The sequence below is a fragment of the Streptomyces solicavernae genome, assembly GCF_029968095.1.
Classification (GTDB): Bacteria; Actinomycetota; Actinomycetes; order Streptomycetales; family Streptomycetaceae; genus Streptomyces; species Streptomyces solicavernae.
The window spans coordinates 55,805-112,362 of record NZ_JASCIR010000008.1; the positions used below are offsets into that span (position 1 = coordinate 55,805).

Annotated in this window: 50 protein-coding genes, 3 tRNA genes and 1 pseudogene (2 of these 54 running past the window's edge); 15 read left to right on the forward strand and 39 right to left on the reverse strand. The window is 72.3% G+C overall.

Translation table 11 applies throughout. From position 1 onward, the window contains the following. A protein-coding gene (locus QIS99_RS12180; RefSeq protein WP_282513380.1) for an AMP-binding protein crosses the window boundary here: on the forward strand, positions 1-192 show its 3' portion. The gene continues 1,473 nt to the left of window position 1, outside the view; 192 of the gene's 1,665 nt are visible here — the last part of the coding sequence; the start codon falls outside the window, past its left edge; its stop codon occupies positions 190-192. A 70-nt stretch (positions 193-262) separates the two neighbouring features. Here the strand turns inward: QIS99_RS12180 and QIS99_RS12185 are convergent. The 6 genes from QIS99_RS12185 to ehuB form a co-directional block, all read right to left on the reverse strand. Then, positions 263-336 (reverse strand) — tRNA-Lys (locus QIS99_RS12185). A gap of 63 nt (positions 337-399) precedes the next feature. Beyond that, positions 400-1,158, reverse strand: coding sequence for an IclR family transcriptional regulator (locus tag QIS99_RS12190; RefSeq protein WP_282513239.1), 759 nt, complete (start codon positions 1,156-1,158; stop codon positions 400-402). A 273-nt stretch (positions 1,159-1,431) separates the two neighbouring features. Further along, the gene (ehuA, locus tag QIS99_RS12195; protein ID WP_282513240.1) at positions 1,432-2,268 is read right to left on the reverse strand and encodes an ectoine/hydroxyectoine ABC transporter ATP-binding protein EhuA; all 837 of its coding nucleotides are present in this window, start codon (positions 2,266-2,268) and stop codon (positions 1,432-1,434) included. Further along, the gene (gene ehuD, locus QIS99_RS12200; protein WP_282513241.1) at positions 2,258-2,908 is read right to left on the reverse strand and encodes an ectoine/hydroxyectoine ABC transporter permease subunit EhuD; all 651 of its coding nucleotides are present in this window, start codon (positions 2,906-2,908) and stop codon (positions 2,258-2,260) included. Before ehuD ends, ehuA begins: the two co-directional genes overlap by 11 nt. Then, a complete protein-coding gene (ehuC, locus tag QIS99_RS12205) occupies positions 2,905-3,639 on the reverse strand; it encodes an ectoine/hydroxyectoine ABC transporter permease subunit EhuC (protein ID WP_282513242.1) in 735 nt (244 codons plus the stop codon). Before ehuC ends, ehuD begins: the two co-directional genes overlap by 4 nt. After that, positions 3,636-4,565, reverse strand: coding sequence for an ectoine/hydroxyectoine ABC transporter substrate-binding protein EhuB (ehuB, locus tag QIS99_RS12210; protein WP_282513243.1), 930 nt, complete (start codon positions 4,563-4,565; stop codon positions 3,636-3,638). Before ehuB ends, ehuC begins: the two co-directional genes overlap by 4 nt. A gap of 602 nt (positions 4,566-5,167) precedes the next feature. Between ehuB and QIS99_RS12215 the strand changes: the two genes are divergently transcribed. From QIS99_RS12215 to QIS99_RS12225, 3 genes are all read left to right on the forward strand, one after another. Continuing rightward, positions 5,168-6,058: a maleate cis-trans isomerase family protein gene (locus QIS99_RS12215; RefSeq protein WP_282513244.1), complete on the forward strand. Its 891-nt coding sequence runs from the start codon at positions 5,168-5,170 to the stop codon at positions 6,056-6,058. Between the two features lie 74 nt (positions 6,059-6,132). Beyond that, positions 6,133-6,867 (forward strand): maleate cis-trans isomerase family protein, encoded by a 735-nt coding sequence (locus QIS99_RS12220; protein ID WP_282513245.1) that lies wholly within the window; start codon positions 6,133-6,135, stop codon positions 6,865-6,867. Positions 6,868-6,992: 125 nt separating this feature from the next. After that, positions 6,993-8,078: an LLM class flavin-dependent oxidoreductase gene (locus tag QIS99_RS12225; protein ID WP_282513246.1), complete on the forward strand. Its 1,086-nt coding sequence runs from the start codon at positions 6,993-6,995 to the stop codon at positions 8,076-8,078. On the opposite strand, the gene QIS99_RS12230 is transcribed toward QIS99_RS12225, so the two are convergent. Further along, on the reverse strand, positions 8,057-10,039 hold the full coding sequence (locus QIS99_RS12230; protein WP_282513247.1) for a putative bifunctional diguanylate cyclase/phosphodiesterase: 1,983 nt from the start codon (positions 10,037-10,039) through the stop codon (positions 8,057-8,059). The genes QIS99_RS12225 and QIS99_RS12230 overlap by 22 nt on opposite strands. Positions 10,040-10,341: 302 nt before the next feature. Between QIS99_RS12230 and QIS99_RS12235 the strand changes: the two genes are divergently transcribed. Further along, entirely contained in the window at positions 10,342-11,625 is a 1,284-nt protein-coding gene (locus QIS99_RS12235) for a M6 family metalloprotease domain-containing protein (protein ID WP_282513248.1), read from the forward strand. A 75-nt stretch (positions 11,626-11,700) separates the two neighbouring features. On the opposite strand, the gene QIS99_RS12240 is transcribed toward QIS99_RS12235, so the two are convergent. From QIS99_RS12240 to QIS99_RS12265, 6 genes are all read right to left on the reverse strand, one after another. Continuing rightward, positions 11,701-11,774: transfer RNA gene (locus tag QIS99_RS12240), tRNA-Lys, on the reverse strand. After that, entirely contained in the window at positions 11,765-12,424 is a 660-nt protein-coding gene (locus QIS99_RS12245) for a bifunctional DNA primase/polymerase (RefSeq protein ID WP_282513249.1), read from the reverse strand. The genes QIS99_RS12240 and QIS99_RS12245 overlap by 10 nt, the downstream gene beginning before the upstream one ends. Before the next feature lie 203 nt (positions 12,425-12,627). Then, a complete protein-coding gene (locus QIS99_RS12250; protein WP_282513250.1) occupies positions 12,628-12,969 on the reverse strand; it encodes a hypothetical protein in 342 nt (113 codons plus the stop codon). Positions 12,970-13,174: 205 nt separating this feature from the next. Beyond that, positions 13,175-14,458, reverse strand: coding sequence for an AAA domain-containing protein (locus QIS99_RS12255; RefSeq protein WP_282513381.1), 1,284 nt, complete (start codon positions 14,456-14,458; stop codon positions 13,175-13,177). Between the two features lie 152 nt (positions 14,459-14,610). After that, entirely contained in the window at positions 14,611-16,293 is a 1,683-nt protein-coding gene (locus tag QIS99_RS12260) for a hypothetical protein (protein ID WP_282513251.1), read from the reverse strand. A gap of 217 nt (positions 16,294-16,510) precedes the next feature. Continuing rightward, positions 16,511-17,596: a hypothetical protein gene (locus QIS99_RS12265; protein WP_282513382.1), complete on the reverse strand. Its 1,086-nt coding sequence runs from the start codon at positions 17,594-17,596 to the stop codon at positions 16,511-16,513. A 387-nt stretch (positions 17,597-17,983) separates the two neighbouring features. Between QIS99_RS12265 and QIS99_RS12270 the strand changes: the two genes are divergently transcribed. Beyond that, positions 17,984-18,580 carry a histidine phosphatase family protein gene (locus QIS99_RS12270; protein WP_282513252.1) on the forward strand — a complete coding sequence of 199 codons (597 nt, stop codon included), beginning with the start codon at positions 17,984-17,986 and terminating at the stop codon, positions 18,578-18,580. A 43-nt stretch (positions 18,581-18,623) separates the two neighbouring features. On the opposite strand, the gene QIS99_RS12275 is transcribed toward QIS99_RS12270, so the two are convergent. Next, on the reverse strand, positions 18,624-20,111 hold the full coding sequence (locus QIS99_RS12275) for a hypothetical protein (protein WP_282513253.1): 1,488 nt from the start codon (positions 20,109-20,111) through the stop codon (positions 18,624-18,626). A 222-nt stretch (positions 20,112-20,333) separates the two neighbouring features. Between QIS99_RS12275 and QIS99_RS12280 the strand changes: the two genes are divergently transcribed. Both QIS99_RS12280 and QIS99_RS12285 read left to right on the forward strand, forming a co-directional pair. Continuing rightward, positions 20,334-20,765: a hypothetical protein gene (locus QIS99_RS12280; RefSeq protein ID WP_282513254.1), complete on the forward strand. Its 432-nt coding sequence runs from the start codon at positions 20,334-20,336 to the stop codon at positions 20,763-20,765. A 212-nt stretch (positions 20,766-20,977) separates the two neighbouring features. Next, entirely contained in the window at positions 20,978-21,829 is an 852-nt protein-coding gene (locus QIS99_RS12285; protein ID WP_282513255.1) for a spermidine synthase, read from the forward strand. 22 nt (positions 21,830-21,851) lie between these two features. Here the strand turns inward: QIS99_RS12285 and QIS99_RS12290 are convergent, their stop codons facing one another. Then, the gene (locus QIS99_RS12290; protein WP_282513256.1) at positions 21,852-22,430 is read right to left on the reverse strand and encodes a hypothetical protein; all 579 of its coding nucleotides are present in this window, start codon (positions 22,428-22,430) and stop codon (positions 21,852-21,854) included. An 89-nt stretch (positions 22,431-22,519) separates the two neighbouring features. On the opposite strand from QIS99_RS12290, the gene QIS99_RS12295 reads away from it, so the two are divergent. Both QIS99_RS12295 and QIS99_RS12300 read left to right on the forward strand, forming a co-directional pair. Then, on the forward strand, positions 22,520-23,236 hold the full coding sequence (locus tag QIS99_RS12295; RefSeq protein ID WP_282513257.1) for a response regulator transcription factor: 717 nt from the start codon (positions 22,520-22,522) through the stop codon (positions 23,234-23,236). Next, positions 23,233-24,627, forward strand: coding sequence for a HAMP domain-containing sensor histidine kinase (locus tag QIS99_RS12300; protein ID WP_282513258.1), 1,395 nt, complete (start codon positions 23,233-23,235; stop codon positions 24,625-24,627). Before QIS99_RS12295 ends, QIS99_RS12300 begins: the two co-directional genes overlap by 4 nt. 91 nt (positions 24,628-24,718) lie before the next feature. On the opposite strand, the gene QIS99_RS12305 is transcribed toward QIS99_RS12300, so the two are convergent. The 4 genes from QIS99_RS12305 to QIS99_RS12320 form a co-directional block, all read right to left on the reverse strand. After that, positions 24,719-24,791, reverse strand: a tRNA-His gene (locus QIS99_RS12305). 95 nt (positions 24,792-24,886) lie between these two features. Further along, the gene (gene orn / locus QIS99_RS12310; protein WP_282513259.1) at positions 24,887-25,489 is read right to left on the reverse strand and encodes an oligoribonuclease; all 603 of its coding nucleotides are present in this window, start codon (positions 25,487-25,489) and stop codon (positions 24,887-24,889) included. Positions 25,490-25,494: 5 nt separating this feature from the next. Further along, positions 25,495-26,715 (reverse strand): helix-turn-helix domain-containing protein, encoded by a 1,221-nt coding sequence (locus tag QIS99_RS12315; RefSeq protein ID WP_282513260.1) that lies wholly within the window; start codon positions 26,713-26,715, stop codon positions 25,495-25,497. A gap of 393 nt (positions 26,716-27,108) precedes the next feature. Beyond that, the gene (locus tag QIS99_RS12320) at positions 27,109-27,441 is read right to left on the reverse strand and encodes a hypothetical protein (RefSeq protein ID WP_282513261.1); all 333 of its coding nucleotides are present in this window, start codon (positions 27,439-27,441) and stop codon (positions 27,109-27,111) included. Positions 27,442-27,818: 377 nt separating this feature from the next. On the opposite strand from QIS99_RS12320, the gene QIS99_RS12325 reads away from it, so the two are divergent. Then, positions 27,819-28,340, forward strand: a complete 522-nt coding sequence (locus QIS99_RS12325) for a universal stress protein (RefSeq protein WP_282513262.1) — start codon at positions 27,819-27,821, stop codon at positions 28,338-28,340. A gap of 282 nt (positions 28,341-28,622) precedes the next feature. Here the strand turns inward: QIS99_RS12325 and glmS are convergent, their stop codons facing one another. Both glmS and QIS99_RS12335 read right to left on the reverse strand, forming a co-directional pair. Beyond that, complete coding sequence (glmS, locus tag QIS99_RS12330; protein ID WP_282513263.1) at positions 28,623-30,440, reverse strand: glutamine--fructose-6-phosphate transaminase (isomerizing); 1,818 nt, start codon at positions 30,438-30,440, stop codon at positions 28,623-28,625. Between the two features lie 54 nt (positions 30,441-30,494). Next, on the reverse strand, positions 30,495-30,752 hold the full coding sequence (locus QIS99_RS12335) for a hypothetical protein (RefSeq protein ID WP_282513264.1): 258 nt from the start codon (positions 30,750-30,752) through the stop codon (positions 30,495-30,497). 141 nt (positions 30,753-30,893) lie between these two features. Between QIS99_RS12335 and QIS99_RS12340 the strand changes: the two genes are divergently transcribed. Next, on the forward strand, positions 30,894-31,148 hold the full coding sequence (locus QIS99_RS12340; protein ID WP_282513265.1) for a ribbon-helix-helix domain-containing protein: 255 nt from the start codon (positions 30,894-30,896) through the stop codon (positions 31,146-31,148). Next, positions 31,145-31,588 (forward strand): PIN domain-containing protein, encoded by a 444-nt coding sequence (locus QIS99_RS12345; protein ID WP_282513266.1) that lies wholly within the window; start codon positions 31,145-31,147, stop codon positions 31,586-31,588. Before QIS99_RS12340 ends, QIS99_RS12345 begins: the two co-directional genes overlap by 4 nt. A 73-nt stretch (positions 31,589-31,661) precedes the next feature. Here QIS99_RS12345 and QIS99_RS12350 read toward each other — a convergent pair whose 3' ends face one another. The 18 genes and pseudogenes from QIS99_RS12350 to QIS99_RS12435 form a co-directional block, all read right to left on the reverse strand. Then, positions 31,662-33,737, reverse strand: coding sequence for an iron ABC transporter permease (locus tag QIS99_RS12350; RefSeq protein WP_282513267.1), 2,076 nt, complete (start codon positions 33,735-33,737; stop codon positions 31,662-31,664). An 89-nt stretch (positions 33,738-33,826) separates the two neighbouring features. Further along, a complete protein-coding gene (locus QIS99_RS12355; RefSeq protein WP_282513268.1) occupies positions 33,827-34,816 on the reverse strand; it encodes an ABC transporter substrate-binding protein in 990 nt (329 codons plus the stop codon). A 34-nt stretch (positions 34,817-34,850) separates the two neighbouring features. Further along, positions 34,851-35,660, reverse strand: a complete 810-nt coding sequence (locus QIS99_RS12360; protein ID WP_282513269.1) for an ABC transporter ATP-binding protein — start codon at positions 35,658-35,660, stop codon at positions 34,851-34,853. Next, entirely contained in the window at positions 35,660-37,432 is a 1,773-nt protein-coding gene (locus tag QIS99_RS12365; protein WP_282513383.1) for an IucA/IucC family protein, read from the reverse strand. Before QIS99_RS12365 ends, QIS99_RS12360 begins: the two co-directional genes overlap by 1 nt. After that, positions 37,335-38,582, reverse strand: coding sequence for an MFS transporter (locus QIS99_RS12370; protein ID WP_282513270.1), 1,248 nt, complete (start codon positions 38,580-38,582; stop codon positions 37,335-37,337). Before QIS99_RS12370 ends, QIS99_RS12365 begins: the two co-directional genes overlap by 98 nt. Further along, positions 38,579-39,133 carry a GNAT family N-acetyltransferase gene (locus QIS99_RS12375; RefSeq protein ID WP_282513271.1) on the reverse strand — a complete coding sequence of 185 codons (555 nt, stop codon included), beginning with the start codon at positions 39,131-39,133 and terminating at the stop codon, positions 38,579-38,581. The genes QIS99_RS12370 and QIS99_RS12375 overlap by 4 nt, the downstream gene beginning before the upstream one ends. Continuing rightward, on the reverse strand, positions 39,130-40,926 hold the full coding sequence (locus QIS99_RS12380; RefSeq protein ID WP_282513272.1) for an IucA/IucC family protein: 1,797 nt from the start codon (positions 40,924-40,926) through the stop codon (positions 39,130-39,132). The genes QIS99_RS12375 and QIS99_RS12380 overlap by 4 nt, the downstream gene beginning before the upstream one ends. 85 nt (positions 40,927-41,011) lie before the next feature. Beyond that, complete coding sequence (locus QIS99_RS12385) at positions 41,012-42,370, reverse strand: lysine N(6)-hydroxylase/L-ornithine N(5)-oxygenase family protein (protein WP_408909545.1); 1,359 nt, start codon at positions 42,368-42,370, stop codon at positions 41,012-41,014. Between the two features lie 110 nt (positions 42,371-42,480). Then, positions 42,481-44,052 carry a pyridoxal phosphate-dependent decarboxylase family protein gene (locus QIS99_RS12390; protein WP_408909539.1) on the reverse strand — a complete coding sequence of 524 codons (1,572 nt, stop codon included), beginning with the start codon at positions 44,050-44,052 and terminating at the stop codon, positions 42,481-42,483. Then, the gene (locus QIS99_RS12395; protein ID WP_282513273.1) at positions 44,049-44,249 is read right to left on the reverse strand and encodes a hypothetical protein; all 201 of its coding nucleotides are present in this window, start codon (positions 44,247-44,249) and stop codon (positions 44,049-44,051) included. Before QIS99_RS12395 ends, QIS99_RS12390 begins: the two co-directional genes overlap by 4 nt. Beyond that, positions 44,246-45,544: a lysine N(6)-hydroxylase/L-ornithine N(5)-oxygenase family protein gene (locus QIS99_RS12400; protein WP_282513274.1), complete on the reverse strand. Its 1,299-nt coding sequence runs from the start codon at positions 45,542-45,544 to the stop codon at positions 44,246-44,248. Before QIS99_RS12400 ends, QIS99_RS12395 begins: the two co-directional genes overlap by 4 nt. Next, positions 45,528-46,985 (reverse strand): pyridoxal phosphate-dependent decarboxylase family protein, encoded by a 1,458-nt coding sequence (locus QIS99_RS12405; RefSeq protein ID WP_282513275.1) that lies wholly within the window; start codon positions 46,983-46,985, stop codon positions 45,528-45,530. Before QIS99_RS12405 ends, QIS99_RS12400 begins: the two co-directional genes overlap by 17 nt. 268 nt (positions 46,986-47,253) lie before the next feature. Continuing rightward, positions 47,254-48,120, reverse strand: a complete 867-nt coding sequence (locus QIS99_RS12410; protein WP_282513276.1) for a siderophore-interacting protein — start codon at positions 48,118-48,120, stop codon at positions 47,254-47,256. Then, entirely contained in the window at positions 48,117-49,148 is a 1,032-nt protein-coding gene (locus tag QIS99_RS12415; protein WP_282513277.1) for an ABC transporter substrate-binding protein, read from the reverse strand. Before QIS99_RS12415 ends, QIS99_RS12410 begins: the two co-directional genes overlap by 4 nt. 300 nt (positions 49,149-49,448) lie before the next feature. Continuing rightward, positions 49,449-50,609: an acyl-CoA dehydrogenase family protein gene (locus tag QIS99_RS12420; protein ID WP_282513278.1), complete on the reverse strand. Its 1,161-nt coding sequence runs from the start codon at positions 50,607-50,609 to the stop codon at positions 49,449-49,451. Between the two features lie 170 nt (positions 50,610-50,779). Then, positions 50,780-51,694, reverse strand: a pseudogene (locus tag QIS99_RS12425) (hydroxymethylglutaryl-CoA lyase); the annotation flags it as partial. 191 nt (positions 51,695-51,885) lie between these two features. Continuing rightward, the gene (locus QIS99_RS12430; RefSeq protein WP_282513386.1) at positions 51,886-53,874 is read right to left on the reverse strand and encodes an acetyl-CoA carboxylase biotin carboxylase subunit; all 1,989 of its coding nucleotides are present in this window, start codon (positions 53,872-53,874) and stop codon (positions 51,886-51,888) included. A 74-nt stretch (positions 53,875-53,948) separates the two neighbouring features. Then, positions 53,949-55,580 (reverse strand): carboxyl transferase domain-containing protein, encoded by a 1,632-nt coding sequence (locus QIS99_RS12435; protein ID WP_282513279.1) that lies wholly within the window; start codon positions 55,578-55,580, stop codon positions 53,949-53,951. Positions 55,581-55,707: 127 nt separating this feature from the next. Here QIS99_RS12435 and QIS99_RS12440 point away from each other — a divergent pair, with 127 nt between their 5' ends. After that, positions 55,708-56,319 carry an SACE_7040 family transcriptional regulator gene (locus QIS99_RS12440; protein ID WP_282513280.1) on the forward strand — a complete coding sequence of 204 codons (612 nt, stop codon included), beginning with the start codon at positions 55,708-55,710 and terminating at the stop codon, positions 56,317-56,319. 193 nt (positions 56,320-56,512) lie between these two features. Continuing rightward, positions 56,513-56,558: the 5' portion of an acyl-CoA dehydrogenase family protein gene (locus QIS99_RS12445; protein WP_282513281.1), read on the forward strand. 1,112 nt of this gene lie beyond the right edge of the window; the window shows 46 of its 1,158 coding nt (coding positions 1-46); the start codon lies at positions 56,513-56,515; its stop codon lies off the right edge, out of view.

The window sequence follows — 56,558 nt, forward strand, 5'->3', positions numbered from 1 at the left end:
CGGCGGATGCCGGTGACGGCGACGAACAAGGTGCACCGGGTCGCCCTGCGTCGCGCGGGCTTCCGCTGCCCGGACCCGGTGTGGTGGCGCCCGGACGCGGAGCTGTCGTACGAGCCGCTGACTCCGGCGGCGGAGGCGGCGCTGGTCGACCGCTACCGGGAGCAGGGGCGGGAGGGCCTGCTTGAGCACTGACCGGTGCTGGGTGCTGGGTGCTGGGAACGACTTGAGGCCCCCGCTTTCGCGAGGGCCTCAAGGCTGTCGGTGCGCCGCCAGGGACTCGAACCCCGGACCCGCTGATTAAGAGTCAGCTGCTCTAACCAACTGAGCTAGCGGCGCCTGCTGACTCGTAAATAATACCCGGCGGTGAGGAGTGCTTCTGACCGCCTGATCGGCGTGGGGTCAGATGGCCAGCGAGAGCAGGACCGGTGCCGCCCCGCGGTTCAGGGTGTGGGCCGCGGCGCGCAGGCGGTGGGCGCTCTCGATCGGCATCGACAGGGCCAGGCAGCCGACGGCGGCGCCCGCGGTGATCGGAACGGCCGCGCAGACCGTGCCCACCGCGTACTCCTGCAGGTCGAGGATCGGGACCGTGGGCGGCTGGGAGTCGAGTCTGCTGAAGAGCAGCCGCTCGTTGGTGATCGTCTTCGAGGTGAGGCGGGCCGGCTTGTGGCGGGAGAGGTGGTCCCGGCGGCCGTTGAGGTCCAGCTGGGTGAGCAGGCTCTTGCCGACGGCGCTGGCGTGCGCCGCGGAGCGGAAGTCCACCCACTCGTTGACCGCGGGGGCGTCGGGCCCCGCGGCGTACTGGGTGATCTTCACCTCGCCGTCGATGTACCGGCTGATGTAGACGGCCGCGCCGACCGTGTCGCGCAGCCGGTCCAGGGTGGCCTGGAGCTGGCTCCTGATCGCGTCGTCGTGTGCGACCGTGGAGCCGAGCTTCGCGAACGCGTCGCCCGTGGTGTACGAGTCGTCGGTGGTCTGGCGGACGTAACCCTCGCGGCGGAGCATCAGGAGCAGCGAGGAGAGTGCCCTCGGTGGCAGTCCCGTCAGCCGTGCGATCTCCATGTCCGTGACGCCGGCGGGGTGCCGGTACACGGTTTCGAGTACACGCAGGGCGTGCTGCACCGAGTGGTACGGCGCGGTCGACTCTGGCTTCAGCGCCACGGTTTCCCCCTGCATGGACCGGTTCCGGACAGCTGGGCTCCGTACCACGATAGCCGCCAAGCGGCGTCTGCGGAGGGGCTGTTGGCAAGTTTCAGGGCGTGATCCCGCCCTCGTACGGCGTCACAAGCAGGAACGCACCACAATGGCATATGCCAAGGTCAATGCCATGATCCACGTGCGGGCGCGGGGGCCCGCCGGGCCGGCCCGCGCACGCCGAAGGGCCCGGCCGTACGCGAGGTCGGCGGGGCCCTTCGGCGGGTGGGTCCGGGCGGCTCAGAGGACCGCGCTGAGGAATTCCCGGGTGCGCTCGTGGTCCGGGTCGCCGAACATCTTCTCCGGGGAGCCGGACTCGATGATGCGGCCCGAGTCGAACATCAGGACCTGGTCCGAGATGTCCCGGGCGAAGTTCATCTCGTGGGTGACGCAGAGCATGGTGATGTCCGTGGAGTGCGCGAGGTCCCGCAGCACGTCCAGGACGCCCGCGACCAGCTCCGGGTCGAGCGCCGATGTGACCTCGTCGAGGAGGAGCACCTGCGGGCGCATGGCGAGGGCGCGGGCGATCGCGACGCGCTGCTGCTGACCGCCGGAGAGCTGCGTCGGGTAGGCGTCGCCGCGGTCGCCGAGGCCCACCAGGTCGAGGAGTTCGCGGGCCCGCTCCTCCGCCTCGTCCTTGGACAGGCCGAGGACGTGCACCGGCGCCTCGGTGATGTTCCGCAGCACCTTCATGTTCGGGAACAGGTTGAACTGCTGGAACACCATGCCGATGTTCTTGCGGACCTCGCGGATGTGCTTGTCGCCGGCCGGGACGAGCTTGCCGCCGCGGTCCTCGTGCGTGAGGTACGCGTCGCCGACCTTGATGGTGCCCTCGTCGGGCTTCATCAGGGTCATCAGGAGCCGCAGAATCGTCGTCTTGCCGGAGCCGGACGGGCCGATCAGGGTGACGTGCTTGCCGGAGTCGACCTTGAAGTCCAGCTCGTCCAGGACGGTGTTGCTGCCGAAGCGCTTGGTGACCTTGTCGAAGCGGATCAGCTCGCTGCCGTCGACCGCCGGGTTGGCGGTCTCCTTGGACGTGCTCGCGTTCGGGTTGGTGGGGGTGCTGTCAGCGGACAAGGCGACGCTCCAGGGCTCGGAGAAGAAGAGAGGCCGGGTAGGCGATGACGATGAAGGCGATACCGACGACGACCAGCGGCTCGACCATCTGGAACGTGATGGAGCCGAACTGCCGCGCCTCGCCGAGCATTTCGAGCACGCCGATCGTGGCGATCAGCGGCGAGTCCTTGAGCATCGCGACGACGTAGTTGCCGAGTGCCGGGACCACGCGGCGGATGGCCTGCGGCAGGATCACCGCGAGCCAGGTGCGCGAGCGCGGCAGGTTGAGCGCGGTGGCCGCCTCCCACTGGCCCACCGGAACACCGTCTATGCCGGCGCGGTAGACCTCGGCGGTGTACGTCGAGTAGTGCAGGCCGAGGCCGATGACGCCGGTGGTCAGCGCCGAGAAGGTGATGTTCCACTCGGGGAGCACGTAGTACAGGAAGAACAGCTGCACGAGCAGCGGGGTGTTGCGGACGAACTCGGTGATCGCGGTCACCGGCCAGCGCACCACCTTGAGCGGCGAGCGCTGCGCCATCGCCCAGACGAGACCCAGGGCGAACGCGACGATCACGCTGAGCGCCAGGGCCTGGAGCGTGACGAGCACGCCGTCCCAGAAGCGCGGCATGAAGTCACTCACTGCGGACCAGTCCCACTTCATGCTGCACCACCCGTTCCACCGCTGGTCGCCAGGTCCTTCGTCTGCCGGAGCGAGAGCTTCCGGCGCTTCGGCGGGGCCTGCCCGATCCCGGCCTTCGCCTGCCGCTCCAGGACGCGCATGCCGCGGGTCAGGACGAAGGCGAGCACGAAGTACATGACCAGGATGACCGTGTACACGGGCGCGCTCTGGCCGGTGGCGTTACGCACCAGCTGGGCGCCGAAGCTGATGTCGCCGACGCCCAGGACCGACACCAGGGCGGTCCCCTTGAGCAGCTCGATCAGGAGGTTGTTCAGCGGCGGGATCATCTCCGGCCAGGCCTGCGGCAGGACGACCTTCCGCATCGACTGCGCGGGCGTGAAGCTCAGGGCGATCCCCGCCTCGCGCTGCGCCGGCGCCACCGCGGCCACGGCGCCGCGCACGATCTCGGAGCCGTACGCCCCGTAGGTGAGGCCCATCGCGAGGACGGCGGCCCACATGGGGACGAGCTGCCAGCCGAAGGCGATCGGCAGCGCGAAGAACACCAGGAACATGAAGACCAGCGCGGACGTGCCGCGGAAGATCTCGAAGTAGGTGCCGGACAGGAAGCGCACGATCCACAGTCGGTGGGTGCGGGCCAGACCGATGACGAGGGCCACGGCGGCGCCGAGCGCCGCGCTGTAGACCGTCAGCTGGAACGTGACCCACAGTCCCTTGAGGAGGAGCTCCCAGAGCCCAGGAGTGATGTCGCTCATGGCTTGCACTTCTCCTCGGCACGGATGGTGGTCATCTGGTCCTTGGTGAAGCCGAACGGCCGCATGATCTCCAGGAGTTCACCGCTGCGCTTCAACTTGTGCAGCTCCCGGTTGAACGCGTCCCGCAGGGTGGTCTCCGGGCTGCGGAAGGCGAAGCCGCCGACGTCGGTGACGGGCTTCCCGTCCACGTACGGCTGCACCTCCTTGGTCGCCTCGACGCCCGAGCCCGGACCGGCCTGCTCGACGACGTTGAACACGGTCACCGCGGTGCCGACGAACACGTCGATACGGCCCTGCTTCACGGCGAGCAGACCGGCGAGCTGGTCGGGGTAGGTGCCGACCTCCTTGACGCCGGCCTCCTTCGCGTACTTGATCTCCGCGTACCCGACGCCGGTCGCCATCTTGGCGCCCGTCTCCGCGATGTCCTTGTACGAGTGCAGGTTCTTCGGGTTGCCCTCGCGCACGATGAACGCGTCGATCATCTGGTACTCGGGATCGGCGAAGATCACCTGCTGGCAGCGCTCCGGGTTGATGTACATCCCGGCCGCGACCACGTCGAACTGCAGCGAGTTGAGCCCCGTGATCAGCGATCCGAACTCGATGGGGAATGGCTCGACCTTGTCGACGCCGAGCTCCTTGAAGATGCGCTTCGCGATGGAGGGCGAGGAGCCGGTCATCTCGCCGTCCTTGCCGATGTAGCTGTACGGCTGCTCGCCCGCGAGCCCGAGACGCACGGACCCCTTCGCTCGCAACTGCTCCAGTAGGTGCCCTCCGTCACCGGTGTCTGCGGTGGCCACACGGCTGCATCCGGTGGTCGCGCCGATGGCGCCCACCGCACCCAACGCCGCCGCCCCTGAGAGCAGTGAGCGACGGCGCAGTCCGCTTTTTCTTGTGCTTCCTGAGTTGTTCCCCTGTGGTGGAGCCATGGGCGCGCGGCTACCCGACTGGAGGGAAGATATGCCGATCGTTTTCAGTCCTTGACCCGGACGGACTGCTTCCGTTGCGCCGCCCGGCCGCACCGCGCTGCTCCGTCCGGGGATGCCCCGAGTCCGGCTGTTCTCGGGCCAGTTGGGGGCCCTTGGGGCGGTACGTCGGAACCTGGTTCGGCCGCCCGGGGAGGCCGTCCGAAGGGGTGTCGGGGGGGGCGTCGAAGGGGCGTCGACTGGTCGCCGAGCGGTCGGCGAGCGGTCGGCGAAAGCGTCGGTGCGGGGGTCGTGGAGGGGGTGTCAGGCGGTCCGTCGGGGAGGCTGTCGAGGGGGTCTGCCGACACGAGGGCGATGCGTCGCGGATGTGCGGATTGACCACGCTGGCACGGGAACCTACCTTCGTCAACAAGGGCACTTTCATCCGTCTTCGGATGCCCTTCGTGACCCTCAGAGGTCTGCTCGTCATCTGTCCCGACGTCCCGGCGAGCGCCGGATCTCCCAGCTCCACTTCCCGGCTCCGGCCGGCCCTCCGTCACATCTGCCGTATTGGCATTTCTCGGCATTTCTTGGCATTTCGGAACCTTCGCAGAACAGGGCCTGTCATGGACGTCTCCTTCCTGGGTGGACCCCACCCGCAGCGCGGCATCGGCATCGTCGCCCCTTTTGACTTCGCCCTCGACCGGGAGCTCTGGCGCTGGGTCCCCGACGAGGTCTCCCTGCACCTGACCCGGACGCCGTACGTGCCGGTGGAGGTCAGCCTCGACCTCGCGCGTCTGGTCAGTGAGCATCAGACGCTCCGCGCGGCGGTGCACGCGCTGAGCGCCGCCGAGCCCGAGGTGCTCGCGTACGCCTGCACATCCGGCAGCTTCGTCGACGGCATGGCCGGCGAACGCACCATGAGCGCGGCGATGGAGGCGGCGGGCGAGGTCCCGGCGCTCACCACCTCCGGCGCCCTCCTCGAAGCGCTCGCCGAGCTCCGCGCGCAGCGCATCGCCCTGGTCACCCCGTACACGGCCTCGGTGACCGAAGCCCTGGAGGACTATCTCGCCGAGGCCGGCATCACCGTGGTCAGCCAGACCGGCCTCGGCCTGACCCGGCACATCTGGAAGGTGGCCTACCGCGAGGTCGTCGAGATGGCCCGGCACGCGGTCCCCCGCGACGTCGACGCGCTCATCATCAGCTGCACCAACCTCCCCACGTACGACGTGATCCCGCAGCTGGAGGCCGAGCTGCGGATGCCCGTCGTCTCGGCCAACCAGGTCACGATGTGGGCCGCGCTGCGCCGCATCGGGGCCGGTGCGGTGGGGCCGTACCAGACACTGATCGACGAGTCGGCGCGGCGCATGCTGCGGGCGGACGCGCCACTCGCGGACGCGCCGAGGGCGGACGCCCCGGCGACCGCCGGTGCGGCCCCCGAGGAACCGACGGGCTTCGCCGAGCCCCCGGCGTTCCCGGAGCCGCCGGTGTTCCCCGACTTCCCGGGCGCCGAGTGAGCCCCGGGCGCCGGACCGGCAAGGCCCGGCGCCCGCCCCACTCGTACGACCGAGCAGCACGGAGGACGCAAGCGATGACCGCACTCGGATTCCTGTACCCGGGACACTCCGCCGAGGACGACTACCCGCGGATGGAGCAGCTGCTCGGCAGCGACATCCGCCTCGCCGTGATCCACACCGACATCGGCGAGGACGCCCACCGGGTCGACGCGCTGCTCCGCATGGGCGCGGCCGACCGGCTCGCGGCGGGCGTCGAGGAGTTGCGGCTCTCCGGCGCGGAGGCGGTGGTGTGGGCGTGCACGTCCGGCAGCTTCGTCTTCGGCTGGGAGGGCGCGCACGACCAGGTCAGGGACCTGGCCAGGACGGCCGGCCTGCCCGCGTCCAGCACGTCCTTCGCCTTCGCGCACGCGGCCCGGGAGGTCGGCGCGGAGCGCGTCGCGGTCGCGGCGACGTACCCCGAGGACGTGGCCGGGCACTTCGTCACCTTCCTGCGGGCGGCCGGCATCGACGTCGCCGCGATGCGCGGCAGCGGCATCATCACCGCGGCGGAGGTGGGCACTTGGGGGTACGAGGAGGTCCTTGCCCTGGCCCGCGCGGGCGACCACCCCGACGCGGCGGCGGTCCTGCTGCCGGACACGGCCCTGCACACGGCGGCGTACGTCCGCGACCTGGAGCGCGAGCTGGCCAAGCCGGTCCTGACCGCCAACCAGGTCACGGTCTGGGAGGGGCTGCGCCTCGCGGGACGAAGGGTGAACGCGCCGGCGCTTGGGGTGCTGTTCACGCGGGAGCCGATCGTGCAGGTGAGCTAGGGCCTAGCTAGGCCCTGTCCGGCTGGAGTACTGGGTTTCCCACCGCTGCGGGGAATAACCGGAGACGGCCTCCTGTTGGCGCCGGGTGCACACCCACGTACGTACGCAACGCAGGAGGCACCCCGGTGAGCACGGGAATTCACGGCACCCCGCAGGGCGAGGCACCGGTGCCTCTGTCGGTCCTCGACCTGGCCACGGTGGGCGCGGGCCACACGGCGACCGAGGCCCTCCGCACCGGAGTGGAGATCGCCCGGCTCGCCGAGAGCCGCGGGTTCCACCGCTACTGGGTCGCCGAGCACCACTCCATGCCCGGCGTGGCCTCCAGCAGTCCGGCCGTGATCCTCGCCCACCTCGCCGCCCACACCGCCCGCATCCGCCTCGGCTCGGGCGGTGTGATGCTGCCCAACCACGCGCCGCTGGTGATCGCCGAACAGTTCGGCACCCTGGAGGCCTTCGCCCCGGGCCGCGTCGACCTCGGCCTCGGCCGCGCCCCCGGCACCGACGGCGCCACCGCGGCCGCCCTGCGCCGCACGGAACGGCTGAACGAGGGCGCCGACGACTTCCCCGAGCAGCTCGCCGAGTTGACCCGCTTCCTGGACGACGACTTTCCGGACGGGCACCCGTACGCCCGTATCCACGCCGTCCCCGGTCCGGTGCAGGCGACCTCGCCCGGCGGAGTGCAGTCCGCGGACCGCCCCTCCGTCTGGCTGCTCGGCTCCTCCGGGTTCAGCGCCCGGCTCGCCGGCATGCTCGGCCTGCCGTTCGCCTTCGCGCACCACTTCTCCGCGCAGAACACGGTGCCCGCGCTCGACCTGTACCGCGAGTCCTTCCGGCCCTCGGCCGTCCTCTCCGCCCCGTACGCCCTGATCGGTGTCGCGGCGCTCGCCGCGGACGAGGAGCGGGAGGCCCGCCGGCAGGTACTCACCGGCGCCCTGTCGATGCTCCGCCTCCGCACCGGCCGGCCCGGTCTCGTGCCGACGCCCGAGGAGGCTCAGGCGTACGACTACAGCCCGATGGAGCGGGAGTTCGTCGACGGCTGGCTGAAGAACGTCGTGCACGGAACGCCGGACGAGGTCCGCACCGGCCTCGACGACCTGCAGAAGCGCACCGGCGCCGACGAGCTGATGCTCACCGCCAACGCCCACGGCGGCGAGGCCCGCGTCCGCTCCTACGGACTCATCGCGGACGCCTATCGGTTGCCGAGGCTCTGAGGCCGTGTCCGGAGTGCCGCGATCCGTTCCGGCGGGACCGCGCGGGAGTAGAGCCAGCCCTGTCCGGTGTCGCAGCCGATCCGCCTGAGGCGTGCCGCCTGCCCGGCGGTCTCCACGCACTCCGCGGTGACCGTGAGCCCCAGCTTGTGGGCGAGCTGCACCAGCGCCTCGACGATGGTCTCGTCGGCCGGATTGGCGTGCCCGCGCCCGTCGCCCGTCTCGTACTGGAAACCGCGGACGAACGAACCGTCCAGCTTCAGTACGGAGACGGGGAGCCGGCTCAGATAGGCGAGGTTGGAGTAGCCGGTGCCGAAGTCGTCGATGGCGATGTGCACGCCCATGTCGCTGAGCTCCTGCAGGGCCTGCAGCGGGCGCCCGGCCGAGCCCATCACCGCGGACTCGGTGAGCTCCAACTGCAGGAGTTCCGGCGCGAGTCCGGTCTCGGCAAGGATCTCGGCGACATCGGTGACCAGGTCGGAGTCCCAGACCTGGCGCACCGCGACGTTCACGCTGACGAAGACCGGCGGCAGGTCGGGCCGCTCCAGCTGCCAGCGCCTGGCCTGCCGGCAGGCGGTGCGCAGGACCCAGCGCCCGAGCTGCACGATCGAGCCGTCCTCCTCGGCAAGGGCGATGAACCGGTGCGGCGACAGCGTGCCGAACCGCGGGTGATGCCAGCGCACCAGCGCCTCCACCCCGCGTAGCGCCTCGTCCGCGAGCCCCACCAGCGGCTGGTACTCCAGGGCGAACTCGCCCCGCTCGACGGCCGGCCGCAGCGTGGACGACAGCGCCTGGCGGGTCATCCGGTGGGCGTTGCGCTCCGGGTCGAAGAGCGTCCAGCGGGCCTTGCCGTCCTCCTTCGCCCAGTACAGCGTCGTGTCCGCGGCCTGCATCAGGGCCGTCGTCCCCGTGCCCGCCGCGCGCCGCTCGACCACCCCGATCGACGCGGAGAGCGAGAGCCGCTGGCCGGACAGGTCGAAGGGGTCCTGCAGCGCGTACAGGACCTGCTCGGCGAGGTCGGCGACCTGGTCCGTCCCCGTCGAGTCCTCCACGAGCAGTGCGAACTCGTCCCCGCCGAGCCGCGCCACCAGCGGCGCCCCGCCCCGGCCGTACGCGGCCCGGTCCGCGCAGCGCGTCAGTCGCTCGGCCACGGCCGCGAGCAGCCGGTCGCCGGTGCGGTGCCCGAGGGTGTCGTTGACCGCCTTGAACCCGTCGAGGTCCAGATAGCAGAGCCCGATCCGCCCGGTCCCGCCCTCCTCGTACGCGGCCGACTCCAGGGCCGCCGCCAGCCGCTCGAAGAACAGGGTGCGGTTGGGCAGCCGGGTCACCGGGTCGTGCATCGTCACGTGCCGCAGCCGCGCCTGGAGCTCGCGGCGCGCGCTGACGTCCGCCACGGCGAGCAGCACCCCGCCGCTGTCCGGCATCGGCTCCACGGTCACCTGCGCCCACAGCGAGTGCCCCTCGGGGTGCTTGAGCCGTCGGGTGCAGCGCAGCCGGGCCTGCCGCCCGCGCAGCACTTCGCGGTACGTGTGCCACGTACGGGTGTCCGAGCCGAGGCCGACCAGGTCGGCGGCGGCCTGCCCGGTGAGCTCGGGGGCCGGGGTGCCGAGGAGGGCGCCGAGTGCGTCGTTGGCCCGGCTGACCCGGCCCTCGCGGTCGACGACGGCCAGGGCGAGGTGGGCGGCGTGGAAGGCGGCGCGGTAGTCGCGCAGCTCGGGGTCGGCGGGGCGCCGGTCGGCCGGGGGTGCCGGGGGTGCCGGGGGTGCCGGGGGTGCCGGGTGGCTGCCGGCCCCCGGATGGTGACGTTCCGTGACGTTCTGGGGTGTTGTGCCGGTCGGCTGTGCGGCGTGTGTGGTGGCCGTCGCCGTGGTTGCCGGCCCTTCGGACGTTCCGCTCACCGCTCGCTCCCGTAGGGCAGTTGGTTCTCGTACAGGTCTGGGTCGGCCGGAAAGTGTGCCGATCATAGAGGCTGGTCGGAGCGCCGATCCAGCTCCGCCACGGTATCGAGTGCCCCTCGGGGGGATGTTCCGGATTCCCTTGCGGGGTAGGCCCGTTGACGTCTGACCGCTTCTGTCCGGACCGGTCCCTGCCCTGACAACCACTGATGCGACCCGACCGCTTCTCGGCCAAGCCGCTCACGCGCGGTGACGGTACGTGAACGCCTTCCGGAGGGCCCGCTCACTCGACCGGGGCACCTGAACAGGGCGAAGCAGGGCAAAACGTCGCACGCTGGGTGGGGTGTTCCGCTGTCCCACCGGAGGTCGACGTGCCGCGTCAGCACCCCCTCGGGGGTCACCCTCGTGCAGGGCACCCCCTCGGGGGCCACCCTCGTGCAGGGGGGCCCTCGCCCCGCGCGCGCAGCGTCGCGGCCGTCCTCACCTCGCTCGCGGCCCTCGCCGCGACGTCCCTGGTGGCGGGCCCCGCGAGCGCCGAACCGTCCGCGGCCCCCTGCGCCCTGGAGCGCACCCCGGCACACCACTCGGAGGGCCTGGACACCTGGAACTCGGCCTACCCCAAGCCGGAGCGCCGCCTCGACGCGGTCATGGTCTTCCTGTCCTTCCCGGACTCAAGGCCCACGCTCACCCCCGCGGAGCTGGCCGCCGACCACTTTCCGGCCACCAGCCGCTTCTTCGAGCGCGCCTCGTACGGCCGGTTCACGCTGCGCGCGCACCCGCAGCCGGAGTGGACGACGATGCCGCGCAGCTCCGGCGCGTACGCCATAGCGCGCGACTGGGACCCGGCCCACCGTCGCGCCTACCTCCAGGACGCGCTCGCCGCCGCCGATCCGAAGGTGGACTTCGGCGAGTACGACGTCGTCTACTTCGTCGCCGACCCACAGGCGCCCGGCGTCGACTCGGACGCCACGAAGGTCGTCAACTTCGACCGGCCGCTGCGCGCCGACGGCACGGACATCCGCCGGGTCGTCACCGTCTTCGAGCGGCACCCGCCGGACCGGCTCGTCCTGGCCCACGAGACCGGCCACGTCTTCGACCTGCCGGACCTCTATCACCGGCCCGCGGACGGCAAGGGCGACTGGGACACGTACGTCGGCGACTGGGACGTGATGGGAAGCCAGTTCGGGCTTGCGCCGGACCTTTTCGGCTGGCACAAGTGGAAGCTCGGCTGGCTCGACCCGGAGCAGGTGCGCTGTGTCCAGGGCGACGACGACGGTCTGGTCACCCTGGAGCCGGTCGCGGCTCCCGTCCCCGAGGGCCGCACCGGCGGCACGCGCCTCGCGGTCGTCCGTACGGGCCGTGACTCGGCGATCGCCGTCGAGGCCCGCAGCTCCGTGGGCAATGACCGGACGACGTGCACCGAGGGTGTCCTGCTCTACCGGGTCCGCAACGAACCGGCCTCCGGCGCGGGCCCGGTCGAGGTGATCGACGCCCATCCGGAGTCCGAGGCCTGCTGGGACGAGTCGGTCTACCCGCCGCTCGCGGACGCCCCGGTGAAGCTGGGGGAGCGCTTCACGGTGCCGGGGGAGTCGCTGGCGGTGGAGGTCGTGAAACGGTCCCGGTCGGGGGCTTGGACGGTGAAGATCACGACGTGAGAGGTGTGGTGGTTGCTCGCCGTGTCCGGGCAGCACGAAGGCCCCCCGCTCACGCGAGGGGCCTTCGACTGTCGGTGCGCCGCCAGGGACTCGAACCCCGGACCCGCTGATTAAGAGTCAGCTGCTCTAACCAACTGAGCTAGCGGCGCCTGCTGACGTCGTAGACCCTAGCATCCTGGTCGGCGGGAGGAAAAATCGATATGCGGACCGCCCCACCGGCCAACGCGCGGGCCACGCGGACGCTCGCCCAGAGCAGCGCCTCGGGCCCCGGGAGCCACGGATGGCGAGTGTCGGGCGCGACCAGCCAGCGGGAGCCGAGACGTTCCGTGGGGGCGGTTTCGTCGGGCGGGGTGAGCGGCGGGACGGTCACCGCGTCGCCGGTGCCGTGGCAGAGCGGGGCCGGTACGGCGGGGCTCCACTCCTCCCAGGCGAGCAGGGACGGCAGGCGCTGCGCGGTGCCGGGGGCGGCGAAGACCAGCATCCGGCCGCGGTGCGCGGCGACCGGGCCGGAGCCGGGGCCCTCGTCCCACAGCCGGTCGAGCATGCGCCGGCCGAAGACGGCGGGCACGCTCACCACGTCGAACGCGGAGCCGCAGGGCAGTACGACCGGGGCGTGCGGGCGGGACTCCCAGAGCGCGAGCGTGCTGCGCGGGTGCGTGGACGCGGAGGCTAGCCAGCTCGCGCCGTCGGCGGTGACCACGGTGGCGCGGTCGAGGACGGCCGTCGCCGCCGCGGTGGTGGTGGTGGCGGGTGCGGGTGTGGGTGCGGGTTCGCTGAGGTGGCTCCGGCGTGCGCTCATGTCCGACAGGTTTACCGGGAGCGACCGCTCCGTTCCTGTGGGTTGCCGGAAACGGGGACAGGTCGGGGCGGTATGGAGTATCTTGCCCGTCGGCATATGCCAGTTGAGCGTGTACGGGACTGCTTGATCGTGTACGGGACTGCGCCGGTTGAGCGTGTACGGGACTGCGCCGGCCCTGCGCCCCGGCTGCCGGGCTCAGAGGCTCACTGGTGGCCTCCGGAACGCAGCAGCTCCCGGCCGAACTCGACCATCTTCTTCGCGTAGTCCTCGGTCCAGTCCGCGCGCTCCGCGATCGCCGCCGTCGTCAGCCGGTCGAAGCGGCCGGGGTCGGCGAGCTGGGCCGCCGCGATCGCCTGGAACTCCATCGAGCGGTCGGTGGCCGTGCGGAACGCGAGCGTCAGCTCCGTCGCCCGCGCGAGCAGTTCGCGGGGGTCCTCCATCGACTCCAGGTCGAAGAAGTGCTCCGGGTCGGCGGTGGCCTCCATCGGCTCGAACAGCAGCGGTGCGGGTCGCAGCCGCGCCTGTGCCCGCTCGGGCTCCGCCATGCCTGCCTCCTGTGCGTACGTGCTTGTGCTTCGGTGCTTGTGCTTCGGTGCGTTTGCTTCGTGCCTGTGCGTCGGTGCGTGTGTGTCGGTGCGCTGTGCCTGTGCGTCGGTGCGCTCGCCCCGGCGCGTGTGGTTCGGTCCTGGCGCTTTCACCGGGCCGTCTTCCATTGTCCAGCCGCCCGCAAGACCGCCTCACCGGGCGGGCCTACGGCCGGTACGGCACCCGGTGCTCCGCCAGGTGGGAGAGGACCGCGTGGTTCGCCTCCCAGCCGTCCGGGAACTTCACGGTGACGCCCAGCTGCACCGGCTCCGTCGACGGGTGCTCGTCAAGCAGCTCGGCTACGCCCGCGCGGCACACCACGATGCAGGCCTGCCGGTGCCGGGACGCGAGCACGCACAGGCGGCCCGTCTCCAGGTGGAACGCCGTGGCGTCGGGGCGGCCGGAGAGCGGGTGCAGGACGACCGTCACGTCGTACTCCCGGCCCTGGAGGCGGTTGGCGGTGTCCACCGTGACGCCCGTGACCGCCGGCTCGGCGAGGGCCGCGCGGACCGCCGCCGCCTGGTCGCGGTGCGCGGTGCCGACGGCGATGCGGTCGGCGGTGAGCGGCGCCGGGTCGGGGGAGCGCTCGCTGACCGTGGCGCCGCCCCGGTCCAGGAGGCGGCGGACGACCTCGGCGACCGCACGTACCGCCTCCGGGTCCGTACGCGGAGTGTGCCGCGCGGGCAGTTCGAGCAGGCCCCAGCCGGAGGCCGCCGCCTCGTCGAGGACGCGGTCGGGACCGCTGCCGTCCGACGGGACCCCGAACGACAGGCTCCGGTCCCCGTGGTCCGTGCCCGAGCGGAACCGGGTGTACGGATAGAACGCGTCGCTGACCAGCGGCGCGGCCGAGGCGGGCAGCCGCCAGGACACCGGCAGGCGGTGCTGCGGCAGGCTCGGGTTGTGCGCGAGCAGCGTGGACACGGCGCTCGCCGACGGGTCGTACGAAAGCCCCGCCCACTGCTCGCTGCCGACGATCGCGAACGGGTCGAGCTGGCCCGGGTCACCCACGAACAGCGCCCGCTCGAAGAGCCCGGCCACGGCGAGCAGCGCGTCCGACCGCATCTGGTACGCCTCGTCCACGATGGCGTGCCGCCACGGCTCGACGTTCTTGACGTGCGCCCACTTCGCGGCCGTGGAGATCACCACGTCAAGGCCTGCCAGGTCGGCCGCCTTGGCCGACTTGCGTACGTGCTCCAACTCGTCGAGCGCCTTGTCGTACGGGTCGGCGTCGCTGCTGTGCAGGCGGCCGACCGGGAGGTCCGGCTGCTTCTCGGCGAGCCGCAGGACCAGGTCGTCCACCTGGGCGTTGGTCTGCGCGACCACCATCAACGGGCGGCCCGCGGCGGCCAGTTCGAGCGCGGCGTTCACCACCAGCGTCGACTTGCCCGCGCCCGGGGGCGAGTCCACGACGACGCCGCGGGCCCCGCCGTGCAGCGTGTCGTGGAGGATCGCCGCGGTGGCGCGGGCGGCCTCGGCGGACGGGTCGAAGGCGGATCGGTCGAAGGGGGATCGGTCGAAGGTGGATCGGTCGAAGGTGGATGGGCCGAAGACGGATGGGTCGAAGGAGGCGTCCGCCCGGTGCGTACGCGTGGGGTCGGGGATCACAGCACGTCCTCCGGGGTCACCGGATCGGGGGCCTCCGCGCCCTCGCCCGGCGGGCCGCCATGGGTCCAGGGGGTGTCGTCGGGTTCGGGGAGCGAGGGGCCGCCGCGCGGTGCGTGCTCGAAGAGCGTCCAGACGATCCGGTCGCCCTTCACCGGCACGGAACCCTCCTCGGGCTCCTTGCCGCGGCCCATCTTGTCCAGGATCCGCAGGACCACACCGCCCTCCTCGTCGTACCCCACGAACTGGGCGCTCTGCGGTTTGCCCGCGAGGGAGCGGTGGACCTTCGCGCGCTCGGCGAGGTGCGGGGCGTCGTCCGTGCGCAGCGTGACCAGAGGGCGGGGGCTCGGGCGCGCGCTGTCGGTGTACGCCATCACGATCTCGGTGACCTCGCCGCCGAAGGCCTCGCCGGACAGCCGCCGCCCGGCCATCACCAGCGGGTCGTCGAGCGCCTCCTGGGCTTCGAGGCGGGCCTGGGCGGTCTCGCGCGTGGCCAGCTTGTTGGCCGCCGTGACCGCGTCGTCCACGCGGGGCTGCGGCGGCTCCCCGGCGAGGACGCGGTCGCGGTGGCCGGTGTACGACCAGCGGTCCCTGGTCCAGCGCTCGGCGGCGCGCTCGCCCTCGGGCAGGGCGGCGAGCAGGTCGAGGCCGCGCCACACGGCGTCCCAGGTGGGGCGCGTACGGCTCTCCACCAGGGCGGCGATCTCCCGCTCGGCGGCGGCGAGTTCGGCCAGGTGGCGGTCGGCGGCGGGGCCGTCCTCGGCGGCCGCGACGGCCGTACGCGCCCGGTCGTACCGCTCCATGGCCGGGGCGAGCAGCTTGTTGTCGAACGCCGGGTCGGTGGCCGGGCCCGCGGGCGGGCAGAGCAGCTGGCCGGCGGCGTCCCGCGCGGTCTCGGCGCGCAGCGCGGCCGCCGCGCCCAAGCCTTCGGCTTTGCTTTCGCCTTCGCTTTCGCCTTCGCCTTCGCTTTCGCCTTCGCCGGAACCGTCGCCCGAGACCGTGCCCGAACCGTCGCCCGAGCCTTCGCCGGGCGGGTCGATCCAGGCGAGCAGCGCGCCGAGGTGCTGGTCCTCCAGGCTCGACTGGCCCGTCGCCCAGTGCCGGGAGAGCAGCTCCGTCATCGCGGCGACCAGCGCCGAGCCCGGCACCCGGGCCCGCTCCGCGAAGTGCGTCAGCCAGCGGCCGAGCAGCGGCACGCGCGGGGGCGCCGGATACGGGGCGTCCGGGTCCTGCTCGGCCGTGCGCCGGAACCTCATGGAGCGCCCGAGGAGCCGTACGAACTCGATGCCCGCGCGGCTCGGCACGATCAACTGCGGGGCGTCCGCGCACAGTTCGGTCTCGACCTTGACCCGCTTGCCGGTCTCCGGGTCCGTCTCGGTGCGCTCGGCGGGCTCGGTGTCGTCCGCGAACGAGTCGACGTACGGCAGGAGTTCCTCGGCGAGGTCGGCCAGGAACGCGAAGCGCAGGTCGCGGTCGCGGGGCTGCGGCACGACGAGCAGCCGGGGCCGGTCCCGGTCCGCGCCGACCAGGGCGCCGAGGGGCGCGCCCGCCTCGCCCGCGGTGGTGAGCGGCACGAACACCAGGGGGCGGGCGGCCAGATGGCGGTGCCGGACGGTGGCGAGCGGCTGCGCCCGGCCAGACTCGACGGCCTCCATCCGCGCCAGGGTGTGGATCAGCGACATGCGGCTCGCCCTTCCGTACGTGCGTGGGCGCGGGGCGTGCGTGCGTGGGTGCGGGTCGTGCGTGCGTGGGCGGGGGGCGCGGTCGGTTCCGTACGTGCGCGGGGCGCGGTCGGTTCCGTACGTGCGCGGGGCGCGGTCGGTTCCGTACGTGCGCGGGGCGCGGTCGGTTCCGTACGTGCGCGGGGCGCGGTCGGCTCCGTACGTGCGCGGGGTGTGGTCAGCACGTGACTCCCTTCAGTGCCTGGCTGCGCAGCGCCGCCGCCCTGCGGAGGGCCGCGACCGCCGGGTCGTCCGCGTCTCCCGCCTCGCCGCGCGCGGCCGCGAGGACCTGCCCGACCGTGGTGAGCGCGCCGAGCTCGCCGCGCACCGAACGGCCGAGCGTGGTCACCTCGCCCTCGCCGCGGGAGCGGTCCCGGCAGTGGAAGGCCAGCTCGCAGGCGGCCAGGCACTCCGGCGCGTACGCCGCGGGCACCGACTCGACCGCGCGGCCGAGCTCGTCCGGGGGGCGTTCCACGTCGAACGTCGTGCCCTCGGGCAGGGCCGCCGCGATGTCCTCGATCCGGGTCAGGCGGCCCAACTGGCGGCGGGTCACGGAGAGTTGCTTGCGGACGTCCACGGCGGCGGCGGTCGGCTGGTTGGAGAAGTCCTTCGGGCAGACGAGCAGGACCTGGTGGCCGACCCGGGGAGCCGGGTCGAGGCGGGCGGCGACCTGCTCAAGCGCCAGCGCGTACACCGCGGCCTGGCGGGCGGCGGAGCCTGCCTTTCCGGGGTCCGTCGAACCGTCGATCATCGGGAAGGACTTGATCTCCACGACCGTCCAGCGGCCGTCGGGATGCACCACCACCGCGTCCGGCTCCAGGAACGCGGGCGAGCCGGCGACGTCAAGCGCCAGCATGGGGTGGTCGAGCAGCGTCCACGCGCGCGTGGCGGACGCCTCGCGCAGGGCGAGGGCCGTGCGGGCGGAACGGCCCGCGGGCCCGGCCGCGGTGAGGTCCGGGGTGTGCGCCTCGGCCGCCTCATCGCCGCCGCCCAGGTGGGCCCGGACCAGGCGGAGCAGCTCCGCGCCGCCGTCGGCCTTCACCTTCGCCTCGAAGGCGTTGCCCCGCACGAGCGCGAACTGGGACTGGCCGAAGCCGGAGGGCGAGCCGAGCGCCTGGGCGAGCGCCGCCTTGTCCACCCCCGCGCCGTCGAGCAGGGCGCGGCGGCGGCAGCCGGGGTTGGCGGCGAGGGCGGCCAGGGCGCGCGCGTCCAGGGCCTTGGCGGGGACCGCCGGGCCGCGCAGCTCGGCGAGCCGCTGCCGCAGCGCAGGCCGGGCCGTCCGGGCCTCCTGCGCCGCCTTGTCCGTCGGCGGTACCGCTGCCTCCGGTACCGCGCTGTTGGGGAATTCGCTCACCTGCCGAAGTCTCGCACCCGGGACTGACAACGGGGGGCCGTATGCGGGACGGAGGCCGTACGGGGGCCGGGCGAAGGCCGTACGGGGGCCGTACGGAGGCCGGGAGGATGCGCTGGGCGGAGGCGGGGCTGCCGGGGCTTGCGGACGGTCGCGGGCCTGTTCACGGGCCTGTTCGCGGGCCTGTTCGCGGGTCCGTTCGAGGTGGGCGGCGCAGGTGCGCGATGATGGACGGGGCCGGGCGACCTGTCAGGAAACGTCCCCGCCCGTGTCCGTACGCCGAACCTTGGAGAACCCCTCATGGCCCCGCGCATCCTGCTGGCCCGCCACGGGCAGACCGAGTGGTCGCTGACCGGGAAGCACACCGGCAGGACGGACATCCCGTTGCTCGACGAGGGCAGGCGCGGCGCCAAGCTGCTCGGCGAGCGGCTGCACCGCGCGCCCTGGAACGGCCTGCCCGACGTCGAGGTGCGCACGAGCCCGCTCGTCCGCGCGCGCGAGACCTGCGACATCGCGGGCTTCGGCGACCGCGCGCGGGAGTGGGACACGCTCATGGAGTTCGACTACGGCGCGTACGAGGGCATGACCCCCGCCGAGATCCACGCGGTCCGGCCCGGCTGGCTGCTCTGGCGCGACGGCGTCCCGGTGGGGGAGAGCCTCGCCGAGGTGTCGGCGCGCGCCGACGAGGTCGTGGACTGGGCCCGGTCCGCCGACCGCGACGTGCTCGTCTTCGCGCACGGTCACATCCTGCGCACCATCGGCGCCCGCTGGCTGGGCCTCCCCATCGGCTTCGGCGCCCGTATCCGCCTCAACCCGACGTCCCTGTCGGTTCTGGGGTGGGCGTACGGGGAGCCGGCGATCGAGGCGTGGAACGAGACGGGGCACCTGGAGGGCTAGCTCGCATATTCGGGAAGATTCGGGAAGATTCGGGAAGGGGCGATCACGCCTGTCGCGGCACATGCGCGTGGCGGTCCAGGAAGGTCGCGACCGTGGGATTGCGGCGGTGCGGGAGCAGCACGCGCGCGGTGGTGGCCAGTATCGACTGGATCCGGGAGGACTGGACCTCGTCCAGAAGGTCGAGCACGCGGCTGCCCGCCTCCGCCGCCTCGTCCGGTCGCCCCGCGCGCGCCAGGTCGTCCGCCGCCTCCGCCGTGTACAGCGCGATGTTGCGCGTGAAGTGCGGGGTCTGCGTCGCGGCGACGTGGGCGGCGCGCTGGGCGTGCCGGGCGGCGCGGGCCCACTGGCCGAGCGCCGACCAGCACTGCGCCTCCAGGCCCTCCAGCTCGGCCTCGTGGTAGAAGCTCATCCACTCGGGGTCGCCGTCCGGATCGCCGCGGCCGAACAGCGCCTGCGCCCGCAGCAGCGCCTGCTCGCACCCCGCGCGGTCGCCGAGCAGCGCGTACGCCCCGGCCTCGCGCAGCGCGAGCAGGGACAGCAGCCGCGTCGAACCCCGCTCACGCGCGGAGCGCTGCGCCGCCTGCGCCGCCCGCACCGCCTCGCGCGGGCGGCCCGCGTCCCGCGCGAGGAACGACATGTTGCAGAAGGCGTGCGCCTCCAGGGCCGCGTCGCCCGCCATCCGGGCCGTCGCGAGCGCTTCCGCGTAGTGCGAGCGGGCGTCGTCGAAGCGGCCCGAGTCGTGCGCCAACCAGCCCACGGAGATGGCCAGTTCACCCGCCCCCGCGTGCAGCCGCTCCGACGTGGACCGGCGTGCGGTCCCCGCGTCGAGCAGCGCGAACGCGTTGCGCAGCGGCGCCGCCGCCCGCCGGTACAGGCCGTCGGCGCCGTGCCGGTCGTCGAGCAGCCGGATGCGGCGTACGGCCTCCTCCACCGCGTCGGCCTCGGTCTGGCCGACCCGGCGGGGCGCGGCGGCGGCCTCGGACTTGAGGGGGCCCGTGAGCCCCAGGGAGGCGGCGGCCACGGTGGCCGTGCTCCCGGTCATGAATGCGCGACGCAGCACGTCGCTCTCCTCGGTGCTCGGATGCTCTGCGTTCAGCCGGTCGTGCGGGTACGGGTCCGGCGGGTACCGGTCCGCAAGGCCGTACGGGTACGGGTCCGCGGGGTCGTACGGGTACGGGCCCGCGGGGTCGTACGGGTACGGGCCCGCGGGGTGTCCGGCGCCCGTGCCGGTCCTGACGCGCGCGGACCGGCCCCGTACCGACTCGCGCGGCGCGAACCCCAGGTCGGCCAGCGTCCGGCCCGGGAACAGGTGCAGGAACACCCGCTCGTACGCGTAGTTGGGGCAGCGGATCTCGCCTGCCTCGACCCGGCCGATGTAGCGCGCGTCGCACGCGACCCGCTCACCGATCTCCAGGCCGGCCCGGCGCACCGCGGCCGCGAACTCGCCCGGCGACAGCTGCCCGCGCAGCCGCCGGAAGGCGAGATTCGGCCGGGGAGACCCCGCTGACGATGTCATCGGTGACGACGCCATTGGCCAAACCCTCTCGTGCGGTTCATGCCGGAGCGCGCGCCGATGCCGCCCCTGTGGGGGGCTCATCGGCCGACTCCGACGGGGCACGAAAGTACCGGCTGTGACAGGACCGATACGCTGTGTTTGGCTACAAACCGGAAATCTCACGCCGGATCTGCCATGAACTGCCATCCGATGAGGCGGAGTTGCGCCGTAGCCGTTGACAGCGGGCCGCGTTGAACCATGCGGAGAAGGGGCTGCATCCGCGCCTTCGCGGACGAGGAGGTTTCCCTGGTGGAGGTGTACGGGCCGTCGCAGGGGTACGGGCCGCCGCTCGGCTCGGAGTGCGACCTGGTGACCGTCCCCGCCCGGCAGGGCCTGGAGGCCGTCGACATTCTGCGGCGGGGTGCCGCGCCCGCCGTCGGCCCGGTCCTGCACGACCGCAGCTGCGACACCCTCGGCTTCCTCGTCCCGCCCGGCACCGCCGCCGCCTGGGACCTGCCGGGCAGCGCCTGTACGCAGACCTTCGGGCGGTTCGACCCCGCGCCGCCGGTCGCGGGGGCGGGCTGGCTCCTCGCGCCCGGCGACGGCGGTCCGGTCACCGACCCGACGATGCTGCGGGCCGCGCTCGGCGAGGCGGCACGGCTCATCGAGGCGGCCGACAGCTGCCGTTGAGGGGCACCCGGCCCCGCGCACCCGCCCGCGCACCCGGCCCCGCCTACCCGGCCCCGCGTACCCGCCCGCGCACCCGGCCCCGCCTACCCGGCCCCGCGTACCCGCCCGCGCACCCGGCCCCGCCTACCCGGCCCCGCGTACCCGCCCGCGCACCCGGCCCCGCGTGCAGGGGGCGGCGGGCCGGAACCCGCGCGGGCGTCGATAATGGGCTGATGGCCAGAAGGAAGCGCGACGCGGAAGCCGTCGTCGAAGAAGTGGACGGCGGACTGGCCGAGCTCATCCCGGACCCGGACCGCACGCGCGCGTGGACGCTGCTCGTCGACGGCGCCCCGCAGTCCCACGTGGACCTCGACGACCCCGCCCACCTCGACTTCGCGTACCAGCGCAGGCTCGGCCACATCGTCGACCTGAGCGCCCCCGCCGGCAGGCCCGTGCGTGCCGTGCACCTCGGCGGCGGTGCCTTCACCCTCGCCCGGTACGTCGCGGCGACCCGGCCGCGCTCCACCCAGCAGGTCGTCGAGCGGGACGCCGCCCTCGTCCAACTGGTCCGCCGCGAGCTGCCGTTGGACCCGCAGGCGCGGGTGCGGGTGCGGTCCGTGGACGCCCGCGCGGGGCTCGCGAGGATTCCCGACGGCTGGGCCGACCTGGTCGTCGCCGACGTCTTCAGCGCCGCGCGCACGCCCGCGCACCTGACGAGCGCCGAGTTCCTCACGGACGTACGCCGGGTCCTCGCGCCCGGCGGGCACTACGCCGCGAACCTGGCCGACGGGCCGCCGCTCGCGCATCTGCGCCGCCAGATCGCCACCGCGGCCGGGCTCTTCCCCGAGATGGCGCTCGCCGCCGATCCGGCTGTGCTGCGCGGGAAGCGGTTCGGGAACGCGGTGCTGCTCGCCTCGGACGGGCCGCTGCCCCTCGCCGAGCTGACCCGGAGGATCGCGGGGGATCCGCATCCGGGGCGGGTGTTGCACGGGGCGGCGCTGGTCGGCTTCACGGGTGGGGCGGCCGCGGTGACGGATGCCACGGCGTCGGCGTCCCCGGCTCCGCCGCCGGGGGTGTTCCGGTAGCGGGTCGGTGACGGGGCACGGCTCAGCGCTCGTCCACCTGCACCCGCGGCGCGTGATCGTGCCACGTGCAGAACACCGACACCTCACGCCCGCCTTGCGTGAACGTGACGCGGATCCACCGCTCCTGCTTCCACACCTGCATCTGCCAGCCCGAGTCCGGTGTCGCCGAGACCAGTTCGGCGGAGGACCGGCCCATCTCGAACACGACCCGGCCGCCCGCGACCGTATAGCTCTTCACGTCCCCCGAAGGAGCCCCCTCGCCGGGGTCCGGGCTGTTCGCAGGCGCCGACGGCCGGTCCGGGGAACTGGAGCCGCCGCCCGAGGACGAGGACCCGCTGGACCCGCCGGACTCGCCCGACCCGCCGGACCCGCTCCGCTCCGGTTCCGGTTCCGGCGTCGCACGCGGCCGGTGCGTGGACGAGGCCCGCGGACTCGCGCCCTGTGCCGGGGAGCCGTCCGAGCCGCCCGCAAGAGGCACCGCCCGCGGCCGGTCGTACGCCGTGCCCGACATCACCGTGTGCACACCCCACCAGGACAGCGTGACCGCCGCCCCAGTGGCGAGCGTCCACGCCAGGCCGTGTACGAGTCCTCGTTGCCGCATCGCGGGCCATCCTGCCCCATGCGCCGCGGCCCTGTCCCGGGCCCTTCGTCCCGTGACCGCCGTCCCCCGTATGGCGTACGGTGCCGCCCATGGCAAGTGTGCTCGTCGTCGAGGACGACCAGTTCGTGCGCTCCGCCCTCATCCGGCACCTGACCGATGCCTCCCACACCGTACGGAGCGTCGGCACGGCCCTTGAGGCGCTGCGCGAGGTCGCCCATATCCGCTTTGACGTGGTGATCCTCGACCTCGGTCTGCCCGATCTCGACGGCTCCGAGGCGCTGAAGATGCTCCGCGGCATCACCGACGTACCCGTGATCATCGCCACCGCCCGGGACGACGAGACCGAGATCGTCCGGCTCCTCAACGACGGCGCCGACGACTACCTCACCAAGCCGTTCTCCGTCGAGCACCTCTCCGCCCGGATGGCGGCCGTGCTGCGCCGCGCCGGTTCCGGGAGCGGCGGTGCCGAGGCCGCGCTCTCGCGGGTGCTCCGGGTCGGCGGGCTCGCCATCGACCCGCTGCGCCGCCAGGCCGAACTCGACGGCGCCCCGCTCGACCTCACCCGCCGCGAGTTCGACCTGCTCACCTTCCTCGCGGGCCGGCCCGGAGTCGTCGTACCCCGCAAGGAACTCCTCGCCGAGGTCTGGCAGCAGTCGTACGGGGACGACCAGACGATCGACGTCCATCTGTCGTGGCTGCGGCGGAAGTTGGGGGAGACGGCGGCGCGGCCGCGCTATCTGCACACGCTGCGCGGCGTCGGCGTCAAGCTGGAGCCCCCGCAGGCCGGGCTGGGGCCTCCGCAGTGAGATGGGCCCTGGTCAAGGTGTGTCTGGCCGTGACCACGATGGTCGTCGTCGCCTTCGCGGTGCCGCTCGGCCTGGTGATCCGGGAGATGGCCGCCGACCGGGCCTACTCCAACGCCGAACGCCAGGCCGCCGCCATCGGCCCCACCCTCTCCATCACCACCGACCGCGACCAGCTCACCCGCGCCGTCGCCTCCACCCAGGCGGGCGCCGACGGGCGGATGGCCGTGCACATTCCGGCCGTCGGCGACGATCCGGCCCTTGAAGTCGGCCGGCGCCGGGCCGCCCAGGCCGACCTGGACCGCACCCGGGAGATCGCAAGACCGTCCATCACGGCCGCCCCCGACGGCACCGCCCTGCTCCAGCCCACCGCGCTCGGCTCCGGCGATATCGCGATCGTCGAGGTCTTCGTGCCCGAGGGCGAGTTGAGCAACGGCGTCACCACGGCCTGGCTGGTGCTCGCGGGCGTCGGCATCGCGCTGATCATCGGCTCGGTGGCGGTCGCGGACCGGCTCGGCGTACGGCTCATCCAGCCCGCCGAGCGGCTCGCGGGCGCCGCGCGCGACCTCGGCGAGGGCAAGCTCACCGCGCGCGTGCCCGAGGACGGGCCGACCGAGCTGAAGCAGGCCGCGGTCGCCTTCAACTCCATGGCCGACCAGGTCGTCCAACTCCTCGCCAACGAAAGGGAGTTGGCCGCGGACCTGTCGCACCGCCTGCGCACCCCGCTGACCGTGCTCCGGCTCAACGCGGCCTCCCTCGGCGAGGGGCCGGCCGCCGACCAGACGCGGGCGGCCGTCGAGCAGCTGGAGTCCGAGGTCGACACGATCATCCGCACCGCGCGCGAGGCCAAGCCCGCCCCCGCGGCCGGCAAGTCCGGCGCGGGCTGCGACGCCGCCGAGGTGATCCGGGAACGGATGGCGTTCTGGTCGGCGCTCGCCGAGGACGAGGCGCGCAAGGTGCGGGTCGCGGGCGTCGACGCCCCCGTGCACGTGCCGGTGGCCCGCCCCGACCTGACCGCCGCCCTGGACGCGCTGCTCGGCAACGTCTTCCGGCACACGCCCGAGGGCACCGGCTTCGCGGTCGACGTGCACCGGGCCGAGGACGCGGTGATCGTGCTGGTCTCCGACGCGGGCCCCGGCATCCCCGACCCCGAGGCCGCGCTCGCCCGCGGCAGCGGCCGGGGCGGCACCGTCGGCTCGACCGGCCTCGGCCTCGACATCGTCCGGCAGCTGGCCGAGTCGACCGGCGGCGACGTCCGCGTCGGCAGCTCCGTGCTCGGCGGTGCGGAGATCCGCGTCTGGCTGCAACGCGACGCCCGCCGTCCGGCCGCGGGGCGGCGCGGGCACCGGGGGACGGTCCGGCGCCGGAGACGGGCGGCGTCCGCGTCGGCGTAGGCGGCTTCAGCTCGATTCCCGTGATGTTCCCAAGGGCGGGGACACGACGAAGGCCCGACCTGTTTTCGCAGGTCGGGCCTTCGTACCCGAGGGTGAGTGACGGGACTTGAACCCGCGGCCACCTGGACCACAACCAGGTGCTCTACCAACTGAGCTACACCCACCATGACCGGTCGTTTTTCCGACCGGCCGAGAAAAAGTGTACAGGGTCCGAAGGGGTGCTCGCGCCCGCCTTTTCCTCGGCCGGTGACCGGGGCGGTTACTCGGCGCGCAGCACGTGCTTCGCGGCGATGGCCTTGGCCGTGTCCGAGTCCGGGCCGGGCTGCGGCACGAAGACCGCCTCGCGGTAGTACCGCAGCTCGGCGATGGACTCGCGGATGTCGGCGAGGGCCCGGTGGTTGCCGTTCTTCTCCGGGCTGTTGAAGTACGCCCGCGGGTACCAGCGCCGGGACAGCTCCTTGATGGAGGAGACGTCCACGATGCGGTAGTGCAGGTAGTCCTCCAGGGTCGGCATGTCCCGCAGCAGGAAGCCGCGGTCGGTGCCGACCGAGTTCCCGCAGAGCGGCGCCTTGCCCGGCTCCTTGACGTGCTCACGTACGTACGCGAGCACCTGCTCCTCGGCGTCGGCGAGGGTGGTGCCGGACGCCAGCTCGTCGAGGAGGCCCGAGGCGGTGTGCATGGTGCGCACCACCTCGGGCATCGTCTGCAGGGCGGCGTCCGGCGGGCGGATCACGATGTCCACGCCTTCGCCGAGCACGTTCAGCTCCGAGTCGGTGACCAGCGCGGCCACCTCGATAAGTGCGTCGTCCGTCAGCGAGAGCCCGGTCATCTCGCAGTCGATCCACACCATGCGATCGTTCATGTGTCTCAGCCTACGGGGCGTTCCCGCTGACCGGGGAGCGTCGCGCGGGCGGCGGCGTACAGATCGGAGCCGTGTCTTCCGGTGTCGAGCGAGGCCGAGGCCGTGGCCGTGGCGCCCGGCAGCCCGAACGAGCTGGCCGCGGCCGCGCGCCGGGACTGCGAGGGCAGCGGACCCGGGCCCTCCACCACGTCGGCCGGCCTCTCGTGCTGCGGCCTGCGGGCGCGGTAGGCGGCCCGGTAGGCGGCGGGCGATGAGCCGAGCTGGCGGCGGAAGTGGCCGCGCAGCGCCACCGGGGAGCGGAACCCGCAGCGTCCGGCGACCTCGTCGACGGAGTAGTCGGAGGTCTCCAGGAGCCGCTGGGCCTGCAGCACCCGCTGGGTGATCAGCCACTGCAGGGGGGCGCTTCCGGTGAGCGAGCGGAACCTGCGGTCGAAGGTCCGCCTGCTCATGTACGCGCGGGCCGCGAGCGTCTCCACGTCGAACTGCTCGTGCAGGTGCTCCAGGGCCCAGGCGACGACCTCGGCGAGCGGGTCGGCGCCGATCTCCTCCGGTAAAGACCTGTCGAGGTAGCGCTCCTGGCCGCCGGTGCGCCGCGGCGGCACGACGAGCCTGCGGGCGAGCGCCCCTGCGGCCTCCGTGCCGTGGTCGGTGCGGACGATGTGCAGGCACAGGTCGATGCCCGCGGCCGTGCCCGCCGAGGTGAGGACGTCCCCGTCGTCCACGAAGAGCTCGCGCGGGTCGACGTGGACGGACGGGTAGCGCTTGGCGAGCGTCGGCGCGTACATCCAGTGGGTGGTGGCGGGGCGGCCGTCGAGCAGCCCTGCGGCCGCGAGGACGAACGCCCCGGTGCACAGGCCGACGATGCGCGCGCCCTCTTCGTGCGCGCGGCGCAGCGCGTCGAGTGCTGCCTCCGGCGGTGGCGAGGTGATCGAGCGCCAGGCCGGCACGACGACGGTGCCCGCGCGCGCGATGGCCTCCAGGCCGTGGGGCGCGGTGAGTTCGAGTCCCCCTGTGGTGCGCAGCGGGCCGTCCTCGCCCGCGCACACGAGAAGTCGGTATCGCGGCACTCCGGCGTCCTGCCGGTCGATGCCGAAGACGGAGAGCGGTATGGAGCTCTCGAAGATGGGTCCGCCGCTGAACAGCAGCACGGCGACGATTTCTCTGCGCCGGCGCCCGGAGAGCTTGCGCACGGCGCCCTCCGGTGCGGCTGCGGAGTCGTGGCTCACGGTGCTAAGCCCCCCTCGGTGGTAGCGGCGCCCCTCACTTGCCGGGCCTGTCGCTCCTGCACACTGCTTCTAGACTTCACAGCCCCTCGGTCCTGCACGAGTCCCCCGCCCAGACGGTCATGATCGAATCTACTGTGTCCCGTCGCGTCCTCGTGACCAGTTCAGCACCAGGCTCAATGTCGACAATGCGGCGTGGCGTGAAGCGTTCGGTCACGAAGCGTCGCACTCAGGCGCGTTCCGGGGAAGGGTGCAGCGGGCCTGTGGCCGGTCCCCGTAAGGGTTGTACGCCTCTTCGAGGGCATCTGGCGCTGCTGGAAAGGGGATTGGGGGGCGCCTGGACCACGGGCGGCGCGCCGTCGCCAGTTTGGCTGAAAAGAATCGAAAGCGCTCGGCTCATTCACGCCCACGCTGCGTGCGGTTCCGGCCGCCCGCCGATCGCCGCGACGGGTGCGCGCCCCGCCCGGCCCGCCGGCCCCGCACCGCTTCGCGTTCTGTTCCGCGAGCAAACTGGGCCGCACTCCGCTCGGACCTGCGCAGCAGTATCCGGCACACCGCGGTGACCGCCGCGAGCCCGAGCGCGGACCCTGCGGCCCCGCCCAGCGAGGTCCCGTACACGACAAGCACGACCGGTACGAGCACACAGCTGAACGCGGCCCAGCCGACCACGTCCCCGGATGCGGTGCGGGCCGGGCGGTCGGGGGTGGACGTGGTGTGCGGCCTTGGCACGGAGCTGCTCCCTGGGACGTGGGTTCACGCCTTCAACGCACGGCGAAGCGCCCAGGTCACTGGGGTGCGCGGGCCCGGCGGGCGGTCTCGGGGGCGCGCGGTGGCATATCTCGCCGAAGCGCGGGTAACGGCCCGGGGCAGAAGCCTGTACGGGGCAGCGACCGTTGCGATACGGGGCGGGCTCGTGCATGCTCCCGGGGAACGCGGCGGACGCCGCCTCGGGACCTGGGCAGGAGAGGAGTGTCGCCGTACCCTTGGGGGTATGGGGTTGGGAAGATGTTTCCCGGCCGCGGCTCCAGGCCGTGTGCCGCTCCTGCTCGATGAACCCGATGAAAAGTCGCCCCTCTCACCGAGGACTTCCTTCAGCCGAGACACCGATGGCCGGTCACGAATTCCCCGAACCCGCAGACCGCAAGCGGCAGGTCGCCGATCCGACGACACCGCGGGCGGAACCTCAGCCGCGCCATGCCTGCGACCCCGCCTTCAAACACGGCGTCGTGGTCGGCTTCGACGGCTCCACGTCCAGTGAGCGCGCCCTCGCGTACGCCATCGGCATGGCCAGCCGCTCCGGCTCGGGCCTGATCATCGTGCACGTCGCCAACCGGCTGCCCACCACCGTGTGGGCGGGCTGCGAACCCCCGGTCTTCGTCGACGTCCCGGACCACCGCACCGAAGTGCTCGGCCTCGAACTGGCCTGCGCGGAGTATCTGTCCGAGGTGCCGTGGATCCTGGTCGAGCGCGGCGGGGACATCTGCCACGAACTCGAAGAGGTGGGCCGGGAGTACGAGGCGGACGCCATCGTCGTCGGCTCCACGCACGGTCTCGTGGGCCGCATCTTCGGCTCCGTCGCGGGCCGGCTCGCGCGCCGGGCGCAGCGCCCCGTGATCGTCATTCCGTAGCGATCGTCATTCCGTAGCGCGCGCCCCTCAATACCCGCCTTCCGGCGGTGAGTTCGTAACGTACCCGCTGAAACTACCCACGCGTAGAGGTGCTTTGTGCCCTTGTGAAGGGTACGTATGTCAAGGGTGCGTATGGCACGGAGCGTGCTGCCGGGTCGGGGGGTGACGGCCACCGGCCGGGGCAGCGTCCCGGGCCGGGGTGATGGGCGACTCCGGCCACCGAAAGAACGACCCCCTGTGTGCAAGGTGGCGCGCACAGGGGGTCGTTCAAGGCGTGGACTCCTACTCGACGGTGACCGACTTGGCCAGGTTGCGCGGCTTGTCGATGTCCCGGCCGAGGCTCAACGCCGTGTGGTAGGCGAGGAGTTGGAGCGGGATGCCCATCAGGATCGGGTCCAGTTCGGGCTCGTTCTTCGGGACGACGACGGTGTGGTCGGCCTTCTCCTGCTCCTGGTGCGCGACGGCGAGGATGCGGCCGCTGCGGGCCTTGATCTCCTCAAGGGCGGCGCGGTTCTTCTCCAGGAGGTCGTCGTCCGGGACGATCGCGACGGTCGGCAGCGCGGGCTCGATCAGGGCGAGCGGCCCGTGCTTCAGCTCCGAGGCGGGGTACGCCTCGGCGTGGATGTACGAGATCTCCTTGAGCTTGAGGGAGGCCTCCAGGGCGACCGGGTAGCCGCGCACACGCCCGATGAACATCATCGACTTGGCGTCCGCGTACTGGTCGGCCAGCTTCTTGATCTCCGCCTCGGCCTGAAGGATCTGCTGGATCTGCTCGGGCAGCCTGCGCAGGCCCTCGATGATCCGCTTGCCGTCGGAGACCGACAGGTCGCGGATGCGGCCCAGGTGCAGGGCGAGCAGCGCGAACGCGACGACGGTGTTGGTGAAGCACTTGGTGGAGACCACGCACACCTCGGGACCGGCGTGCACGTACATACCGCCGTCGGCCTCGCGGGCGATCGCCGAGCCGACCACGTTGACCACACCGAGGACGCGGGCGCCCTTGCGCTTCAGCTCCTGCACGGCGGCGAGCACGTCGTAGGTCTCGCCGGACTGGGAGACCGCGATGTAGAGGGTGTCGGGGTCGACGACCGGGTTGCGGTAGCGGAACTCCGAGGCGGGCTCGGCGTCGGCGGGGACGCGGGCGAGCGACTCGATGAGTCCTGCGCCGATCAGGCCCGCGTGGTAGCTCGTGCCGCAGCCGAGGATCTTGATGCGGCGGATGGTGCGGGCCTCGCGGGCGTCCAGGTTGAGGCCGCCGAGGCGCACGGTGGCGAAGCGCTCGTCGATCCGGCCGCGCAGCACGCGGTCCACGGCGTCGGGCTGCTCGCTGATCTCCTTGTGCATGTACGTGTCGTGGCCGCCCATGTCGTACGACTCGGCCTCCCACTCGACGGTGGTGGGCTCGGCGGTCGTGCGGGTGCCGGAGGTGGTGTACGTACGGAAGTCGTCGGCCTTGATCGTGGCCATCTCACCGTCGTCCAGGGTGACGACCTGGCGGGTGTGGGAGACGAGCGCGGCGACGTCCGAGGCGACGAACATCTCCTTCTCGCCGATGCCCAGGACGACCGGGGAGCCGTTGCGGGCGACGACGATGCGGTCCGGGAAGTCGGCGTGCAGGACGGCGACGCCGTACGTGCCCTCGATCAGCTTGAGGGACTGGCGGACCTTCTCCTCCAGGGTGTCCGCGTCGTTGCGGGCGATGAGGTGGGTGAGGACCTCGGTGTCGGTCTCGGAGAGGAACTCCACGCCCTCGGCGGTGAGTTTGGCGCGCAGGTCCGAGGCGTTGTCGATGATGCCGTTGTGGACGACGGCGACCTTGCCCTCGGCGTCCATGTGCGGGTGCGCGTTCTCGTCGGAGGGGGCGCCGTGGGTGGCCCAGCGGGTGTGGGCGATGCCGGTGGTGCCGGCGAAGCGCTTGGGTACGCGGGCCTCCAGGTCACGGACACGGCCCTTGGCCTTGACCATCTTCAGGCCGGCGGCCTTCGGGCTGGTGACGACGACGCCGGCCGAGTCGTAGCCGCGGTACTCCAGGCGCTGCAGGCCTTCGAGCAGGAGGGGGGCCACGTCACGCTTGCCGATGTATCCGACGATTCCGCACATATGGGTGTGTTTCCTAGCACTAGACGCAGTAGACGCAGTTGGCGCAGCTGACGATCAGCCGTAGACGATGCGGCGCAGTTGCCGGAGCGAGAGCTCGGGCGGCGCGACCGCGCGGTAGCGCAGATCCGTGGAGATCTGCTCGAAGATCACCGCGTTCACCAGGCCCTGACCCTGGAGTTCGCGGTGGCGGCGACGGACGAACTCCTCGGTCGTCTCGTCGAAGTAGGCGAGGACGTCCTGGACCACGCGCAGGGCTTCGCCCCGCTGGAGCGGGGTGCTGCGGGTGAGGTGGTCGATGAGGTCGTCGTGCACCCGGTGCATCCTGCGGGATGGGGGGTTCCTTCGCAAGGAACCTGCCCGGATTCGGGCAGGGGTGTGTCGTTTCCCGGCCCGCCCCTTACCGCCCTTTCCCGTGGACATACATCATTCTGGTACATGGGCTATGTTTGGTACATGCCGATGAAGCGCACCAATGTCTATGCCGACCCGGAAGACCTCGCCATCATCAAGGAGGCGGCCCGGCGCCGGGGGATCAGTGAGGCCGAGATCATCCGCCAAGGCATCCACCTCGCTGCCCTGGCCAATCGCGTCTGGGACGAGCCGCTCTTCTCGCGGACGTTTGAGGGATCCGGCCGTACCCCTGCCAAGGGTGATGTGCGCGACGCGGTCGCCGACGCCGTAGGGCGCGACACCGGGACCGCCGAGTGATCATCGTCATCGCGGACACCTCCGGTCTTCTGGCGGCGCTCGATTCGAGGCACCCCGAACACCAGTCGTCGAACGAAGCGATCATGGCGGCCGGCCTGCTGGTGATGTCGCCTCTGTTGCTCGCCGAGATCGACCACGTGGCCACGCGTGAGCTCGGCCGTGAAGCCGCGCTCAGCGCGGTCGACGACATTCGGCTCTGGATGCGTCGCGGTCGCGTCGCCGTCCCCGAGATCACGGAGGACCACCTGGGAGTTGCCCAGTCCGTACGCGCCCGCTACCGCGCTCTCGACCTGGATCTGGCGGACGCTGTGAATGTGGCTCTCGCCGCCGACTACGACACCGATGCCGTGCTCACCCTCGACCGGCGCGATTTCCGTGCTGTGCGCCCGTTGGGCCGCCACAAGTCGTTCCGGGTGCTGCCCGACGATCTGCCGCTGTGAATCACCGGCCCCCGGGAGGACCGTCTCCGGGAGGACCGTCTCCCCGGGGCCGGAATCCGAACCGGCGGCCGCGCTACGACGCCCGCCGCCCCCGCCTCAACTGCCATACGAAATAGGGCGTTCCGATCAGGGCGGCCAGCAACCCCGACGGGATCTCCGCCGGGGCCAGCACCACGCGGCCCGTCACGTCCGCCGCCACCATCAGGGTCGCGCCGAGTACCGCCGCCGTGGGCAGGAGGCGGTGGGTGCGGGAGCCCGTGAGCATGCGGGCGGCGTGCGGGGCGACCAGGCCGACGAAGGCGACCGTGCCGACCACCGCCACCGCGCACGCCGCGAGCGCCACCGCCAGGGCGAGCACCGCGAGGCGGGTGCGCTCCAGGGGGATGCCGAGGGTGCGCGGGGTGTCCTCGCCGAGGGCCAGGAGGTCCATGCGGCGGAAGGAGAGGAGCAGGAGGGGGATGCCGGCCAGCGCCACCACCGCCAGGAGGGACAGGTCCGTCGTGTCCCGCGCGTACGTCGAGCCCGACAGCCACGTCAGGGCCTGCGCGACCTGGAAACGGGCGCCCGACACCAGGTAGTTGGTGGCCGCCGTCGTCAGCGCGAAGCAGCCGATGCCGACCAGGACCAGGCGTTCCGGGGCCACCGACCCCTGCCGGCGGGACAGCCCGTAGGTGAGCGCGAACGCCGCCGTGCCGCCGACCAGGGCCGCCACCGGGAGCAGCGCGTACGGGACGGTCGGCAGGGCCACGAGGATCAGGGCCGCGCCGAAGCCCGCGCCGCCGCTGACGCCCATCACCGTCAGGTCGGCGAGCGGGTTGCGGGAGACCGTCTGGACGATGCCGCCCGCGACCGCGAGCAGCGCGCCCGCCAGTGCGGCCACGAGGAGGCGGGGCAGGCGGTACTCCAGGACGACCGGGCCGAGGAGTGCGTCCCCGCCGCCGGTGAGGATCTGCGGGATCTGCGGCCAGGGGACGGATACGTCGCCGAGGACGAGTCCCGCGTACAGCGCCACGCACAGCACGGCGCTGCCCGTCGCGAGGACCGCCGGGAAGGACAGGCGGCGCCGACCGGGGGACAGCACCGTGCCCGGCGCGGCCGGTTCGGCGGGCAGGCGGCGGGCCAGCCACAGGAAGACCGGCGCGCCGAAGAGGGCCGTGACGACGCCGGCCGGGACCTCGTTGCCCGTCGGGGACGTGACGCGGGCGAGCAGGTCGGCGGCGAGGAGCAGCGTCGCGCCCCACAGCATCGCGGCGGGCAGGAGCACGGCGTGCTTGCGTACGCCCGCGAACCGCACCAGGTGCGGGGCGGCCAGGCCGATGAAGCCGATCGGGCCGGTCACCGAGACCGCGATCGCCGCCATGAGGACGGAGAGCAGCACCGTCAGCATGCGCGTGCGGCCCACGTGCACACCGAGTGCGCGGGCCGTCTCGTCGCCCGTGCCGAGGATGTCGAGGGAGCGGGCGAGCAGCAGCCCGGCGAGCAACCCCGCGCCGAGCAGCGGGAGTACGGCCAGGGAGCGGTCGCTGTCGGCCACCGCGAGGGAGCCGTGGCCCCAGAAGAAGATCGCGCCGGTCTCCTCCTGGAACAGCATGACGAGCACGGCCGTCACCGACGACAGGGCGAGGGTGACGGAGACGCCCGCGAGGACCAGGTGCGCGGGCCGGCCCCGGGCGCCGCCCGCGACCGTGTGCACGAGCGCGGCGGCGAGCAGCCCGCCGACGAACGCGACGCCGCCGCGCGGCAGATCACCGAGCGACAGGCCGGTGATCGCGGCGACCGCCACCGCGAGATAGGCGCCCGCCGTCACCCCGAGCGTGTCGGGCGCGGCCAGCGGATTGCGTACGGAGGACTGCAGGAGCGCGCCGGACAGGGCGAACGCGGCACCGGCCGCCAGACCCGCGAGCGTGCGCGGCAGCCGGCCGCCGAGCAGCACGGACCGCACGTCCGCGTCGTCGGAGCCGAAGAGCAACCGGACCAGGTCGAACAGGCCGGTGTCGCTGCGGCCGTGGCCGAGGTGGAGCGCCGTCACCAGAAGCAGCGCGAGGACACCGCCCAGAACGACCGCGACCGGCCCGGACAGTGAACGGGCTGTCCGGACCGGCGCGGATCCGGCCGCGTCCACGGGCTTCTCAGGAGCTGTGGAGGTCATCGATCCTGTTCGATCAGTGGGTCAGAGGTCACCCGGGCAGAGGTGCACCCGGGCGGAGGTCACTTGGTCGGCGGTCACTTGGTCGGCGGTCACTTGGTGAGGGCGGTGGCGATCTCGTCGGCCGCCTGGGCCGTCGAGTACGGGCCGCCGAAGAACCAGGTGCCCGGGTCGAGGGCGTGCACGCGGTCCTCCTTCACGAAGTCCAGGTTGTTCCACAGGGCGTTCTTCGGCAGTGACTTGGCGAACACGTCGTCGTCCTTCGCGGCGACATAGACGAGCGAGGACTTCTCGACCGGCTTGAAGCCCTCGATGTCCACCTTGCTCATGCCGTACGCGTCCGCCTTGCCGTTCCAGCCGTTCTTCAGGCCGAGCTTCGGCAGCAGCGCGCCCGGGATGGTGGACTCGGTGAGGATCTCCACGGTGGCGGCGCCGTCGGTGGTGTAGCCGCGGGCGACGGTGACCTTCTCGCCGTCCTTGCCGCCGTCGGCGACCTTCTTCTTCGCCGCCGCGATCTTCCTGTCCAGGTCCTTGAGCGCCTGGTCCGCCGCGTCCTCCTTGCCGGTGGCGGTGCCGAGGGTCTTCAGCGTCGCCCGCATCTCCTCGAACTCGCTGTCCGTCGCGTACGGGTCGAACATCAGCGTCGGCGCGATCTCCTTCAGCTGCTTGAGGTTGGCCTCGGAGCGGATCTTCGACGTGACGATCAGGTCCGGCTTCAGCGCCTTGATCGACTCCAGGCTGGGCGCCTGCCGGGTGCCGACGTCCTTGGTGGACTTGTCGAAGCGCGGCCCCGCCGTCACCCACTGGTCGTACATCTTGATGTCGGCGACACCGGCCGGCTGCACGCCGAGCGCGAGCAGGTCCTCGGCGTACGTCCACTCCAGGGCGACGACCTTCTTCGCCGGGCCGTCGAGCTTCTGCTCGCCCTTGATGTCCTTGACGGTGATCGAGCCCTTGCCGGAGCCCGCCGTGTCCTTCTTGTCGGAGCCGCCGCCCCCGGCCTGCTCCGCGGCGGAGCCGCAGGCGGAGGCGGTGAGGGCGAGGGTGGTCGCGGCCAGCAGGGCGGTGAGGGTTCTGCGCATGGATGCGGTTCCTAAGCGGGAGTGGGTGAGCGGATCAGGAGGCAGCCGCGGGCGCGGGCTCGCGCCACGTCGGCAGACAGGTGGGGACACCTGTGTGCGGGTCGAGGGAGACCGTCGTCTCGATGCCGAAGGCCGTACGGATCGTGTCGACGGTGAGCGCCTCGGCGGGCTCGCCGCGGGCCACGATCCGGCCGCCCGCGAGCACCGCCATGGAGTCGGCGTACGCGGCGGCCTGGTTCAGCTCGTGCAGGACGACGGCCACGGTGATGCCGTGCTCGTCCGCCAACTTCCGTACCAGACGCAGGACTTCGATCTGGTAGCGGATGTCGAGGAATGTGGTCGGCTCGTCCAGGAGGAGCAGCCCGGTGCGCTGGGCCAGGGCCATCGCGATCCAGGCACGCTGCCGCTCGCCGCCGGACAGCTGGTCCAGGGGGCGCTCGGCGAGCGGGTGCAGCTTGGTCGCGTCGAGCGCCCAGCCGATCGCCTCCCGGTCCTCCTCGCTGGTCGAGCGGGCCAGGACGCCCTGGTGCGGGTGGCGGCCGTACGCGACCAGCTCCTGCACGGTGACGCCCGCCGGGATCAGCGGTGACTGGGTCAGGAAGCTGAGCTTGCGGGCCAGTTCGCGCGGCTTGTACGCGTCCAGGTCCCGGCCGTCCAGGACGATCGCGCCGGACTGCGGGGCGTGCAGCCGGGCCAGGGCGCGCAGCAGCGTGGACTTGCCGGAGCCGTTCGGGCCGACCAGGGCGGTCACCTCGCCCGGCGTCAGCTCCAGGTCGATGTCCCGGGCGACCGGCTCACCCCCGTGCCCGAGGGTGAGGCCCTTCGCGCTGATCTCGACACTCATCAGGCCTGCTCCGCAAGGGGGTTGGGGACGGTGCCGTTGGGCCGCAGGGCGTGGCGCAGGGCGCGGTCCACGTACTTGGTGACGACGAGGCGGTCCGTGTTGAACGGGTAGCGCGGGAAGGCGTCGGCGAGCATGTCGAACTCCGCGAACCGGTCCGCCTTCTCCGGGAACTGCTTGTGGTACGTGAGCACCGCGTCCCGTACCAGCTGCCAGAACTTGGCGTCGTCCACGCCCAGCTGCTCGGCGGCAAGGGGGGCCAGGTAGCGGAAGTGGCCGAGGAGCAGCTGGTCGACGACGTGCTGGCGGATCACGATCGGGTTCTTGCGCGGCAGCACGTGGTCGTAGCCGTCCGGCTCGGGGCCGCGCTCCGGGACCGGGGTGTGGGTGACCGACACGTCGTCCACGAAGTCCTTGAGGAACAGGCGCCGCGGGACGTCGTTCTCGTCGTATCCGATCAGGGTGTTCTGGCCGTGCGGGTTGAACGTGATGCCGTACGTGTACATCACGTGCAGCACCGGGTGCAGAACCGTCTCGAAGAGCCTGCGCAGCCAGTCCTCGGCCGACAGGCCGGAGGCGCGGGCGAGTTCGGCGGCGAAGGCCGTGCCCTGCTCGTCGACGTGCAGGAGCGAGGCGAAGGTGCGGACCCGCTCGTTCTCGTCCTTGCGGGAGGAGACCGAGTCGCGCCAGATGCAGCCGAGCGCCTCCAGGTGCTGGTACGGCATGTCCGGGACGCGGTCCAGGTACGGGTGGCGCACGGTCACCGAGGCGATCTCGCCGAGGAACACGGTCCGCAGGTCGTCGCGGAGCACCGGGTCCTTGTCGAGCAGACCGGTCAGCCACTGGGTGGTGACGGGGGCGCCCTGCGTGCAGTGCGGCGGGATACCGCGCCAGATCAGGGTGTTGACGATCTTCAGCGGGAGCTTCACGTCGTACCGCTCACGCTTCGCCATGTTCGTCATGGTGCGCACCGACTGCTGCGGCAGGTAGCCGTCCTTGGACGCGCCGAGCGGGATGATCCGGTCCTGCGCGACCTCGCCCGCGTACAGCACCTGCACGGCGTGGTCCCACTGCCAGGGGTGCACGGGCATCCACACGTACGCGTCCGGGTCGCAGCCGCGCGCCTCGATGACCGTACGGAAGCTCCGGATCTCCTCCGGGCCCAACTCGTGGGCGGCGACGCCCTGTTCGCTCAGCTCCGAGGTGCCGCGGAACTCGGCGAGACCGCGGTGCACGGCGATCCACTGCAACTGGACGAGCTGCTGCGACTCGGGGGCGTACGCGCGCACGTCCGAGGCGGAGAAGCCGATGCGGCCCTTGTTCGCGGCGAGCGTGGGGTGGCCCGTCATGTGGCACTCCAGCTCGGCATGGCCCAGCTTGGCCAGCTCGGCCGCGCTCGCACCGCCGTGCTCGATCCGGGCGGCGTCCACGGCGAGGGTCGCGGACAGCTCGGTGAGGTACATGCCGAGGGTCGGCGCGTCCGTGCCGATGGTGTCCGCGCAGTCGACCAGGAACTGCTGCGCGTCCCAGGCCGGGGTGGATATCTCGTTGCCGAGCAGACCGGCGGCGCCGCGGGTGACTGAATCCTTGTCGGCTTGCCAACCGCCGAGCGCGCCCTGTGTCGCCGCGAAGACGTACGACACCCCGCTGTCCAGGTCGACCCGGTAGCGGCCGCCCTCAAGCGCTTCGGGCTTGATCAGTTCCTCGAACGCGAACTCCGACAGGGTCTTGGCGAGCAGCCGACGATTCGCCTCGCGCCAGGACTCCGGCGACACGTCGTGGAGTTCGGGGACGGGGTGCGTGCTCATGCGGGTCGTGCCTTTCGGTCGGGGTGAGCAGGGCGAGGAGTGTGAGGAGGGCCGCGCCTGCGAGGAGGGGGCCGGTGAGGTCGGCTTTCGCGGTGAAGGTGGCGAGGAGGGGGGCGAGGAGGAGACCTGCGGTCTGGGCGGTGGCGATGAGGCTGTACGAAGCGCTGTTGCCCGAGGTTTTCAACACCCTGTGGTCCAGGGTCACTTGGCTGAGGCCCAGGGCGGCGCCGAACAGGACCCGGGCGGCGCCCAGGACCACTGGGTCCGCGGTCATCGCCTGCCACGCCAGGCCGGCTGCGCCGAGGGCGAGGGCGGTGGGGAGGAGGGCGCTCCCGAGCCTGTTGCGCAGGGCGCTTGCTGCGGGGAGTACGGCCAGTACGGCGATGTGGGGGAGTACGAAGAGGAGTGCGGCCTCTTGCGTGCTGCTGCCTCCGGCGGTTGCGTACTCGGTGAAGTACGGGCGTACGGCGTAGACGGCGACGGCGTACGCGAGGACGAACGCTGCAAGGTGGGCCACCCTGGGCTTGTCCGATTGCGCACCCGGCGCCGTGGGCTGTGCCCATCGCCCTGCGGAACGCCTGCCCACAGCGGCTACAGCGGTGACGAGCAGCAGCAGGCCCAGTTCCGCCACCGCAAGGAGCGGGAGTGCCGTCCTCGGGTTCGGGACCGTCACCACCACCGTGCCCAGGAGCGTCGCCGCGATGGAGGCCGCGTGCAGGACCGCCACGTACTGGAGGACCCCCGGGAAGAGGCCCTTGCCGTGGCTTCGGGCGATGGACGGGTACGCCAGGAGCACCACCGACTTCGCCGCGATCAGCAGCACGGAAAGGACCGTGAACGTCGTGAAGTCCGGGGCCAGGGCGAGCGACGCCGCCAGGAGTACCGCCGCGCTCTGGCCGGCCGTGACCAGGCGGGCCAGCGGGTAGCGGCGGGTCGCCCGGCCCCAGAGGGGGAGGGCGAAGATCGCCGCCAGCTGGCACACCATCAGGAAGCCGCCGGTCGCGCCGAACTCACGCACGCCGAACGCCTCCCGGAACAGCTTCGGGTAGAACGGCGCGAGCGCCGACTGCGTGGCCATGTGCAGGCCGGCCGCGCACAGCAGCACCCCCCGGTTCACGCGCTGCGCTCGCGGACCATGAACGCGGCCCGCTTGTCCGGCAGGTCCAGCTCGCGGACCTTGCGGAACCCGGCACGCTCGAAGGCGCGCACCGAGCGGACGTTGCGCACGTCGGGTTCGGCGACGACGCGTTCCGCGTACGGCTGGACCGCGAGCTGCCAGTCCGAGACCGCGCGCAGGAGCCGGGCGCCGAGGCCGCGGCCGCGGAAAGCGGACGGGCCGAGGAGAAGGTGGACGCCCGCGTCGCGGGGCTTGGCCGCGTAGTGCGCGGCGAGCGGGTCGAGGTCGGCGCGGTACAGCTCCCAGTAGCTCATCGGCGTACCGTCGACGCAGCCCAGGTACGGGGTCGAGTGGGTGCTGGCGCGCTGTTCGCGCAGGTAGGCCTCGATCTGCTGTTCCGGGAGCGGCATCTCCCAGAAGCGCGCCACCTCAGGGTCGTTCATCCAGCCGTGCACGTCGGCCAGATCGCCGACCGGGTCGACGGCGCGCAGCGTGAACACGCCCTCGTCGAGGTCGGTCCGCATCGCGCCGGCCGTGGAGGTCGTGGTCATCGGGCCGCTCCGGCAAGGGGGTTGGCGAGGTCCACGTACACCGACTGGGCCTCCAGGGGGCCGGTCAGCTCGTCCATGCCGTGCACGCGGGTGAGCAGGTTGGCCTTGCAGCGCAGGGTCGCGGCCGTACGCAGGGTGGTGGCGAGGCGGAGCCGGTCGCCGTGCTCGGCGGCCAGCTTGCCGAGGGTGTCGGCGGCGCGGCGCAGAAGCGCGTCCTCGTCGGCGAGGCCCTGCGAGCCGAGGGCGCCGACCATGCCGAGCATGTTGTTGATGCCGACGTAGTAGGCGAGCCGTTCGTCGATGATCTCGTCGTCGACGTACGTGCCGAGGTCCCGGCCCACCTCCGGGACCCAGCCGTAGAGGGCCGTGGAGCGGGTGGGGGAGAAGTAATAGCCCTGGTTGTCGCGGTAGCGGCCGCCGGCCGGCCGGCCCTCCTCGTCGAGGACGACCAGGGTGTTCTGCTGGTGCGCCTCCAGGCCCAGGCCGTATGTGGCGTACAGCCACAGGACGGGGGTGACGATGTGCTGGAGGTAGCGGTCGAACCAGTCCTCGGCCACGTCCGTGATGCTGCGGCCGGTGCGCTCGGCGAGGCCGCGCACCACGGTCGCGAGCTGTGAGGGCGCGTCCGGGCCGAGGTCGGGCCGGGGCGCGACCAGGCCCGCCGCGCAGACCGCCTGGACGGGCTCCGAGGCCGGGAACGGGTTGTCGCGAACCACGACGTCCAGGCCCGTCGGGGAGCCGTCGGTGGCGTCCACGGCGATCCACGCCGGGTCCCGCACGATGTCGAAGCCGGGGTGCTCGGCGCGCAGCGTGTCCCCGAGCCCGGCCGCGAGCAGCCGGTCGACGGCGGCGCCGCGCTCCAGCTCCACGCGCATGTTCTCGCGCCGGGAGTTGGTGATGCGCAGGCCGAGCGAGAACTTCAGCATCACCGGGGCGTCGGCGCGGTACAGGGTGCGTACGGAGGACGTCGGCGACCACTCGGGTCCTGCCCGGCCCAGGTCGTGCAGCAGCCCGGCGTCGAGGAGGGCGCGCACGGCGGGCCGGGTGACGATGTCCTTGGCCTGCCACGGGTGCGCCGGTACGAGGACGGTGCCTTCGGGGGCCCGTACGGAATCCTCGGCCAGCTCGGTCATCAGGCCCTGCGCGGTGCGGCCCGCGAGCGTCGAGTCGGCGCTGATCACCGACGGGTCGGCGGCGAACCAGTGCAGCGCGAACGAGCCGCGCAACTCCGGGGAGTAAGCGCCGAGTTCGGCGTCCGTCAAGCCCTCGCGGGACTTCGGCGTGGGGTGCAGCGGGTGCCCGGTGATCAGGGCCTGCTCGGCGGCGAGGAACGCGGTCGTGCCCTCGGGGTCGGCCGGCTGCCCGGCGCGCTGCCGCACGAACTCCGCGGTACGGCGCGTGGAGTCGGCGACCCGCCCCGTCAGGTCGGCCACCTGGGCCGGGTCCGCGGCGGCCGTCTCGACCGCGATCAGGGCGGCGAGCGCGGACGCGGCGAGCGGGGTGCCGGTGCCCTGCACGTGGGCGGGGCCGAAGCGGTGCCAGCCGACGGGCGACCAGTACCGGACGGGGGCCTCGACCGTGACGCCGGAGGCGGGCAGGGGCACCGTCAGGAGGTCGTCGGCGGGCCGGGGCACCGCGGTCTCGCGGATCCAGCAGCGCAGCAGGTTCTCGGTGGCGGCGGCGTCGGCGGCGGTGTCGGCGGTCGCGGTGTCGGCGGTGTCAGCGGCGGCGGTGTCGGCGGTCGCGGTGACCGCGGTCGCGGTGTCTGCGGTGGCCGGCGGCGAGCTGCTCATGTCTTTCTCTTCCTGTAGCGAGCGGTCCGACGGCCGTGTGGTGTGACGACGGTTCGGACGGCCCGATGAATAACTTAGGTAAGGCTTACTTGGCGCGCAAGCCCTGGTGTCCGCTCTCCTGTGCCGCTTCCCGCGCCGGCCGCGCGCCCGCGGGCGCAAGCCCGAAGGACGTGAACGCCGTCCGCTCGGGCAGCGGGTAAAACGCTTTGCCCGTCAGGGAGTTGAGGATCACGGCGGACCGCCAGGCGGCGAGGCCCAGATCCGGCGCACCCACCCCGTGCGTGTGCCGCTCCGCGTTCTGCACGTACACCGAACCGCCCACCTCCTCGTCGAGGGCGAGCCGGTACTGCGCGTCGATGTGCGGGCGGCCCGAGCCGTCCCGCGCCAGGTGCGGGAGCAGCGGCTCGACCAGGCCGTCCACCGGACGCTCCGCGTACCCCGTCGCGGCCACCACGGCGTCCGTCACCAGGTGGGCCTCGGCGCGCTGCTGGGCGTGGCTGAGGCCGAGCCGGAGCCGGCCGCCGCTGCGCTCCGCCGACTCCACGGCCACGCCCGGGGTGAGCGCGGCGTCCGGCCAGCCGCCGTCCAGGGTGCGCAGATACAGCTCGTCGTGGATCTCGCCGAGCGTGTCCCCGCTGACGCCCTTGTGCAACTGCCACTGCCGCGGCATGAGTTCGTCCCGCACTGGCTCGCTCAGGCCGTGGAAGTAGCGCGTGTAGTCCGGCGTGAACTGCTCCAGGCCCAGCTTGCTGTACTCCATCGGCGCAAAGGCTTCCGTACGGGCGAGCCAGGTCAGGCCCTCGTTGCCCTGCGGGCGGTGCCGGAGCAGGTCGAGGAAGACCTCCGCGCCCGACTGGCCCGAGCCGACCACCGTGATGTGCTCGGCGGCCAGCAGCTCCGGGCGCCGCGCCAGGTACTCGGCCGAGTGCCACACCGGCGCCGCCGGGTCGTCGGCCAGGGCGCGCAGGGCCTGCGGGACCTTCGGCGCCGTCCCCACCCCGAGCGCGAGGTGCCGGGCGAAGAAGCGGCCCACGCCCTCCGCGCCGCCGTCCGCGTCGAGCCGCGTGAAGCCCACCTCGAACGCGCCGCGCCCCGCGTCCCAGCGCACCGTGTCCACCTGGTGCCCGAACCGGCACGACGGCAGCTGACCGCTGACCCAGCGGCAGTACGCGTCGTACTCGGCGCGCTGGATGTGGAACCGCTCCGCGAAGTAGAACGGGAACAGCCGCTCCCGGGTCTTGATGTAGTTCAGGAACGACCACGGGCTGGTTGGCTCCACCAGGCTCACCAGGTCCGCCAGGAACGGCACTTGGAGCGTGGCGCCCTCGATGAGGAGGCCCGGGTGCCAGTGGAACGACGTGCGCTGTTCGAGGAAGGCGGTACGCAGGCCCGGCACGCCGTCGGCGAGCGCGGCGAGCGACAGGTTGAAGGGGCCGATGCCCACGCCGACCAGGTCGAAGGTCTCCTCGTAGCCCTTTTCGTAGCCCTTTTCGTAGCCCTCTTCGTAGCTCTCTTCGTAGCCCTGTTCGTAGGTGTCTGCGTCGGGTGCGGTGCTCACTGGGGGACTCCCTGGGTGCGGGTCCGGGTCCGGAGGTCTGCGGTGGACTGCGGAGGTACGGGGGCGGGGGCGGGGCGCGGGGCGGCGGCCGCGCTCTCCTCGGCCGCGCAGTGCGCGACCAGCTTCAGCAGGGCCGCGAGGTCGGCGGCGCCCGTGCGCGGGTGCAGCAGCGTGGCCTTCAGCCACAACTTCCGTTCGCCGCCCTCGGTTTCGGGGTCCTCGGCGACCGCCCGGCCGACCACGCCGCGCCCGTCGTCGAGCAGCCGCCGCCGTACCGCCGCGACCAGGGCGTCCCCCTCCGCCGCGGGCAGCGCGTCGGCGGCGCGCGGGCGGAACAGGACCGTGCTGATGCCCGGCTCACCGGCCCGCACCCGCAGCTCCGGGTGCGCCTCGACGGCCGCGGCGAACTCCCGGGCGGTCCGCACGCAGTGCTCCACCAGGTCGCCCAGGCCCCTGCGGCCAAGGGCGCGCAGCGTCACCGCGATCTTCAGGGCGTCCGGGCGGCGCGAGGTGCGAATGGACCGGCCGAGCCAGTCCGGCAGGCCCGCCTCGGTGTCGTCGTCCGCGTTCAGGTAGTCGGCCTGGAACGACAGATGGCCGATGTCACGGGCGTCCCGTACCGCGAGAATGCCCGCCGCGACTGGCTGCCAGCCCAGCTTGTGCAGGTCGAACGTGACCGACGCGGCCCGCTCGATCCCCGCGAGCCGGGGCGCAAGGGCGTCGCTGAAAAGGAGCGGTCCGCCGTACGCGGCGTCCACGTGCAGCTCGGCGCCGTGCCCGGCCGCGACGTCGGCGAGCTCGGGCAGCGGGTCGATCAGACCCTCGTCCGTGGTGCCCGCGGTGGCGACGACGAGCACCGGCATCCCGGCGTACGCGCCGAGCACTTGGTCCAGGGAACGCGGGTCCATCCGGCCCGCCGGGCAGTCCACAAGCGCCGGGGTCGGCAGGCCCAGCATCCAGGCGGCGCGCTGCACGGAGTGGTGCGCGTTCGCCCCGCACACCACCTGCACCGTGCGCTCCCCGGCCGCCCGCGCGCGCTCCCTCGCGAGCAGCAGCGCCACCAGGTTGGACTCGGTGCCGCCGCTGGTGATCAGCGCGTCCGGCGGCTCGCCCGGGCCCGGATAGACCAGCTCCGCAAGGGACTTGGTCACCTCCTCCTCGACGGCACCGGCCGCCGGCGCCTGGTCCCAGGAGTCCATCGACGGGTTGAGCGCCGACGCCGCCAGGTCGGCCGCCGCCGCGACGGCAAGCGGCGGGCAGTGCAGATGCGCCACGCAGTGCGGGTCGGACGGGTCGGCGGCGCCGCGCGCCACGGCCTGCACCAGTCCGCGCAGCGCGGCCTCCGCCCCGATGCCGTCCACGGGCAGTACGGGCGAACAGTGGGCCCGTACGTCGGCGGCGACCGCGTCCGGGCCGCCCGCCGGGAGCGGTCCGCCGCGCTCCACCGCGCCGTCGGCGAGCGCGCCGAGCACGATGTCCGTCAACGGGCCGAGTGCGGCGGGCCCTTCAGTGGACCCGGCGACGCTCGCGGGATGCACGGCCGCTTTGGTGATCTCCTCGTCGTTCACTCGGCACGCTCCGCGTCCCGCAGCGCCGCGGCGGACTCGCGCCGCTCCTGGCGGGCGAGCAGGTGGTCGGGCGGCTCGGGCGAGGTGGGGTCGGTTACCTCGGGTGGGGTGTCCTCGGGTGGGGTGTCCTCGGGTCGGGTGTCCTCGGGTGGGGTGACCTCGGGTGGGGTGACCTCGGGGGAGGTGTCGAGGCTCATGAGACGGTGCCCTTCGGTGCCGCGAACTCCTGGAAGGCGATGGCCTTCTCGACGGGGTAGGCCTCCCGGCCCAGGAGCTCGGCGATGATGTACGAGTTGCGGTAGGCGCCCATGCCCAGGTCGGGGCTGGTGATGGAGTGCGTGTGCGCGCCGGCGTTCTGCAGGAACACGCCGCGCCCGGTGGTGTCGATGCTGTAGTTCCTGGCCACGTCGAAGCGGCCCTGGCCGTCGAAGCGCAGCCGCTCCCGTATCGGATCGAGGAACTCCGGGACCCGGTAGCGGTAGCCGGTCGCGAGGATCAGGCCCTCGGTGCGCAGCCGGAACTCCTCGCCCTGCTCCTCCTGGCGGAGGCCGAGCACGTACTGGCCCGAGTCCCGCTCGTAACGTGCCTGCTGCAGCGCCGTGTTGGTCATCAGGCGGGTCGGCACCGGGCCCTTGACGTTCTTCTCGTAGAGCAGGTCGAAGATCGTGTCGATCAGGTCCCCGTCGATGCCCTTGAACAGGCCCTTCTGGCCGCGCTCCAGGCGGTAGCGGGTCTCCTCGGGCAGCGCCCGGAAGTAGTCGATGTACTCCGGGGAGGTCATCTCCAGGGTGAGCTTGGTGTATTCGAGCGGGAAGAAGCGCGGCGAGCGGGTGACCCAGTTGAGCCGGTAGCCGTACTCGTCGATGGAGCTCAGCAGGTCGAGGTAGATCTCGGCGGCGCTCTGCCCGCTGCCGACCAGCGTGATCGACTCCTTCCGCACCAGGTCCCGCTTGGCGTGCACATAGCCGGAGTTGTGGATGAAGTCCCCGCCGATCCCTTCGCACGCCTCCGGCACATACGGCGGCGTCCCGGTGCCGAGCACCAGGTGCCGGGTGCGGTACGTGTCCCCGGCGGCCGTTTTCACCACGTACAGCCCGTCCTCGTACGCGACCTCCGTGACCGTCGTGCCGAAGCGCACGGACGGCAGCTGAGCGGCGGCCCAGCGGCAGTAGTCGTTGTACTCGGTGCGCAGCGGGTAGAAGTTCTCGCGGATGTAGAACGAGTACAACCGCCCTGATTCCTTCAGGTACTTGAGGAAGGAGTACGGCGAGGTCGGGTCGGCGAGCGTGACCAGGTCCGACATGAACGGCGTCTGCAGATGCGCGCCCTCCAGGAACATGCCGGAGTGCCAGTCGAAGTCCGGCTTGGAGTCGAGGAACAGGGCGTCCAGCTCGTCGAGCGGCTCGGCCAGACAGGCGAGCCCGAGGTTGAACGGCCCGAGGCCGATACCGATCAGGTCGTACGGCTCACGGTTCTCACGAGGCTCGGACAAGGGAGTCTCCCAGGTACTGCTCGGCGTGGCCCGCGATCAGATCGAGGACTGCGGCGATGTCGGCGGTGGTGGTCTCGGGGTTGAGCAGGGTGAACTTCAGGTAGTGCCGCCCGCCCGCCTTCGTACCGGCGACGATCGCGTCCCCGGAGGCGAACAGGGCCTTGCGGGCATGGAGGTTGGCGCGGTCGATCTCGGCCGGGTCGGCGATGCTCTGCGGGATGTACCGGAAGACAAGCGTCGACAGCTGCGGCTCCACGACCACGTCGAAGCGCGGGTCGAGGGCGAGCAGCCGCCAGCCGTCCGCGGCCAGCTCGCAGACCTCGTCGAAGAGCTCGCCGATCCCGTCGGCGCCGAGCACGCGCAGCGTCATCCACAGCTTCAGCGCGTCGAAGCGGCGTGTGGTCTGCAGCGACTTGTCCACCTGGTTCGGTATCCGCTCGGCGACGGTGCGCCGCGGGTTGAGGTAGTCGGCGTGGTACGTGGCGTGTCGCAGCGTCTCCCGGTCCCGGACCAGCACTGCGGATGAACTCACCGGCTGGAAGAACGACTTGTGGTAGTCGACGGTCACGGAGTCGGCCCGCTCGATCCCGTCCAGCAGAGGCCGGTTCTTCAGCGACACGAGCAGCCCGCAGCCGTACGCGGCGTCCACGTGCAGCCAGGTGTCGTGCAGTCCGGCCAGCTCGGCGATCTCGGGCAGCGGGTCGATGGAGCCGAAGTCGGTGGTGCCGGCGGTGGCCACGACCGCCATCGGCGTCAACCCGTCGCGCGCGCACTTCTCCAGCTCGTGGGCGAGGGCGACGGTCAGCATCCGCTTGTTGCGGTCGCAGGGCACGGACACGACGGAGTCCGCGGGCAGGCCGAGCAGCTTGGCCGACTTCTGCACGCTGAAGTGGCTGCACTCCGAGGCGAACACCCGGAGTTTCGCCGGGTCCTCGGTCTTGCACTCCTCCCTCGCGAGCAGCAGCGCCTCCAGGTTGGACTGCGTACCGCCGCTGGTGAACACTCCGTCGGCCGCCGGGCCGAGGCCGATGCGCTGGGCGGTCCAGTCGATCAGGCGGCGCTCGATCAGGGTGGCGCCCGCGGACTGGTCCCAGGTGTCGAGGGAGGAGTTGACGGCGCTGAGCACGGCCTCGCCGAGCACCGCGGGGATGACGACGGGGCAGTTGAGGTGGGCGAGGTAGCGCGGGTGGTGGAAGTAGACGGCGTCGCGCAGATAGGTCTCTTCGAGCTCGTCCAGGGCGGCGGACGGGTCGTGCAGCGGGCGGTCCAGGTCCACGGCGTCGATGGTGGGGGCGAGCCGCTCGGGGGTGATCCCGGTGAACGGGCCCTGGACTCCGGCGATTCGGGCCGCGACGCGGTCGGCGCCTTCGGCGATGCAGCGGCGGTAGGCCTCCGCGTTCAGGCCGTTGAGCAGATGGGCCCTGGGCGCGAGGAGACTCATGAACGGTCCTCCCAGAAAGGGGACGTTGGGCCACGCCCGCACGGGGCGGGCGCAGCTCCGAGGCAGTGGGCTTAGGTTAGCCTAACCTTAAGTCCCTGCTCCATGGCAGGCTCATAGGTTCACTCGCCCACCGGGGGGCGCGCCAGGGGCGCTCGGGCGCACGCCGCGGCATGACGATGCCCCCGTACGGACCGTCGTACGGGGGCATCGGGTTGGGGGTGTGGTGGTTTGGGGGCTGTGGTGCTTTGGGGGCTGTGGTGGCAGGTGTCTAGCCCGCCTCGGCCTCAGTCCGCAGGGCGTCTTCGGAGGCGCCGAGCCGCCAGTATCCGGTGAACGTGACCGCCCTGCGGTCAAATTCCCGCTCCCGGACAAGGTGGCGACGCAACGCCTTGACGGTTCCGGCCTCCCCGGCGATCCAGCAGTACGGTTGGGCCTCGGGCAAGGAGGCGGCCCGAACCGCCTCAACGGTCCGTTCCGTCCGATGCGCACCCGACGCCTCCGTGACCTCGCGCACGAGCCATGTGATATCCGCGTCGGCCTGAGTCTTCAGCTCCAACTGATCGCTGGAGGAGGGCGCTTCGAGCCACACCCTGGCCCTCGTTCCGGCCGGAAGCGACTCCAGAATCGAAGCCGCCGCAGGCAACGCTGTCTCATCGGCCCATATCAACACCCACTCGGCGCCTTCGGGGAGCCGGAACCGTATGCCGCTGTTGTCCGGGCCCGTCGGCCCGAGCACCGCGACCCGGTCGCCCGGCTCGGCCCGCTCCGCCCAGGCGCACGCCGGACCGCCGTCCGGATGCACCGCGAAGTCGATGTCCAACTCCTCGGCGGGACTGCGGCGTTGCTCGCGCGCCGTGTACGACCGCATCACCGCACGGGTGTCCTCCGGCATCGCCCGGTACGCCGCATACCAGCCCGCCGGGTCCTGGCCGTCGGCCTGCGGCAGCTCCGGCTCGGCCTGGCCCGGCCGCGGCAGGAACAGCGACAGGCTCTGGTCGAGCCCGCCGGACCGGAACGCGCCGAGCCCGGGCCCGGTGAACGTGACCCGCACGAGCGACGGCGACAGCCGCACCACCCGCTCGACCTCAAGCCGGAACAGCCGGTACGGGTCGAAAGCGCTCTGCGCAGCCGTCACTTGGCGACCCTCTTCGCGTCCTCGATGGCCTTCGCCAGGTCCTCAAGGATCGGCGCGCACTTGTCGTACGAGTAGATCGGCTCGGTGACGCGGGGGACGACCTGGCCTGCCTTGACGGCGGGCAGCTGCTTCCAGGTCGGCTTGGACTTGTCGAGGTCGGCGGGCTGGATGGCCGAGGTGCGGTTGTCCATCATGATGACGTCCGCGCCGTACTTGTCGACGTTCTCCCAGCTCAGCTCCTCGAAGAAGCCCTGCGCGTTCACCTTCGGCCTGACGAACTTCACGCCGAGCTCCTCGAAGTACCGGGTGTCTGCGGACGTCTCCGCCAGCGAGACGTAGAAGAGGTCCGCGCCGGCCGAGCCGATCATGACCTTGATCTCCGGCTTGGCCTTGGCGGCCTGGCGCAGCCGCTCGGCGGCCTTCTCGAACCGGGCCTTGGCGTCGGTGACCTTCTTCGCCTTCAGGTCCGCGCCGAGCGACTCGGCGAGGTCGGCGCGGCGCTGCAGGGCCTTGGGCATGCTGGTCTCGGCGGCCCACAGCGCGACGCTCGGGGCCAGCTTCAGGATCTTGTCCTTGGACTCGTCCGGCACGTACCAGAGGGCGTCCTTCAGCCACATGTCCGTGATCAGCAGCTCGGGCGCAAGCGCCGCGTACTTCTCGACGTTGAACTGGCCCCACTCGTTGCCGAGGATCTCCACCTTACTGATGTCCATGTCTCCGGCCTGGACATCGGGCTTGCCGTCCTTGCCCTTGGTCGGGCCGAAGACACCCTTGACCTTGATGCCGTAGTCGTACAGCGCGGCCGCGGTGCCGGTGAACGCCACGATGTTCTTCGGCACCGCGTCCGTCTTCACGGTCTTGCCGCGGTCGTCCTTGAAGGACCAGGAGCCCTCCTTGCCGCCGCCGGACTCCGAGCCGCCGTCCGCCTTTTTGTCACCGCAGGCGGTGAGCAGAGCGCCGAGGGATACGGCACTTCCCGCGGCGAGGAGGCTGCGACGGGAGGGGCGGACGGCTCGGGAGAGGGGCATGACGTGACTGCTTTCGTGGACGGGACGGCAACCTGGCGCGATCTCGCGTTAGGTTAACCTAACCTAAGGTCGCACTGGGGTACGGGTCCAGCCCCCGACTTGCCCTCAAGGGCCCTCTTGAGGGGCGCGGGGAACTGCGCGGTCTTTCTCAGGGGCGCGGGGAACTGCGCGGTCTTTCTCAGGGGCGCGGGGAACTGCGCAGTCTTTTTTAGGGGCGCGGGGAACTGCGCAGTCCTTGAGAGCAACCGCGACGGTGCAGCAGGCGAGAGACGACCGGTGCAGCCCGGTGGGGGCTGGGGCTCAACCAGTGAGCCCCAACTCCCGAGCGATCAGCATCCGCTGCACCTCACTCGTCCCCTCCCCGATCTCCAGAATCTTGGAGTCCCGCCACATCCGCGCCACGGGGAACTCGTTCATGAACCCGTACCCCCCATGGATCTGCGTGGCCTCCCGCGCGTTGTCCACCGCCACCGTCGACGAGTACAGCTTCGCCAGCGCCGCCTCCTTCTTGAACGGCTCCCCGCTCACCAGGCGCGAGGCCGCGTCCCGCCAGGACAGGCGGGACGTGTGCGCCTTCATCTCCATGTCGGCCAGCTTGAACTGGATCGCCTGGTTGTCCCCGATCGGCCGCCCGAAGGCCCGCCGCTCCTTCGCGTACCGCAGCGACTCGTCCACACAGCCCTGCGCCAGGCCCGTAGCCAGAGCGGAGATTGCGATCCGGCCCTCGTCCAGAATGCGCAGGAACTGCGCGTACCCGCGGCCCTCCTCGCCGAGCAGGTTCTCCACCGGCACCCGTACGTCCGCGAAGGACAACTCCCGGGTGTCCGAGGCGTTCCAGCCGACCTTCGAGTACGGTGCCGCCACCGTGAACCCGGGCGTGCCCGACGGCACGATGATCGACGAGATCAGCGGCTTGCCGCTCTCGGTCCGGCCGGTCACCGCGGTCACGGTCACCAACCCGGTGATGTCCGTACCGGAGTTGGTGATGAAGCACTTCGAGCCGTTGATCACCCAATCGTCGCCGTCCCGCACGGCCGTCGTCCGCGTGCCGCCCGCGTCCGAACCGCACTCCGGCTCCGTGAGCCCGAACGCGCCAAGCATCTCGCCGGAGCACATCCGCGGCAGCCACTCCCGCTTCTGCTCCTCGGTGCCGAAGCGGAACACCGGCATCGAGCCGAGCGACACCCCGGCCTCCAGGGTGATCGCCACCGAGGAGTCGACCCGGGCCAGCTCCTCCAGGGCGATGCCGAGGGCGAGATAGTCCCCGCCCATGCCGCCGTACTCCTCGGGGAACGGCAGCCCGAACAGGCCCATCCGCCCCATCTCGCGCACGATCTCGTACGGGAACTCGTGCCGCTCGTAGAAGTCGCCGATCTTGGGGGCGACCACGTCGTGCGCGAACTCCTCGACGGTGCGGCGCAGTTCCTCGTGCTCGGCGGAGAGCCGGTGGTCCAGAGACATCGTGGTCACTCCTCGGTTTTCTTGGCGGCCTCGTGGGCCTCGGTGTTCTGCGGCTGGGGCTTCGGCTGTGGCTGGGGCTGTGGCCTCGGCTGTGGCTGGGGCTTCGTCTGCGGCTGCCGCTGCCGCTGCTGTGCGGCGGTGCGCAGGGGTGTTTCCGGCTGGTCCGCCGCGGCGCCCGCGAGGGCTCGGACGGTGCGGGACGGGCTGGGTCGGCCCAGCTGTCCGGCGAGCCAGGTGCTGGTGGCGGTGAGTGCGGTGAGATCGACCCCGGTCTCGATGCCGAGGCCGTGCAGCATCCACACCAGGTCCTCGGTGGCGAGGTTCCCGGTGGCGCTCTTCGCGTACGGGCAGCCGCCGAGCCCGCCCGCGGAGGCGTCCACGGTGGTCACGCCGTGCTGCAGGGCGGCCAGCGTGTTGGAGAGCGCCTGGCCGTAGGTGTCGTGGAAGTGCACGCCGACGGTCTCGGTGCCCACGCCCTTCTCGGCGAGCCCGGTCAGCAGGGCGCGCACATGGCCCGGTGTGGCCACGCCGATGGTGTCCCCGAGGCTCAGCTCGTCACAGCCGAGCTCCATCAACTCCTTGGCCACGCCGACCACTTGCTCGACGGGGACGGGGCCCTCCCAGGGGTCGCCGAAGCACATCGACAGATAGCCGCGCACATGCACCCCGGCAGCCTTCGCCCGCGCCACGACCGGCGCGAACATGGCCAGGGACTCCGCCACCGAACGGTTGAGGTTGCGCCGCGCGAACGACTCCGTGGCGGAACCGAAGACCGCGATCCGGCGCGCCCCGAGGTCCAGGGCCCGGTCGAGCCCGCGTTCGTTCGGCACGAGCACCGGCAGGTGCACGCCCTCGATGTCGCCGAGCAGGGGGAACAGCTCCTCGGCGTCGGCGAGTTGGGGGACCCACTTGGGGTGCACGAAGCTCGTCGCCTCGACCGTGCCGAGCCCGGCGGCGGCGAGGCGGTGCACAAACTCCGCCTTGACGTCGGTCGGCACTGTCGCCTTCTCGTTCTGCAGCCCGTCCCGCGCGCCCACCTCGTGGATCCGCACGCGAGCCGGGAGCCCGGGGGCGGGCACGGTCATGGGGAGGGCGGCGGTGGCGGTGGCGGTGGCGGTGTCGGTGTGGGTGCGGGTGGCGGGGTCGGTGCGTGTGCCGGTGCGGGTGGCGGGGCCGGTCTCGGTACGGGTGCCGGGGCCGGTGCCTGTGCGCGTGCCGGGGCCGGTGCCTGAGCGGGTGCCGGTGCGCGTGCCGGGGCCAGTGTCGGGTTCGGTGGTCATCGCGCCGCCTCCTCGTGCTTCGGGGCAGCCTCGGCGTCCGCCGCGGCCCCGGCGGCGTCCTCGTCGGGTGCGACCACCGCGAGCACCTGGTCCATGGCGACCGTCGTCCCGGGCGTGACGTCGAGTTCGGTGACGGTGCCCGCGTGCGGCGCGGAGATGACGTGTTCCATCTTCATCGCCTCGACCACCAACAGGCTCTGCCCCGCGGCCACCTGATCGCCGACGGCCACCTTCACCACCGTGACCGTGCCGGGCATCGGGGCCGTCATCGCGTCCACCCCGGCATGCGCGGCGCCGGTGAGCGAGGCCGCGACTCTGTCGTACGACTGCACGTGCCAGGCGTCGCCGTCCCGGCCCAGCCAGTCGTCCGCGCGGTGGAAGGTGTGCGTGACGCCGTCCAGGGTGACCGTCACGCGGTCCTCCGTGACGCGGGCGCTCTCGTCGCGCACCGCGCGCGCGACGGGTTCGAGTCCTGGTACCCGGAGGTCGAAGTCGAGCGGAGTGGGCCTGCCCCCGAGCCGCCAGCCCGACGGCACCGAGAACGGGTCGACCCAGCCGCCGACCTCCGGCGTCAGCTCCGCCCGGCGCACCGCGGCCGCAGCCTCGTACACCTCGTCCGGCACCGAGGCGTCCACCAGCTCGTCCGCCACCCGCTCGACCAGTCCGGTGTCCAGCTCCCCGGCCACCACGGCCGGGTGGGCGAGCAGGCGGCGCAGGAAGCCCGCGTTGGTCGGCACGCCGAGGGTGACCGTGCGGGCGAGGGCAGCCCGCAGCCGGCGCAGAGCGGTGGCCCGGTCCGGGCCGTACGCGATCACCTTGGAGAGCATCGGGTCGTAGAGGCTGCCGATCTCCGTGCCTTCGGTGAGCCCGGAGTCCGTGCGCACCCCGTCGCCCTGCGGCTCGCGCAGTGCGAGGACCGTGCCGCCGGAGGGGAGGAACCCGCGGGCCGGGTCCTCGGCGCAGATCCGGGCCTCCACCGCGTGCCCGTCGAGCGTGATGTCGTCCTGGCTGTAGGGAAGCTGCTCACCGGCGGCGACGCGCAGCTGCCACTCCACCAGGTCGATCCCGGTGATCAGCTCGGTGACCGGGTGCTCCACCTGGAGGCGGGTGTTCATCTCCATGAAGTAGTACGCCGAGGGGTCGTCGCCCGGCACGATGAACTCCACCGTGCCCGCGCCGACGTAGCCGCAGGAGCGGGCCGCCTGGACCGCGGCCTCGCCCATCGCCGCGCGCGTGGCCTCGTCGAGCAGGACCGAGGGGGCCTCCTCGATGATCTTCTGGTGGCGGCGCTGCAGGGAGCACTCACGCTCGCCGAGGTGGACCACGTTTCCGTGGGTGTCGGCGAGGACCTGGATCTCGATGTGCCGCGGCCGGTCGACCCAGCGCTCCACGAGCAGGGTGTCGTCACCGAAGGAGGCCCGTGCCTCGCGCCGGGCGGCGGCGATCTCCTCCAGGAGCGCCGACTCCAGACGCGTCAGCCGCATGCCCTTGCCGCCGCCGCCCGCCGAGGGCTTGAGGAGCACCGGCATGCCGATCTCCCTGGCCGCCTCGGCCAGTTCGTCGTCGCTCAGGCCGGAGCCCGAGGAGCCGGGCACCACGGGGACGCCGGCGGCGCGCACGGTCTGCTTGGCGCGGATCTTGTCGCCCATCAGGGAGATGGCGTCGGCTGGCGGCCCGATGAACGTCAGCCCGGCCTCCGCGCAGGCCCGCGCGAAGGCGGCGTTCTCCGCGAGGAATCCGTACCCGGGGTGCACCGCCTGGGCGCCGGTCCGGGTGGCCGCTTCCAGGAGCCGCTCCACCGACAGATAGCTCTCGGTCGCGGGCGGCGGCCCGATGCGCACCGCCGTGTCCGCCTCGCGCACATGCCGGGCGTCGGCGTCCGCGTCGCTGAACACGGCCACCGAGCGCACCCCGAGCTCGCGCAGCGTGCGGATGACGCGGACCGCGATCTCACCGCGGTTGGCGACGAGGACCGTGTCGAACATCGGCGCGGCGGGCGCAGCCCCGGAACGCGGGGCGCTGGACGTGGAGGTCGTGGAAGTCGTGGAAGTCATGGTCCTCACATCCGGAAGACGCCGAAGCCGGGCGCCGCGTCGTCCTTCTCGGGCAGGGGGGCGTTGGCGCAGGCGGTCAGGGCGAGCCCGAGCACCTGGCGGGTCTCCAACGGGTCGATCACGCCGTCGTCCCAGAGCCGGGCCGTCGCGTAGTAGGCGTTGCCCTGGTTCTCGTACTGCGCGCGGATCGGGTCCTTGAAGGCCTCCTCGTCCTCGGCCGGCCAGGACTCGCCGCGCGCCTCCAGCTGGTCGCGCTTGACGGTCGCGAGCACCGAGGCGGCCTGCTCGCCGCCCATCACGGAGATCTTGGCGCTCGGCCACATCCACAGGAAGCGCGGCGAATAGGCGCGGCCGCACATCGAGTAGTTGCCCGCGCCGTACGAACCGCCGACGACGACCGTCAGCTTCGGCACGCGCGTGGTGGCCACCGCCGTGACCATCTTGGCGCCGTGCTTGGCGATGCCGCCCGCCTCGTAGTCCCTGCCGACCATGAAGCCCGAGATGTTCTGCAGGAACAACAGCGGGATGCCGCGCTGGTCGCACAGCTCGATGAAGTGCGCGCCCTTCTGGGCGGATTCGGAGAACAGGATGCCGTTGTTGGCGACGATGCCGACCGGGTGGCCGTGGATCCGGGCGAACCCGGTGACGAGCGTCGTGCCGTACTCCGCCTTGAACTCCTGGAAGCGGGAGCCGTCCACCACGCGCGCGATGACCTCCCGGACGTCGTACGGCGTGCGCGAGTCCACCGGCACCGCGCCGTAGAGCCCGAACGGGTCGACCTTCGGCTCCTCGGCCGGGGTCACGGTCCAGGGGAGGGCCCCGCGAGCGGGGAGCGTCGCCGCGATGTTCCGCACGATGCGCAGCGCGTGCGCGTCGTCCTCCGCGAGGTGGTCCGTCACGCCCGAGGTGCGCGAGTGGACCTCGCCGCCGCCCAGCTCCTCGGCGGTCACCACCTCGCCCGTGGCCGCCTTCACCAGCGGCGGGCCTCCCAGGAAGATCGTGCCCTGGCCCCGCACGATCACCGCTTCGTCGCTCATCGCCGGGACGTAGGCCCCGCCTGCCGTGCACGAGCCGAGCACGGCGGCGATCTGCGGGATGCCCCGGCCTGACATCTGCGCCTGGTTGTAGAAGATCCGCCCGAAGTGCTCGCGGTCGGGGAAGACCTCGTCCTGCATGGGCAGGAAGGCGCCGCCCGAGTCCACCAGGTAGATGCAGGGGAGGCGGTTCTCCAGGGCCACCGCCTGCGCGCGCAGGTGTTTCTTGACCGTCATCGGGTAGTAGGTGCCGCCCTTGACCGTGGCGTCGTTGGCCACGATCACGCACTCGCGGCCCGAGACCCGGCCGATCCCGGCGATCACCCCGGCGGCCGGTGCGTCCCCGCCGTACATCTCCTCGGCCGCGAGCGGGGCCAGTTCGAGGAAGGGGGAGCCGGGGTCGAGCAGTGCGTCCACCCGGTCCCGGGGCAGCAGCTTGCCGCGCGCCACATGCCGGGCGCGGGCCTTCTCACCGCCGCCCGCCTCGGCCCGCGCGAGCCTTCCGCGCAACTCCTCGACGAGGGCGCGATGTGCCGACTCGTTGGCCCGCCAGGCCTCCGAGGCCGGATCCGCCCCGCTGTGAAGGACCGGTGCCTGCTGCATCGCCTGAGCCCCCTTGCTCGTACGACTGACTGCCCGTGCGCCGCACGGGACCGCGCAGCGACGTTAATGACCGTTAACTCGCTCCTCCAGGTTAACGACCGCTAACCGCCCTGTCTAGAATGAATTCATGAGCACCACCAGCGCGGCCCTGACGCGCCGCGAGCAGATCCTCAAGGAGGCCGCCCGGCTCTTCGCCGAGCGTGGCTTCCATGGCGTCGGCGTCGACGAGATAGGGGCCGCCGTGGGCATCAGCGGCCCCGGGCTCTACCGCCACTTCGCGGGCAAGGACGCGATGCTCGCCGAACTCCTCGTCGGCATCAGCGGCCGGCTCCTGACGGGCGGCAAGCGGCGCGCGGCCGAGGCGCGCAGCGGTGGGGACGCGGCCGAGGCGCTGCTCGACTCCCTGATCGAGGGCCATATCGACTTCGCCCTCGACGACCGCCCGCTGATCACCCTGCACGACCGCGAGCTGGACCGGCTGCGCGACAGCGACCGCAAGCTGGTCCGCCAACTCCAGCGGCAGTACGTGGAGTTGTGGGTGGAAGTCGTGCGGGACGTCTATCCCGCGATGGTCGAGCCGGAGGCGCGGGCGACCGTGCACGCGGTGTTCGGCCTGCTCAACTCCACGCCCCACCTCAGCCGCCCCGGCCCGCTGCCCGGCCGTAACGCGATGGCGCGGCTGCTGCACCGCCTGGCCCGTGGCGCCTTCGCGGCGGCCGCGTCGAACGGCGCCGCCTGATCCGGGCCCCTGTGCGGGGCGCGGTGGGCGTCGTTCGTCGGGCCGTCCGCTCGGGGCGGCTCCGGACAGCTCTGGACAGCCTTGGCAACTGCCGGGTAACTTAAATATGAGCAAGCGCTTAGACAGCACGCCGCGAGGTGTGCGCCGAAGCGCCGCCCGCAGCGACCCGAGCCAGACGACCAGGAGGCCGACCGTGCGCCGTACCGTTTTCAATGAGGACCACGAGGCGTTCCGGGAGA

Bases quoted from the DNA above. Each gene is read 5' to 3' on its own strand.
- QIS99_RS12220 (WP_282513245.1), top strand. From the start codon at position 6,133: ATGACCGCACTCGGATTCCTGTACCCGGGACACTCCGCCGAGGACGAC.
- ehuC (WP_282513242.1), bottom strand. From the start codon at position 3,639: ATGAGCGACATCACTCCTGGGCTCTGGGAGCTCCTCCTCAAGGGACTG.
- QIS99_RS12355 (WP_282513268.1), bottom strand. From the start codon at position 34,816: ATGCGCAGAACCCTCACCGCCCTGCTGGCCGCGACCACCCTCGCCCTC.
- QIS99_RS12440 (WP_282513280.1), top strand. From the start codon at position 55,708: ATGAGCACCACCAGCGCGGCCCTGACGCGCCGCGAGCAGATCCTCAAG.
- QIS99_RS12215 (WP_282513244.1), top strand. From the start codon at position 5,168: ATGGACGTCTCCTTCCTGGGTGGACCCCACCCGCAGCGCGGCATCGGC.
- QIS99_RS12405 (WP_282513275.1), bottom strand. From the start codon at position 46,985: ATGAGTCTCCTCGCGCCCAGGGCCCATCTGCTCAACGGCCTGAACGCG.
- QIS99_RS12245 (WP_282513249.1), bottom strand. From the start codon at position 12,424: ATGAGCGCACGCCGGAGCCACCTCAGCGAACCCGCACCCACACCCGCA.
- QIS99_RS12275 (WP_282513253.1), bottom strand. From the start codon at position 20,111: ATGGCGTCGTCACCGATGACATCGTCAGCGGGGTCTCCCCGGCCGAAT.
- QIS99_RS12260 (WP_282513251.1), bottom strand. From the start codon at position 16,293: ATGTCGCTGATCCACACCCTGGCGCGGATGGAGGCCGTCGAGTCTGGC.
- ehuD (WP_282513241.1), bottom strand. From the start codon at position 2,908: ATGAAGTGGGACTGGTCCGCAGTGAGTGACTTCATGCCGCGCTTCTGG.
- QIS99_RS12420 (WP_282513278.1), bottom strand. From the start codon at position 50,609: ATGTCTCTGGACCACCGGCTCTCCGCCGAGCACGAGGAACTGCGCCGC.
- QIS99_RS12295 (WP_282513257.1), top strand. From the start codon at position 22,520: ATGGCAAGTGTGCTCGTCGTCGAGGACGACCAGTTCGTGCGCTCCGCC.
- QIS99_RS12360 (WP_282513269.1), bottom strand. From the start codon at position 35,660: ATGAGTGTCGAGATCAGCGCGAAGGGCCTCACCCTCGGGCACGGGGGT.
- glmS (WP_282513263.1), bottom strand. From the start codon at position 30,440: ATGTGCGGAATCGTCGGATACATCGGCAAGCGTGACGTGGCCCCCCTC.
- orn (WP_282513259.1), bottom strand. From the start codon at position 25,489: ATGAACGATCGCATGGTGTGGATCGACTGCGAGATGACCGGGCTCTCG.
- QIS99_RS12380 (WP_282513272.1), bottom strand. From the start codon at position 40,926: ATGAGCAGCTCGCCGCCGGCCACCGCAGACACCGCGACCGCGGTCACC.
- QIS99_RS12270 (WP_282513252.1), top strand. From the start codon at position 17,984: ATGGCCCCGCGCATCCTGCTGGCCCGCCACGGGCAGACCGAGTGGTCG.
- ehuB (WP_282513243.1), bottom strand. From the start codon at position 4,565: ATGGCTCCACCACAGGGGAACAACTCAGGAAGCACAAGAAAAAGCGGA.
- QIS99_RS12290 (WP_282513256.1), bottom strand. From the start codon at position 22,430: ATGCGGCAACGAGGACTCGTACACGGCCTGGCGTGGACGCTCGCCACT.
- QIS99_RS12435 (WP_282513279.1), bottom strand. From the start codon at position 55,580: ATGCAGCAGGCACCGGTCCTTCACAGCGGGGCGGATCCGGCCTCGGAG.
- QIS99_RS12430 (WP_282513386.1), bottom strand. From the start codon at position 53,874: ATGTTCGACACGGTCCTCGTCGCCAACCGCGGTGAGATCGCGGTCCGC.
- QIS99_RS12395 (WP_282513273.1), bottom strand. From the start codon at position 44,249: ATGAGCCTCGACACCTCCCCCGAGGTCACCCCACCCGAGGTCACCCCA.
- QIS99_RS12415 (WP_282513277.1), bottom strand. From the start codon at position 49,148: ATGCCCCTCTCCCGAGCCGTCCGCCCCTCCCGTCGCAGCCTCCTCGCC.
- QIS99_RS12375 (WP_282513271.1), bottom strand. From the start codon at position 39,133: ATGACCACGACCTCCACGGCCGGCGCGATGCGGACCGACCTCGACGAG.
- QIS99_RS12350 (WP_282513267.1), bottom strand. From the start codon at position 33,737: ATGACCTCCACAGCTCCTGAGAAGCCCGTGGACGCGGCCGGATCCGCG.
- QIS99_RS12340 (WP_282513265.1), top strand. From the start codon at position 30,894: ATGCCGATGAAGCGCACCAATGTCTATGCCGACCCGGAAGACCTCGCC.
- QIS99_RS12280 (WP_282513254.1), top strand. From the start codon at position 20,334: ATGCGGAGAAGGGGCTGCATCCGCGCCTTCGCGGACGAGGAGGTTTCC.
- QIS99_RS12250 (WP_282513250.1), bottom strand. From the start codon at position 12,969: ATGGCGGAGCCCGAGCGGGCACAGGCGCGGCTGCGACCCGCACCGCTG.
- QIS99_RS12325 (WP_282513262.1), top strand. From the start codon at position 27,819: ATGGCCGGTCACGAATTCCCCGAACCCGCAGACCGCAAGCGGCAGGTC.
- QIS99_RS12230 (WP_282513247.1), bottom strand. From the start codon at position 10,039: ATGATCGGCACACTTTCCGGCCGACCCAGACCTGTACGAGAACCAACT.
- QIS99_RS12285 (WP_282513255.1), top strand. From the start codon at position 20,978: ATGGCCAGAAGGAAGCGCGACGCGGAAGCCGTCGTCGAAGAAGTGGAC.